A 43,039-nucleotide genomic window follows, 5' to 3' on the forward strand; every position below is an offset into this window, starting at 1 on the left:
GGCCGCGACGGCACCGCCGCCCCCGACCAGGGCCAGGGCCAGCACACTGCCCGCCACGGCGGCGGTACGACGACGGCGCACGGTGCGTCGGCCGTGTTCCAGCGCGCCGTCCACCACCGCGGTGCGGCCGGTCAGGTCGAAGGTCTCCCCGGTCCGGCGGAGCTCCTCGCTGAGTTCGTCTTCAAAGGGCATGCGGAACCACCACTTCTCGCTCTGGATGCACAACGGTTGACGGCTCCGGGAGGGCCGGCCGGGCAGGCGCCCGGAAGTCAGCGGGCGGCGAACTCCGCGATGCTGCCGCCGAGCAGTTCACGCAGCCGTCCGAGCGCCCGCACACAGCGGGTCCGTACGGCGGCGGGGCTGACCTGGAGGGCGGCGGCGGTCTCCTCGATGCTCCGGTCCTCCCAGTACCGCAGGACCACGACCGCACGGTCCTTGGGAGCCAGTTGGGACAGCGCCTGGAGCAGCGTCATCCGCAGCGCCGGGTCGTCGGGGTCGGCCGGAGCGTCCTCGGGCAGTTCGGCCAGCGGGCGTTCGCTCGCGGAGCGCCGTCGCCGGTGGGTCAGGAAGGTCCGCACGAGCACGGTCTGCGCGTACGCCGCCGGGTTGTCGATCCGGCGGGCCCGGCCCCACAGGACGTACATCCGGCTCAGTGTCTCCTGCACCAGGTCCTCGGCGAGGTGCACATCGCCGCTGGTCAGCAGGCAGGCCGAACGGAACAGATGACCGGCCCGGCCGGCCGCGAACACCTTGAACTCCTCGGTCCGCGAAGCCCTCATACCCTCCCCCGTCCGTCCATCCGTCCCGCCCTTCCCCCTGTACGACGCGACGGGACCGGGTAAATGTTTCGGACGGACCGCGAGATCTTTTCACGACCGCGCACGGAGAAGCGCCCCGTTCACGCGCCGGACGGCGTGAACGGGGCGCGGGCGGTGGTGCGCGCTCGCTGTCTCCGCGTCTACCCGCGTTCCCACAACGCGGGGACGTTCGGCGGCTCCCAGCCCGACATGGCCAGGTGCGCCTGCAGACAGCGGTAGGCGACCCCGCCGTACGTCACGCGGTCGCCCACGCGGTAGGAGGTGCCGGCGGCCCAGCTGGTCCCCGGTTCGGTCGGTGGGTCGGTGGGCGGATCGGTCGGGCCGGGCGTCTGGGCGACGTCCAGGACGAAGTCGAAGGTGCCCTGGCGCCCGTTCCCGATGCTGCGGACGTTCATCAGCAGCTCCGGGGCGAACAGGGCGTCGGTGTTGTTGCGCGGCTCGTTCGGGAAGTACAGCTGGGTGGTGAGGACGCGGCCGCCGGGCGCCTGCGCCTTCACGTGGATGTGCCGCGTACGGCCCGGGTAGAGGCCCGGCACGATGGTGGTGAGGCTGAACGACCCGTGCGTACCGGTGAACTGGTGCCCCCGGAAGGCGAACCGGGCCATGTCGTACGCCCCGTTGGTGTCCGCCTGCCAGAAGTCGAGCAGCGCCCCGGAGACGGGACGGCAGGCCCGACCGAAGACGTAGCCGCTCACGGTGAGCGGTACGCCGGGGGTGCCCGGGGTCACCAGGCTGGTGCGGCGCGGCGAGTTGGGCTTGAAGTACGGCCCCTCCATCTGCGGGGGCGTCGTGTCGTCGCCGTCGTCGCACTCCGGGGTGGGGGCCAGGGGCCCGTTCCCGGTGGAGGCGGCGTCCCGGGCGAGTGCGACTCCCCCTCCGGCGAGCAGGGGCGCCGCACTCGCGACGAACGCGGCCTTCAGGAGGCCTTTGCGGCTGATCCGCCGCCGGTCCCCCGACGCGTTCGGATCATGGGGGGTTGCGTTGTCCATCTGTGGGGTCATGACAGTTCCCTCGGAGTCCTCGGTGCGGGGAGGCAGAGAGGTTCAGGAGGTTCGGTGACACCGGACGGGCGGTGACCCACGTACGGGTGTCAGTGACACCCGTACGGGCCGGGAGGCGCGGTCAGACCCGCTGCCAGAGCGCCGGGACGGCCGCGGGGGTCCAGCCGGGCTGGGCCGTGTGTCCCTGGAGGCAGCGGTAGGTCGCTCCGCCGTACGTCACCGTGGCGCCGACGGCGTACGTGGTGCCGGCCGCCCAGGTGCCGCCCGGCGGGTCGGTCGGCGGGTCGGTGGGCGGGTCGGTGGGCCCACCGCTGGTGACCAGGGTCAGCCCGTACGCCTGGAGCAGCGGGTTGATCGGCTGGAAGTACGTCGTACCGCCGGAGGAGCAGTTGCCCGAGCCGCCGGAGGTGACGCCCTGCGCCTGGCTGCCGGAGATGTACGAGCCGCCGGAGTCGCCCGGTTCGGCGCAGACGCTCGTGCGGGTCACGCCGGAGATGGTGCCCTCCGGGTAGGTGACGCTGGTGTTCAGCTGCTGGATGGTGCCGCAGTGCCAGCCGGTGGTGGAGCCGGAGCGGCAGACCGAGGCGCCGACGACGGACGAGGTGGAGCCGGCGACGGTGATGTCGCCCCGCCCGTAGCCGTTCACCAGCGGACGCGGCGTCCAGTTGGCGTTGGTGGCGACCCAGGCGTAGTCGCGGCCGGGGAAGGTCGAGCCCTGGAAGGTGCCCTGGGCCTGCTGGTTGAAGCCGTTGGTGGTCGTGCCGACCCGTCCGCAGTGGCCCGCCGTGGCGAAGCCGTTCTGGGTGCCGCGCCTCACCGAGAAGCCGACGGAACAGCGGCCGGAGCCGTTCATGTAGTACGCGTCGCCGCCACGGATGTCGGCGAGGGCGCGGGGCTGCTCGGCGGACCGGGCGACGGTGACGAGGCCGCTGTCGACCCCGGCCGACTTGAGGAACGTCTGTCCGGCCGAGGGGCTCGCGGCGTTCACGACGACCCGGTTGGCCTCGACGTCGACGTACCAGACGGGCACGTCCTTGGGCGCCTTGCGCAGCGCGGCCCGGTCGAGGGCCTCCTTGACGCCTTCGAGCCGGTCCAGGCTGTTGCCGACGACCTCGGCCTTCGCCCCGGCCTCGGTGATCCGGGCGGTCTCGGAGGCGTCGGTGGTGGCGACGGTCAGGGCCGCCTTCGTACCGCTGACCCGGGCTCCGGCGAAGCTGGCGCCGAGGGACTTCTCCAGCCCGGCGGCGACGGCGGCGGCGCGGTACTCGTTGGCTATCCGGCTCCGGGCGTCGTCCGCGTCCAGGCCGAGGTCGCGCTCCATGGCGGCCAGCAGTCCGGGCGACAGGCTGTCGGCGGAGACCGGCGGGGCGGTGGTGCCCGCGGGGTCGGCGGACGCCACGCCGGTGAGCCCGGCGACGGCGAGCGCACCCACGGCCACCGTGGCGGTGCCGGCGACGAGGGCGCGTCTGCGGAGCGTGGTTCTCTCCACGTAACTCTCCTTGGTTCAGGGGTGTCCGGGTCCGGCGGGGGTTGGTCCGGACCAGGGAATTGCCGAAACCGTAGCGGCGGTGACACCCGGCGCAGGAGATCCCGTTCACCCCCCTCCCTCCGCGTTATGGGGCGAAGAGAGGCGAAGAGAGAGGACGTCTCCCTTTCCGCGGGGCGCCCGGGTAGGTTCGCCCTCATGCACACAGGGCAACTTCTGGGCTCGGGACGCACCGCCGACGTGTACGCACTCGACGGCTCCTGGGTCCTTCGCCGTTACCGGGACCGCTCCGACACCACGGAGGAGCTGGCCGTGATGAGTTACGTCGGCGCCTTCGGGTTCCCGGTGCCGCGCATCGGTCCGCCCGCCGAGGGGGCCCGCCCCACGGACCTGGTGCTCCAGCGGCTGACCGGCCCGACCCTGGCCGAGGCCCTGCCGGCGGGGCGGCTGGGGGCGGCCGAGGCGGGCGCGCTCCTCGCCCGTCTGCTGCGCGAGCTCCACGCCATACCGCCCCGGGTCTCGGCGAACCCGGAGGACTGCGTGCTCCACCTGGACCTGCATCCGGAGAACGTGATCCTGACGCGGGGCGGCGCGGTGGTGATCGACTGGTCGACCGCGACGGAGGGCCCGCCCGGCCTCGACCGGGCGATGTCGGCCCTGACTCTGGCCCGGATCGCGCTGGACCCGGCGTCCCCTGCCGGGGCGGGGGTCCGGGCGCTGCTGGCGGCGCTCCTCACGGAACTCTCCGACGACGGCGGCGTGTCGGCCGCCGATCTGGCCCTGGCCCGCACCCGCCAGCGGGCGAACCCGTATCTGACCGCCCGTGAGAGGGGCTGCCTGGACCGGGCGGTGGACCTGGTGATCGGCTGCGCCCCGTAGGCCCAAGCCCGTCCGGCCGGGTCAAGCCCCTCCGGGCGATCGAGGAGCGGGGTCCCAGGGGGTGGAGCCCCGGCAGGGTGCGCTCAGCGCCGCCCCCGCTTCGCGTCGCGCACGCGCCGCAGCCGGTTCACCGTGACCGGGTCCTCGCGCAGCGCCCGCTCGTCCTCGATCAGCGCGTTCAGCAGCTGGTAGTAGCGGACCGGCGAGATCCCGAGCCCTTCGCGGATCGCCCGCTCCTTCGCCCCGGGCCCCGCCCAGGACCGCCGCTCCAGGGCCAGCAGTGCCCGGTCCCGTACGGACAGCTCGTCCGCACCCGGCGCGGGCTCGGCCGGGGAGTCACGGTACTCATGGCGGCCATGGCGGTCGTGGTCGGGGGCGGTCATATCAACCAACCTAATGCCCACCCCCGACACCGCGTCCGTGGCCCGCGGCCGCTACTCGGCGGCCTCCGCCTTGGCCGCCTCGGCGGATATCTCTCCGAGGACGCTCTCGGGGTTGCTGCCCGGCGCGACCGCGCTGCCGATGTTCTTCTTGATCGCGTCGCTGACCGTGGCCCAGGACGTCTTGCCGTAGGGGATGAGCCTGGCGTTCGGCAGGGCCGCCAGGAACTCGTGCAGCTTCTTGTGCTTCTTGTCGGTCTCCATCGCGGCGGAGGCGCTGCCGGTCACCGGGAGCAGGTCGTACTCCTCGGCGAACTCCAGCACGTTCTCGTCGGAGTAGGCGTAGTCGAGGAACTTGCCGATCTCCTTGCGGTGGCCGTTCTCCTTGAAGCCCATCATCCAGTCGGCGACGCCCATGGAGCCCTTGGTCGGGCCGTCGAAGCCGGGCAGCGGCACCATACCGACCTTGACGCCCTTGGCCTCGGCCTCGTCCATCAGGGTGGGGTGACCGTTGAGCATGCCGACCTTGCCGTCGGCGAACGCCTCGAACGCCTTCGCCCGGTCCAGCTTGCCCGGCTCCACCGGGCCGGTGAGGCCCTTGCCGACGAGGTTGTCGCGCAGCCAGCGGAAGGTGGTGATGTTCTCGGCCGAGTCGATGTCGTACGCGCCGACGTCGTCCGTGTAGCCGCCGCCGCCGCTGAGGAGCCACATCAGGGTCTCGGCCTGGGCCTCCTCCTGGCCGAGCGGCAGGGCGAAGGGGTAGTCGACGCCCTTCGCCTTGAGCGCCGTGGCGTCGTTCCGGATGTCGTCCCAGGTCCTGGGGGCGTCCAGGCCCGCCTGGTCGAAGAGCTTCTGGTTGTAGAAGAGCAGCCGGGTGCTGGCGACGAAGGGCAGCCCGTACAGGGTGCCGTCGACCTTGCCCGCATCGGTGAGCGACGGGAGGAAGTTCGCCGCGGTGCGGATCGCGAGCGTCTCGTCGGCGGAGTAGAGCTTGCCCTGCTTGGCGTAGTCCGCGTACGCGCCGATCTGGGCGACGTCCGGGGCGTTGCCGGCCTTGACCATCGCGGCGACCTCGCGGTCGACGTCCTTCCAGTGGAGGACGGTGACGTCGATCTTGATGCCGGGATGCTCGTTCTCGAAGCCCGACGCGACCCCGCTCCAGTACTTCTCGGAGCTGTTCTCCGGGCCGGTGCCGTAGTCGGCGGCCACCAGCTTGAGCGTGACGTCGCCCGAGTCGGTGTCACCTCCGCAGCCCGACAACGTCGCCGTCATTCCCAGCGCGGCCACCACCGCGGTCAGACCCAAAAAGCGCCGCTGCACAGCCTCGCCCATCCTTGTTGATCGCCTGCTCACGGACGGTGCGCACGGCGTCGGCCGGCGGCCTCTGCTCGGCCGCGGCTGTGCCGCCCTGTCCTGGACACCGTCCGGACGAACTGCGATTTTCCCCCATTGCCGACGCGAGGGTCTACACCACCGGCGTATCGCTTCGGCAACGTATACGGGCTCAGGAGGCCACAACTGGCTTGCCGGTACTGGCAGTCGGAGGCCCCGACCCGCATCTTGGTCCAGACCTTTGGGCCGGATTCCCCCGATCTGGGCTTCCCATTAGCGACTTTCCGGCAGAAAAAGACCGGCCTTCACTCGTTCATCATTTTGTATGGATGCGCAACAAACCTCGCTAGTGGACTAGACCTATTGGGGGTCGGCGGGCGAAACTGTCTCCCGTGAGACATGTCATCGCCCTCGATGTGGGCGGCACCGGAATGAAGGCCGCCCTGGTCGGGACCGACGGCACCCTCCTCCATGAGGCGCGGCGGGCCACCGGCCGGAAGCGCGGCGCCGACGCGGTCGTCGAGTCGATCCTCGCGTTCGCGGCGGATCTGCGCGCCCACGGCGAGGAGCACCTCGGCGAGAGCGCCGTCGCCGCGGGGGTCGCCGTGCCCGGCATCGTCGACGCCGAGAAGGGCATCGCGGTGTACGCCGCGAACCTGGGCTGGCGCGACGTACCGCTGCGCGCGCTTCTCGCCGAGCGGCTCGGCTCCGTCCCGGTCGCCCTCGGCCACGACGTCCGCACCGGCGGGCTCGCCGAGGGGCGGATCGGGGCCGGACGCGGGGCGGACCGCTTCCTGTTCGTCCCGCTGGGCACCGGGATCGCCGGGGCCATCGGCATCGCGGGCACCATCGAGGCGGGCGCCCACGGCTGCGCGGGCGAGATCGGCCACATCGTGGTCCGCCCGGACGGCCCCGACTGCGGCTGCGGGCAGCGCGGCTGTCTGGAGACGCTGGCCTCCGCCGGCGCGGTGACCCGGGCCTGGGCCGCCGCCTCCGGGGATCCCGGGGCGGACGCCGCGGACTGCGCGAAGGCCGTCGAGTCGGGCGATCCGGCGGCGGTCCGGGTCTGGCGGGACGCGGTCGACGCGCTCGCCGCCGGCCTCGTCACCGCGCTCACCCTCCTCGACCCCGGCACGCTCATCATCGGTGGCGGTCTCGCCGAAGCCGGGAAAACCTTGTTCACACCACTGCGTGCGGCCGTCGAGGAACGCGTCACGTTCCAGAAGCTGCCCCACATCGTCCCGGCGGCCCTCGGGGACACCGCCGGATGCCTGGGCGCGGGGCTGCTCGCCTGGGATCTACTCTCCACGGAGGTTTCCGCCTGATGGCCGGACGCGCAGCAGACAGCACCGTTCTCGCCGGCGCCCGGGTGGTGCTCCCCACCGGCACCGTCGAGGACGGCCGGGTGGCCGTCGAGGGCACCCGGATCTCCGGTTCCGCACCGGAGGGCGCCCGGACCATCGACCTCGCGGGCCACTGGGTGGTCCCCGGCTTCGTGGACATGCACAACCACGGCGGCGGCGGGGCCTCCTTCACCTCCGGCACCGTGGACGAGGTCCTCACCGGCATCCGTACGCACCGCGAGCACGGCACCACCACGATGGTCGCCTCCACGGTCACCGGCGAGATGGACTTCCTCGCCCGGCGGGCGGGCGTCCTGTCCGAGCTGGTCGAGCAGGGCGACCTGGCCGGGATCCACTTCGAGGGCCCCTTCATCTCGCCGTGCCGCAAGGGCGCCCACAGCGAGGATCTGCTGCGCGACCCGGACCCGGCCGAGGTCCGCAAGCTGCTGGACGCGGCACGCGGCACCGCCCGGATGTTCACCCTCGCCACCGAACTGCCCGGCGGCATCGACTCCGTACGGCTGCTCGCCGAGCACGGGGTCATCGCCGCGATCGGCCATACGGACGCGACGTACGGGCAGACCGTCGAGGCCGTCGACGCGGGCGCGACCGTCGCCACGCACCTGTTCAACGCGATGCCGCCGCTCGCCCACCGCGAGCCCGGCCCGATCGCCGCCCTCCTGGAGGACGACCGGATCACCGTCGAGCTGATCAACGACGGCACGCATCTGCACCCGGCCGTCCTGGAGCTGGCCTACCGCCACAAGGGCGCGGGCCGCGTCGCGCTGATCACCGACGCGATGGACGCCGCCGGCTTCGGCGACGGGGAGTACCAGCTCGGCCCGCTCGCGGTCGAGGTCACCGACGGGGTGGCCCGGCTGGTGGAGGGCGGCTCGATCGCCGGATCCACACTCACCCTGGACACCGCTTTCCGCCGGGCCGTCACCCTCGACAGGATCCCCGTCGAGGACGTCGTCCGGTCCATCTCCGCCAACCCCGCACGGCTGCTCGGCGTCGACGACCGGGTCGGCTCGCTCGACCCGGGCAAGGACGCCGACCTGGTGGTCCTCGACGAGGACTTCGTCCTCAAGGGCGTCATGCGCCGGGGCGAGTGGATCATCGAGCCGAAGATCGTCTGAGGCCGGGCACCGGTCGCGCGACGCACGTAACGAAGAGATGGCGGTCGGCCCGCGGGGCTGGGCCGACCGCCTCCGCTTTGACATGATCATCAGAATCGCGTGCCGCCACCCGGGCGCGGGCCGCCAGGAGCAGACCGAGGGAGGGGCCGGCAGGTGATCCTGACCGTCACTCTGAACACCGCGCTCGACGTGACGTACACCGTCGACGCGCTCGTCCCGCACAGCAGCCACCGGGTCGGCGAGGTCACCGAACGCCCCGGCGGCAAGGGCCTCAACGTCGCCCGGGTGCTGGGAGCGCTGGGCCACGAAAGCGTGGTCACCGGCTTCGTCGGCGGGGCCACCGGAGGCGTTCTGCGCGATCTCCTCGCCCCGCTCCCGCCGCGCGACGCCCTCGTGCCCGTGGCCGGGAACACCCGCCGCACCCTGGCGATCACCGACCGCTCGACCGGCGACACCACCCAGCTGAACGAGCCAGGACCGCAGGTCGGCCCCGCCGAATGGGCCGCCTTCCTGCGGACGTACGAGGAGCTGGTCGCCGGGGCGGAGGCGGTCGCGCTCTGCGGAAGCCTGCCGCCCGGCATCCATGTCGGGGCCTACGCCGAACTGGTCCGGATCGCCCGCGCCGCCGCCGTACCCGTCCTCCTGGACACCAGCGGCGAACCGCTGCGCCGGGGCATCGCCGCCCGCCCCGACCTGGTCAAGCCGAACGCGGAGGAGCTGGCCCGGCTGACCGGTTCCCGCGAACCGCTGCGCGCCGCGGGCGACGCCCGCCGCCGCGGGGCCCACGCCGTGATCGCGTCGCTCGGCCCGGAGGGTGTGCTCGCCGTCACCCCGGACGGCGTCTGGCGGGCCGCCCCGCCCGCGCCCGTGCGCGGCAACCCGACCGGCGCGGGCGATTCCGCGGTGGCCGGACTGCTCTCCGCCCTGGCCGAGGGCCTCGACTGGCCGGAGCGCCTCGCCCGGGCGGTGGCCCTGTCGACGGCGACCGTGCTGGCCCCGACGGCCGGCGAGTTCGACGCGGCGGCCTACGCGGAGCTGCTGCCGCGCGTCACCGTGGAGCCGCACACGCCGACGCCCTGACCACCTCGGGGCGGTCAGAGCGTCGGATGTCCGGTGTCCGGCGGGGATGGCCGGACACCCTCTAGCTCTTGATGTGGCCGGACTTCAGCTCCAGCTGGTCGAGATTGGCGTCGCACTCGTCGCCCGTCTCGCACGACAGCTTGAGGGTGTTGGAGCCCTTGTCGAGCTGGACGTACGCGTACGTGTTCGTCCAGCCCTTCTCCAGATCGCCCTCGGCGGCCTTCGCGAAGTTCTTCATGTTGATGGAGCGGGGCTCCTGCGCGTTGACCGTCAGGGTCGTCTTCGCGTCCTTGCCGGGCACGCCGTACGTCACGTACAGGGTGTACGCGCCGGCCTCGGGAACCTCGACCGTCCAGGTGGCCGACCGGCCGACCTCGTTCAGGTTGATGTAGTTGCCGTTGGCGCCCTTGGCGCCCTTGACCGTGGAGTCCAGGGCCGCCGTGCCGCCCAGCGTCAGCGTCGCCGCGTCCTGCTTCGGCAGCTCGACCGGCTTCGGCTTCTCCTCGGGCTTCTTCTCCGGCTTCTTCGACTCCTCGACCTGGCCGGCGGAGCCCTGCGCGGAGGACGCCTCGTCCTTCTTGTCGTCCTTGTCGCCGTCGTCGCCCGTGAGCAGGGCGGCGCCGATACCGATGACGACGACCGCGACCACGGCGACCGCCGCGATCAGGAGCGCCTTCGTGTTCGGGCCGCCGCGGCCCGGCCCGCCGCCGTGACCGCCCTGCGCCGGAGGCTGCCCGTGGGACGCGCCGCCGGGATAGTTCTCGGGGGCCGCGTACTGCGGGTTCGGCTGGCCGTACTGCTGCGCGGGCTGGCCGTACTGCTGCTGGGGCGGGTAGCCGTAGCCACCCTGCTGCGGCGGCACCTGCTGCTGGCCGTACTGGCGCTCACCGACGGCACGCACCTGGTTGTAGGACGTTCTGGGCACACCCGGCTGCGCGGCCGGACCCGGGTAGCCGTAGCCGCCCTGGCCGGGCGTCTGGGCGCCTGCCGCCTGTCCGTCCGCGTACAGGTAGCCGAACGGATCGTCGTCCTCGGGCTTGCTCGCGCCGTTGTTTCCGGCCGTCATCCCTGGGTCACTCCTCACCATGTCGCCAGCCGTCGCCGACCGGCCGAGCCTACCTCGAACGGAGCAGGCCCCGAATGGCGATCACCGACCGGGGCCGCCTCGCGGAACGGGTACGGGGTAGGGGAAGAAACGGGTCGTGAACGTCATCCGGCCCTGCGGTGAACCTTCGACCGGGACCGCTTCTCCACGTACATCCGCTGGTCGGCGGAGCGCAGGACCTCTTCGACGGTCATTCCGCACTCGGCCCAGCCGATGCCGAAACTCGCCCCGACCCGGACCGCGCGACCATCCACCCGGATGGGCGGAATGATGGCATTCCTCAGACGAACGGCCAGGTCAGCGGCGTCCGCCGCCCCGAGGCCGTCGGCGAGGACGACGAATTCGTCACCCCCGAGCCGGGCGACGGTGTCACCGTCCCGCACACAGGTGCTCAGCCGCCGGGCGACCTCGATGAGCACGGCGTCGCCGGTGTGGTGCCCGAAGCGGTCGTTGATGGACTTGAAGCCGTCGAGGTCGCAGAAGAGGACCGCGAGCCCCTTCGTCCCGTCGTCGTGCCCCGGATCCGGGGCCACCGTGTGCACATGGTGGTCGAAGGGCCCGCCGCCGGGGATCGCCTCGCCCTCGTAACCGTCGGCCTGGTAGCCGTGGGTCAGGGACGACTCGACGTCCCCGTACGCCGCGTCCAGCGCCTCGATCGCGGTCGCGGCCGGGGAATGCGGCCGCTCGCAGATCCGGGCACTGAGCCGCGACTTCAGCTCGGCGCTGTTGGGCAGCCCGGTCAGCGCGTCGTGCGAGGCGCGGTGGGCGAGGTTCAGCTCGTGCCGCTTGCGCTCCTCGATGTCCTCGACATGGGTGAGCAGGAAACGCGGGCCGTCGGCGGCGTCGGCGACGACCGAGTTGCGCAGCGAGACCCAGAGGTAGGTGCCGTCCCGGCGGCTCAGCCGCAGCTCGGCCCGGCCACCCTCGGCCGAGGTGCGCAGCAGGGTGCCGATGTCCTCGGGGTGGACCAGGTCGGCGAAGGAGTAGCGGCGGAGCACGGAGACGGGACGGCCGAGCAGCCGGCACAGGGCGTCGTTGGTGCGCAGCAGCCTGCCCTGCTGGTCGCCGCCCATCTCGGCGATGGCCATGCCGCTCGGCGCGTACTCGAAGGCCTGCCGGAAGGACTCTTCGCTGGCCCGCAGCGCCTGCTGCTCCCGCTCCAGGCGGACCAGGGCGCGCTGCATGTTGGCCCGCAGGCGGGCGTTGCTGATCGCGATGGCGGCCTGGGAGGCGTACATCCGGAGCGCCTCACGCCCCCATGCTCCGGGGCGGCGCCCGTTGCGCGGCCGGTCGACGGATATGACCCCGAGGAGGTCCCCGCCGCCCCCGGAGGCGTACATCGGGGCGTAGAGCCGGTCCAGCGGGTGCCACTCGTCCTCGAACCGGGGTTCGGGCCCCTCGGTGTGCCACTGGGGTACGTCGTCGTCGAGGAGGACCCAGCCCTCGGTGTGCGGGATGAACCGGAGGTCGTCCCAGGCCTCCCCCATGGAGAGCCGGCGGTTCCAGGAGTCACGGGAGCCGACGCGGCCGGTGATCAGCGCCTCGGCGGCGGCGTTGCCCGCGAAGGCGGCGATGACGAGGTCACCGTCCGGCCGGACCAGGTTGACGCAGCCCAGCTCGTAACCGAGGCCCTCGACGATCCCGTCGGCCACGGTCTGCAGCGTGTCCGCCAGACTCCGCGCCGTATTGAGATCAGCGACAGCCTGGTGCAGCTGCCGCATGGTCGCAAGGCGGACGTACGGTTCCGACTCGGCCTCCATCGCTCGCACTCCCCGAGACCTCGACAGCAACTCCAGGTTTCATATCGACGTACTTATCGCAGTGTCCCGGCCACTGAATCACAGTGAGCTGTGCACCCGGTACACAGGGTCAGCAGAAAGTGGACTCTGTGACTCAAGTCACAACAGATGACCAGGTTGTGCCGGTGACTCACGGCGACGACGGTCGTTCGGCGGTCACCGGGAGGGACCGCTTCCCCTTGTACGCGCCCGCGCACGCCGTCCTTCCGAAGCCCGAAGCCCGGGGTCCGGGGTCCTAGGACCGGCCTGGTCCCCTGGCCCGATGCGACCGCCCGGCCCCTGCGGTTAGCGTCCGGGTGTGCTCCAGACGAAGCCCCTCACCCCGCGCCCCGAGCCCATCCCCCATGCTGAGGGGGTGAGCAACGACGAGTTCCGCGCCGCACTCGCGCGGCTGGCCGCCGGGGTGGTGCTGGTCACCGCCCAGGAGCCGCCCCTCGACGAGGACGGCCGGGGCGAGGACGTGGGCATGACGGCGACCGCCTTCATGTCCGTGTCCCTGGACCCGCCCCTGGTGACGGTGAGCCTGCGCAACGGCTCCCGGATGGACGACCTGCTGGACGAGCAGCCGCTGTGGGCGGTCTCCGTCCTGGCCGCGAGCCAGCGGCACGTCGCGGGCCGGTTCGCCATGAAGGGCCGGATCAGCGACCGGCTGCTGTTCGAGGATGTCGCGTATGTGCGGGGCGAGATGACGCACGCGCCGCTGATCGGCGGGGCGCTGGCCACGCTGGAGTGCCGCACCGAGCAGCGCGTGGTGGCCGGGGACCACACCCTGGTGATCGGGCGGGTGCTCACGGCGGACCTGCCGAGCCCGGAGGGCGACCCGCTGACGTACTTCAAGGGGCGCTACCGCCAGTTGGGCTGACGGCCGTTCCGGCTGTGACTCCGGCGCGCAGGACTGACGGCCGTTCTGGTTCCGGCTGAGGGTCCACGGCAGGACTGACGGCCGTTCCGGTTCCGGCAGGGAGTCCAGGGGGGCTGCGCCTACCAGTCGCGTCCCGAGCGCCCGCGCTTGGTGTCGCCGCGCTGCTTCTTCTCGCGCAGCCTGCGCTCGTTGATCCCGCGTGGGATCTTCCGCTTGATCCGTGGCCTGGGCGGCGGCGCCGTGGCCTCGGCCAGGAGGGCGGCGAGCCGCACGGCTGCCGTCTCGCGGTTGCGCCATTGGGAACGGTGCTCGGAGGCCCGTACGGAGACCACCCCGCCCACCAGCCTGCCCGCGAGCCGCTCCAGCGCCCGCGTCTTCCACACCTCGGGGAGCGCGTCGGTCGCCGCCAGGTCGAAGCGCAGCTCCACCTGGGAGTCGCTGGTGTTGACGTGCTGCCCGCCGGGCCCGGAGGACCGCGAGAAACGCCACATGAGCTCGGCCTCCGGGAGGGAGACCGAGCCGCGGATGACATAGGGCCCGGACATGACACCCATGGTCCCTTCCCCGCGCCCCGTTAGTCACCTTCTTTTGCGCCCGGAGTCCGCCGCCGGGTGTCTCATCAGGGCGAAGTTCGGCAAAGAAAGTAAAGCGACCAGGAACCTCGTGGTCTGCTGCTTGCGTTATGACGGGTGACGGTAGCTTCGTGATGGCACGAAGCCCGCACACGACGAGGAAAGGGACTTCCCATGGCAGTAAGCCTGTCCAAGGGCGGCAACGTCTCGCTCACCAAGGAGGCACCGGGCCTTACCGCCGTCACGGTCGGCCTCGGCTGGGACGTCCGCACCACCACCGGCACCGACTTCGACCTCGACGCCTCGGCGATCGCGGTCAACCCGGGCGGGAAGGTCGTCTCGGACGGCCACTTCGTCTTCTTCAACAACAAGGCGACGCCGGACCAGACCATCGTGCACACCGGTGACAACGTCACGGGTGAGGGCGAGGGCGACGACGAGCAGATCAACGTCAACCTGGCGGGTCTGCCGGCCGACGTGGACAAGATCGTCTTCCCGGTCTCCATCTACGACGCCGAGAACCGCAGCCAGAACTTCGGCCAGGTCCGCAACGCGTTCATCCGCATCCTCAACCAGGCCGGCGGCGCGGAGATCGCCCGCTACGACCTGAGCGAGGACGCCGCCACCGAGACCGCCATGGTCTTCGGCGAGCTCTACCGCAACGGCGCCGAGTGGAAGTTCCGCGCGGTCGGCCAGGGGTACGCCTCCGGACTGACCGGCATCGCCCGCGACTTCGGCGTCAACCTCTGACCCGAGCGCACACCTGCTTCACCTGCTCCACCTGCTTCACCTGCTTCACCTGCTTCACCTGCTTCACCTGCTTCACGGGAGCCGGTCAGCCCTTCACGGGCGGCCGGCTCCTGCCGTGGAGCCAGGCGTCCCACAGCCCGGTGAGGTCCTGTTCCGTCTCCTCCTCCACGTACGCGGTGAAGTCGTCGGTGGAGGCGTTGGCGTGCCGGTACTTCTTCGTCCAGCCTCCGACCAGTGCGAAGAACGCCTCGTCGTCGTCCACGGCGAGCCGGACGCGGTGCACGACCATCGCCCCGCGCCCGTAGACCGGCGGATCGGAGAGGTCGCGGGCGGCGGGCGGACCGGCGGGCGGGAACGCCCAGTTGGCGTCGTCCTCGAACGCCTCCCGGAAGCTCTCCTCGACCGGTACGCCGTCGTGGTCGGCGGCCCAGAGCCACTCCGCGTACGTGGCGAATCCCTCGTTCAGCCACATGTCCCGCCAGGTCCTGGGGGTGACGGAGTCGCCGAACCACTGGTGGGCCAGTTCATGGACGAGCAGGGCGGTGTCGGGCGGGCCGGGGAAGACGGGCCGGTTCTGGGTCTCCAGGGCATAGGCCGAGTCGCCCACCCGCTCGACGATCGCCCCGGCCGAGGCGAAGGGATACGGGCCGAACTTCCCGGCCGACCACTTCAGTACGGCCGGAATCCGCGCCAGCACGTCCTCGCTCGCGGCGGCCGACTCCGGGTCCACGGCGGTGAACAGCCGAATGCCGTCGGGTGTGACGGACTCCCGGGTGGCGAACCGCCCGACGGCGACGGTCGCCAGATAGCTCGCCATCGGTTCGGCGGTCCGCCAGCGGTAGGCGGTGCGCCCGTTCTCCGTACGCCGGGACACCAGCTCCCCGTTGGAGACGGCCGTCAGCGGTTCGGGGACGGTGATCCCGATGTCGTACGCGGCCTTGTCGCTCGGGTGGTGGTTGCCGGGGAACCAGGCCATGGACCCGGTCGGCTCGCCGAGAGCCACCGCGCCGTCCGCCGTCCGCAGCCAGCCCTCCTTCGACCCGTCCGCGTCGGTGATGGCCTGCGGGGAGCCGGAGTAGCGCACGACGGTGGTGAACGTGCGCCCCTTGCGCAGCCGGTCCTCCACCGCCGCGTCCGGACGGATCGTCAGCTCCTTGCCCGCCCGGTTCACGGCGGCCGGGCGGCCCTCGACGGTGGCGCCGGCCACGTCGAGTCCGGCGAGGTCGAGGTGGAAGGCGCTCAGGTCCTGGGTGGCGCGGGCGGTGATCGTGGCCGTGCCGCGCAGGTGGCCGGCGGCGGGGTCGACGTCGAGCTCCAGGCCGTAGTGGTTGACGTCGTAGCCGCCGTTGCCGAGCCCCGGGAAGTACGGGTCGCGCAGCCCGACCGCGCCGGGGGTCCCCTCGACCCCGCCCGAGCAGCCCCCGCCGAGGAGGGCGAGGGCGAGCAGCAGAGGGGCGTGGGCGGCGCGGCGGCGGACCGGGTGGGGGCGATTCACCCGGTCGATCCTAGATCTCGGGGCGGCGTCTCCCGGCGCGGAAGGAGCCGCCCGCCTCGGGGGAAGAACGGGCGGCTCCAGCTCAGAGGACGGTGATACCGAGAGGTCGGTTGCCCGCCTTCAGCCGGACCGGCTCGCTCTTCCCGTCGTCCAGGTCGACGACCGTGATGCCGTTCCAGTACCCGTCGCGGGTGAAGCCGCCGGTGACGTACGCCGTGCGGCCGTCCTTCGACACCGCCACGTCCTCGTGCGGCCCGTCCAGCGGAACGACCCGTTCCGCGCCGTCGGGGGTGCGGACGGTGAGCGAGGGGTCCTCGTCGTCGGATCCGATCGGGCCGGTGCCGACCACGAGGAGGGTGCCGTCGGGGGCAAGGGCCGCGCCGTGCTGGTGGGTGTCGGCGGTCATCCGCTCGATGGTCACCTCGCCGGTGCGCGGGTCGAGGACCGCGAGCCGCTCCCCCTCGAAGGGCAGCAGCAGCCTGCCGTCTGCGGGGCGTACGACGGCGTAGTGCGGCTTCAGCCAGGAGCCGAGACCGCCCTCCGTACCGTACGGGGCGACCTCCATGCGCCGGGTCTCCAGCGATGCGGCGTCCACCGCCGTCACGTCGAAGGAGTCGTGATCGGTGGCGTACACCTCGCGGCCGTCCGGCGACACGTCCACGTCGAAGGGGCGCATGCCGACCGGCGCGGTGCCGGTGACCTCGCGGGTCGCGGTGTCGATGACCTCGACCGTGCCGTCGCCGCCGGGCACGTTGACCCCGACGTAGACGTGGTCCCCGTCCGGGGCCAGGGCGATGCCCATGCCGCCGCCCCGGTACTCGCCGGTGGTGACCGGGCCGGACTCCGTCGCATACGGGACGAGCGCGAGCCGGGTCCGCTTCCGCGTGTCGACGACCGCGACGCCCTCGGCGGTGGCGACCCAGGCCAGCCCGTCCTCGCCGACGACGAGACCGTAGGGCGCGGTGCCGACCTTCACCGAGGCGATGGGGGCCCCGCCCTCCCCGGAACCGTCCCGGCCGGGGTCGACGAAGGTCACGGTGTCGCTGCCGAAGTCGGCGACGAGGAGCGTGCCTCCGGGGGTGCGGCCGGTGGGGGCGCGGGAAGGGTCGGGGGTCGCGACGGGGTCGGTCGCGGCGGACGCTTCCGGGGTGCCCGGGGTGCCCGGGGCCGCTTCCGTCGTGCCCGTCGCGCACCCGGCGAGCAGGGCGGCGGCGACGAGACCGAGGGTGAGGCGGAGGGCACGGAAACCGCAGGCCCGGAAGGCGGCACGGGGGCCGGGGACTCGGAAGGCGGCACGAAAGCCGCGCTCCCCGGTCACGCGGCGTCCCGCAGCAGGGCGGCCAGCTCGGCGAAGCCGCGTCGCTCGGCGTGGGCGAGGGGCGTCACCCCGTCGCCGTCGGGCAGGTCCCTGGTCGCCCCGGCCGCGAGCAGCAGTTCCACGACCCGCTGGTGCGCGCGCCCGCCCTCGCCGAGGATCACCGCTTCCAGCAGGGCGGTCCAGCCGAGCCGGTTGACGTGGTCGACGTCGATGTCGGTGACCCGCAGCACCTCCCGTACGTACGCGACATGGCCGCGTTCGCTCGCCGGGATGAGGGAGACGCCGCCGAACCGGTTGCGCAGGGTCAGGTCCGGGCCGGCCGGCAGCAGCACGTGCAGCATCGCGACGCTGCCGGTGACCCCGGTGGCCAGCCACGGGCTTTCCTCGCGCCGGTCCTGGGCGTCCGGGTCGGCCCCGGCGGCCACGAGCAGCCGGGCCGCCTCGACGTGGTCGCCGTGGACCGCCAGGAGCAGCGGCGTACGCAACTCCTCGTCACGGACGCCGACCCGGGCGCCGCCCTCGATCGCGGTGCGCACACCTTCGGTGTCGCCGGTGCGTGCGGCGGTGAGCAGATCGTGATCGAGGGCGCTCATGGGGTACTCCGTTCTCGGCCGTGCCTGTGACTATGCCTGTGCCTGTGACCGTGACTGTGCGGACGTGGCTACCGGGCGAGGGCGGCGACGCCCGCCCGGGCGAACTTCTCGTCGAGGGCGCCGCTGGGCGCGCCGGCCACGCCGATGCCCGCCACCGGGGCGTCCTTGACCTGCACCGGGGCGCCGCCCCCGAGGAACAGGGTGCCGGGGATGTCCTTCAGGTTGGGAGCCTGCTCCAGGCGCTTGACCAGCTCGGAGGTGGGGGCGTTCCAGGAGACGGCGGTGTACGCCTTCTTCGCCGCGGACTCGGGGGACTGCGGGCCCGCGCCGTCGCCGCGCAGGGTGACGATGGTGTTGCCGTTGCGGTCGACGACCGCGACGGAGACCCGCTGGTTCTCCTTCTTCGCCGCGTCCAGAGTGGCCTGCGCGGCCTTGGTGGCGGCGGCCACCGTCAGGTGGGTGGACTGCTGGAGGTTGCGGTTTTTCGTGTCGGCCTTGACCGCGGCGGCTGGGGCGGCCGCCGGGGACGAGGCACTCGCGGACATCGCGCCGAAGGTGCCGGCCCCGAGGGCGGCGACGACGACGGCACCGGTGACGACACGGGTGCGCAGCGACAGCTTCTTCATGGTGGCTCCTTGGTGATCCGGGGCGGCCCGGTGCGTTGGGGGGAGCGACCCGGAGTGGTCCGGGCGTTTCGCTCTGGTACCGATCCTCCCGGTGGATCCGGCCCCGTACGGTCGACGTACCGGCTGGAAGCGGCGCGCGGGTCGGCCGACGCCCCCATCAGCCGATCGGCTGATGCGGGGGTGGCCGGTTCGGGTCACGATGGAGGGATCCACGCAGGTCAGCAGGGTCGGGCGAGACGGAACACGAGGTACGAGGTGGACCACCGGAGCGATCCGCGGGCACCGGAGAGGGTTGAGCCCGCCGGCGCCGCCCCCGGACCGGGCCTCGTCCGGGGCCCCGGCGCCGAACCCGGTCCGAACCCTGTCGCCGTCCCCGACGTCCCCGGACCGGCCCACGGCACCGACGCCGGCTGGGGCCCCGACCCCGACGCCCGCTGGCTCGCGCTCCTCATGCACGCCGCGTTCTTCCTGCTGCTCGGCGCCTCGCTGACCCGGTTCCTGATGCGGCACCCAGGCGAGGCCCGCACCCCGTGGATCATCGCCCTGTCGATCACCCTGGCAGTGCTGTACCTCCTGGGGCCCGTCCTCGGCTCGCGCCCCACCCCGCGCCGGCTCGCCTGGCTCGGGGCACTCGTCCTCGTCTGGATGGTGCTGGTCGTCCTCGCGCCGAGCTTCGCGTGGTGCGCGGTGCCGCTGTTCTACACCGGGCTGCGCATCCTGCCGCCGCGCGCGGCCCTCGCCCTGGTCGCCCTGCTCACCGCGTTCGTCGTGGCCGCCCAACTGCGCCTGGCCACCGAGTTCGACCCGAACCTGGTCCTCGCCCCGCCCGCCGTGGCGGCCGTGGCGACCGCCGTCTTCGTCCATATGCGACGCCAGGCGGTACGCCAACGGGAACTGGCCGGGCGCCAGCGCGAGCTGATCGACGACCTGCTGCGGACCCGGCGCGAACTGGCCGCCACCGAGCGGCGCGAGGGGACCCTCGCCGAGCGCCAGCGGCTCTCCATGGAGATCCACGACAGCCTGGCGCAGGGCCTGTCCAGCCAGCAGATGCTGCTCCAGGCGGCCGACCGCACCTGGAGTACCGACCCGGACGCCGCCCGCCGCCATGTCCGTACGGCCACGGGCATCGCGGAACGCAACCTCGCCGAGGCCCGCCGCTTCGTCCACGACCTGGCCCCGGCCGACCTGGCGGAGGGCGGCGGCCTGGAGGCGGCCCTGCACGCACTGGCGGCCCGCGAGAGCGCCCAGGCGGAGGGCGCGCTCACCGTCCACTGCCATGTGGAGGGCACCCCGCACGCCCCGCTGCCGGACCTGGTGCAGTCCGCCCTGCTGCGCATCGCCCAGGGCGCCCTGGCCAATGTGCGGGAGCACGCCGGGGCCACCGCCGCCGGACTGACCCTGACCCACCTGGACGACCGGGTGGTCCTCGACATCGGCGACAACGGCCGCGGCTTCACGGTCGAGCCCGCAGGCGTACGCGGCCCCCACACCGTCCGCGGCCACGGGCTCCCCGCGATCCGGGCCCGCGTGCACCAGCTCGGCGGAACGCTCACGATCGAGTCGGCGCCGGGCGAGGGCACGGTGCTCTCGGCCGAGGTCCCCCTCGCACCCACCGCCTTCACCGCCCCGGAGGACACCGCATGACCGGCCAGGCAACCCCCGTACGGATCCTCCTCTGCGACGACCATGCGGTGGTCCGGGCCGGGCTGCTCGCCCTCATCGGCAGCGAACCGGACATCGAGGTCGTCGGCGAGGCCGGCAGCGGCGAGGAGGCGGTGGTGCTGGCCGCCCGCCTCGCCCCGGACGTCGTCCTCATGGACCTCCAGCTCGGCGAGGGCATCGACGGCGTCGAGGCGACCTGCCGCATCGCGGCCGCCGGCACGGTCCACGTCCTGGTGCTGACCACGTACGACACCGACGCCGACATCACCCGGGCCATCGAGGCGGGGGCCACCGGGTACCTGCTGAAGGCGGAGCGCCCCGAGGAACTCTTCGCCGCGATCCGGTCCGCCGCCCAGGGCCGCACCACGCTCTCGGCCCCCGTCGCCAGCAGGGTCATGGCTCGGATGCGCAGCCCCCGCCCCACCCTCACCGACCGCGAACGCGACATCCTGGCCCAGCTCTCCCAGGGCCTCGGCAACCGGGACATCGCCCGCGCCCTGTTCATCAGCGAGGCCACGGTCAAGACCCACCTCGGCCGGATCTACGACAAGCTCGGCGTCGACACCCGCTCGGGCGCGGTGTCGGTCGCGAAGGAACAGCGCCTGCTGCCGTAGGGCACGGGCACGTCGCGGAACTTTCGTCCAAGACAGGCGCGCCGAAGTCGGCGACTGTAGAGGCATGCGCAGACAGCGACGGGGCGCCGCCCCGCTGGACCGGGATGCCGAGAACGGCTGGGAGGTCGCCCAGCTCCTCGGCGGCCCGACGCTCGACGGTGTCCGGCTGGCCGGCTTCCGTGACCGCGCGGCCGTCGGGCTGGACATGCAGGTGCTCCCCCGGCCCGCCGTGGTCGTGGTGATCGGCCTCGGGGACGACCACCCCCTCACGGTGGAGAGCGCCGCTGGGCACCGGCCCATGAGGAGCTTCGTCGGCTCGTTGTCGCCCGGCCCGGCCCACATCCGGGGCGAGGGTGTCACGTGCGTCGAAGTGTGCTTGGCACCCCCGGCCGCTCATGCGCTGCTGGGCGTCTCCCCGCGGGAACTGGACGGTTCCGTCACCGCGCTCGACGACCTGTGGGGGCGGCAGGCGCGGCTTCTCCACGAGCGGCTGACCGACGCCACGACGTGGCAGGAACGCCTCGCACTGACGGACGCGTTCCTCACGAGGCGGGCCGCGGGAGCACCGTCGGTGTCGCCCGAGGTCGCCGCCGCCTGGGACACCATCGTGGCCCGACGGGGCCGGATACGGGTCGCCGACCTCGCCGCGTCCTTCGGCTGGAGCCGCAAGCGGCTGTGGTCCAGGTTCACCGACCAGATCGGCCTCACCCCCAAGCGTGCCGCCATGCTCGTCCGCTTCGATCACGCCGTCCGGGCGCTCCACGCGGGCGAGAGCGCTGGCGATGTCGCCCTGGCCTGTGGATACGCCGACCAGCCGCACCTCCATCGCGACGTGCTGGCGCTGGCCGGGTGCACACCGGGCGCCCTGGCCGGCCGGGCGACGTCCGCCACCTGACCCGTACATCCATCGGAACGGCCGGCCCCGCGCGTAGCTGCCCGCAGGGGCTCACCCACCTGCCCGCACGAAGAAGGGAAGCATCCGTGACGAACACCGAGGTTGCGACGACGGACACGGCCGACCGCGACCTGATCGGCCGGCTCGCGTTCGGGAGCATGGCCGCACAGACCCTGCGCGCGGCGGTCCGGCTGGGGGTGATGGAGTTGGTGGGCGACACACCGCGCCGGGCAGCCGATGTGGCCGCCGACGCCGGAGCCGAACCTCAGCCCATGATGCGCCTGCTGCGTGCCCTGACCGGGCTCGGCCTGCTGCGGGAGCACACCCCCGGCTCCTTCTCGGTGACCCCCGAGGGCGCACTTCTCCACCCCGGCCGCCCCGACTCGCTCGCCTCCTTCGTCAGGATGTTCACCGAGCCCGCGATCGTGCGCGCCTGGGAGCACCTGGACGACAGCGTCCGCACCGGTGAGATCGCCTTCGACACCGTCTTCGGCACCGACTTCTTCAGCCACCTCGCGCAGCACCCCGAGTTGTCCGCGGAGTTCAACGGGGCGATGAGCCAGGCCACCGCGGAGACCGCCGCCGCACTGCCGTACGCCTTCGACTTCCGCCGGTACACGAAGGTCACGGACGTGGGCGGCGGCGACGGGACCCTCCTCGCCGGTGTGCTCGCCGCGCATCCGGGCCTCACCGGTGTGGTTCTCGATACGGCGGAGGGGCTGGCCGACACGCCGGACACGATGGCGCGCCGGGGGCTGGCGGGGCGGTGCTCCCTGATCGCCGGCGACTTCTTCCGTTCGGTCCCCGCGGGTTCGGATCTCTATCTGCTGAAGAGCGTCCTGCACGACTGGACGGACGACCAGGCGGTCACGATCCTGCGCCACTGCCGCGAGGTGCTGCCGCCCGGCGGCCTCGTGCTGATCGTGGAGCCGGTGCTTCCCGAGGTCGTCGACACCACGGCGGACGTCACCGACGGCGGAGTCACCTACCTGAGCGACCTCAACATGCTGGTGAACGTGGGCGGCAGAGAGCGCACCCGGGAGGAATTCGCGCAGGTGTGCCGCCGCGCGGGACTGACCCTCACCTCGGTCACCCCGCTCACCGAGGCCGCGCCGTTCGCCCTCATCGAGGCCGTGGCCGGCTGACCGCGGACAAGGACTCCGGGGCGGAACCGTAGGCCGGCTGTCGTCGAACACCGCGCCGGCGCGGCCGGTGCGGTGCTCGACGACAGCCGGCTCACCCGATCGTGTCAGCCCCGCCCCCGGGCATGACACCATCGATCCGTGCTCGACATCGGCTACTCCCTTTCCCGCCGCTTCCCCGATCCCCCGCAGACCGACTACCGCCGCGCGGACGTCCGCGCGCTGCGGCACGATCTGTTCTCCGGCGACGTCTACCTCGCGGACACCAAGGCGGACCGCGAGGTGTCCACAGCCTGGGGATGGGTGCCGGTGCTCGACTTCGCGTGGGCGCTGTGCGACATCGTCGAGCAGATCGACCAGGACCCGCGCGGCAACCGCTCGCACCGGCAGCAGTACGCGGAGCTGGACTTCACCGAGTCCTCGGACCGGATGATGTTCGAGCGGCGCTTCGGCTGGGTCGACGTCGAGGCGGACTGGATGCCCGGCGACGAGCCCCCGCTCACCTTCAGCCACTCCCTCCTGCGCCGCGAGGCCCGCGACTTCCTGCACGACCTGATCGCCGACCTGGCCGACCTGCACGAGGGCCTCGCCGACAACCCCGTGATCTGGGACCTCCAGGCCCGCTTCCCCCGTATGTGAAGCCCACGCGTATGTGAAGCCCACGCGTACGTGAAGCCCTCAGGGCCGCTCACCCCTCCACCCGCACCCCGATCTGCGCCGCGAACGCCGGGGCCAGCTCCATCAGCTGCGACGGGCTGATCACCGCGCCCGCCAGCCGGTCCACACCCCGGGCGATGTCCAGCTCGGCCACCGCGCGCAGGTCCACCGACTCCATCCGGACCCCGCTGAAGTCCGCCCGCTTCAGCACGCAGTCCCGAAACTCGACCCGGACCAGACGCGCGTCCCCGAAGTCCGGCTCGGACAGCACGCAGCCCTCGAAGACGACGTCCTTCAGCCGAGCCCTGCGCAGATTCAGGTAGTCGATCTTGCCGCCCCGCACCACCACCCGCTCCAGCACCGCCCCGTGCAGCTGCACCCCGCCCAGCCGCGCGTCCACCACCTCCACGTCCCGCAGCGACGCCTCCGCGAGGTCCGTGCCCACGCCCCGTACGCCCGTCAGCACCGCGTCGATGAAGCGGGCCCGCGCCAGCTCCGTACGGTCGAGGCCGCAGTTGTCCAGGGCACAGTCCATGAACCGGGCGCCCCGGCCCGACGCGTCCGCCAGGTCCACCCCGTCGAACCACACCCCGTCGTAGTCCCCGTCCGGCTCCAGGCCCTCGCCGTCGTACGGAACGAGCGGCGGCAGCCGCACCTCCGGACGCCGCGCGGCCGCGACGGTGTCCTTCCTGCCCCTGGCCGTCCCCGTCGTCCTGGTCGTCCTGCCCGCGCTCGCTGCCATGCCCCCATCGTGACGCACCACGCTGACAACGCCCCGGCGACCGTGTCACGAGCGGCCGCCCACGATCCGTCGCATCATCGAAGACGCGAAGGAGATCCAGCCATGGAGCAGATCCATGTCATCAGCGGCGGCCTCGGCAGGCGCGTCGTCGCCCACATCGGCACGGCTCCGGGCGGTCCCGCGGGAGTCACCGGCACCGAGGCCGACCGCTCCACGAGACCCCCGAGGCGCTCGACGCCGCCGGGGCCGTCGCCATGACCGGCGCCGGCCGCACCGCCCTCGGCGTCCTCGGGTTCACCCCGCTCGGCCCGGGCTCCGCCGTGGTCACCGCGTCGGCGGGCGGGAGCGGCACGCTCGTCGTCCAGCACGCGAAGAACGCGCACATCGCCGTCCGGCACACCCGTCCCGGCCGGCGGGAGGCGGGGCCCTCACCGCCCCAGCAACCGCCGCGCGATCTCCGCATGATCCGGGGAGACCCGCCGCTCCCCGCCGCCGGCCGCCCACAGCCCGTTCTGGAGCACCCGCCCCAGCGTCCAGGCCCGCGCCCGCTCCCGGTCGCGCTCCAGGCCCAGTGCCTCCGTCAACGCGTCGAACCGCCACCGCACCTCATCCGCGTCGAAGAGGTTGTCCAGCGCCGGGAACAGCTCGAAGCCCGGGTCCCCCGCGAGCGGCTTCGGGTCGAGCGCCACCCACTCCCCCGCCCGCCCCGCGTCCGCACGCCCCGCCAGGACGTTGTCGTAGTGCAGGTCCCAGTGCAGCAGCCGGTCCCCCGGCTCCCCCGCGACCTCCCGCACCGCCGCCGCGCAGTCCGCGAGCAGCCGCCGGTCCGCGTCATCGGCCAGCAGGCCCACCCGCTCCGGCAGCGCTGCGAGCATCCGCTCCACCACCCCGCCCAGCGTGCGCAGCCCCTCCGGAGCGGGCACCGCCACCAGCCGGGCCAGCACCGCGCCGAGCACCGTCACCGCGCCCCGCACATCGGCCTCGCCCGACAACGGCCGCCGCTCGTCCAGCCGTTCCAGCAGCAGCGCGCCGGTCTCCGGGTCGTGGTCGAGCAGCTCCACCGCCCCGGCTCCCGCGACGCTCCACGCCCGCAGCGCGACCGGCTCGTCCACCGTCTCCTCGTCCACCGCCTGGAGCTTCAGCGCGGCGGGCCGCCCGTCCGCCTCCCGCACCACCGGCAGGACCAGCGCGCACATCCCGTACATGGACGGGCCGTCCGGCCGCAGCCCCCACCGCGCCAGGCACCGCTCGGCGAGGTCAGGCAGGGCGGCGACGAAGGCCCGCCCCGCGTCTCCGTTGAAGGCGGACTGCGTAGCGATCAGTTCGTCCGGGATGTCGATCACGCCACCGATCCTAGGGACAGGGACGGGAGGGACGGGCCGGGCGGCAGGAGACGGAACAGCCCCGCGCGCAGTAACGTCCCGCCGCACGTACGCCCGGCATCCCACCGGGCAGGGACACCAGGGACACCAGGGGCATCATGAGCACCGTCAGTACCGTCGTCGGCGGCATAGCGTTCTGGTACGCGCAGGAGGGCACCCCCGCCCCGCGCGAATCCCTCCCCGGCGACACGAGCGTCGACGTCTGCGTCGTCGGCGGCGGCCACACCGGCTCTGGTCGGCGTACTACCTGAAGAAGGCCGTTCCCTTTCTCAACATCACCGTCCTCGAAGCCAAGTTCTGCGGCTACGGGGCCTCCGGCCGTAACGGCGGCTGGTTGCACAACGGCATCGCGGGCCGCGACCGGCACGCCGAGCCGCACGGCCACGCCGCCGCCGAGGAGGAGATCGACGCCGACATCCACCAGGGCCGTGTCCTGGCCCCGGCCGCGCTTCAGTCGCGGGGCCAGGGCCGCCCGTCGAGGCGTTCGATGGAGAGGTTCAGGCGGCTGAGGGAGGCTGCGAGCTGCTCGGCCTCCTCCGGCGTCCAGTCCGCGAGGACCTTCGCCAGGCCCGCCAGATTCCTGCCCCGGTCGTTGTCGAGGCGGCGTTCGCCCTCGTCCGTGATGGCGAACTTGCGGGCGATGCCGCCGTCGGGGTCCGGGATGCGCTCGACGACCCCGGCCCGCAGCATCGCGGCGGTCTGCCGGTTGAGCGTGGATGCGTCCAGACCGAAGGCGTCGCTGAGCTGGCTGATGGACATGGGGCCTTCCACCTGGATCCGGCTCAGCAGGATGTAGGCACTGCGGTCCAGCCGCCATTCCACGCGCGGGCTGAGCAGGTGCATGTACCGGCCGAGCAGCATCGTCTCGCGTTCGATCCGGTCGATGGGCTTGTCCACGCGCTCTTCCTTCGTTGACCAGGCCTCACACGATAGATGTGCAGTATGCATGACTTATGCATGATGCACATTCCATGTATCTTGCATAGTCGAGCACCGCGAACGCGTACATGAGAACGAAGGACAGGCCCGTCAGGGCAAGAGGGAGCAGCACCAGTGGAAAGTTCACCCCCCCGCAGCCCGGCCGGGAGGCGTGGTCGGCATCCTGGCCTTCGCCGGCATCGTGGCGGCGCTCACGCAGACCCTGGTGGTGCCGCTGATCGCGGAGCTGCCGAAGCTGTTCGACACCTCCGCGTCGAACGCGTCCTGGGTGATCACCGCCACCCTGCTGGCCGCCGCCGTGGCCACGCCCGTCGCCGGCCGGCTGGGCGACATGTACGGCAAGCGGCGCATGCTGCTCGTCCCGCTCGTCCCGCTGGTCCTCGGCTCGGTGGTCTGCGCCCTGTCCTCGTCGGTGGTCCCGATGATCGCCGGGCGCGGACTCCAGGGCCTGGGCATGGGCGTGGTCCCGCTCGGCATCAGCCTCCTGCGTGATGTGGTCCCGGCCGAGAAGCTCGGCCCGTCCATCGCGATCATGAGCGCCTCGATGGGCGTGGGCGGCGCGCTGGGCCTGCCGTTCGCCGCCGCCATCGCGGAGAACACCAGCTGGCGGGTGCTGTTCTGGGTGGTCGCCGTGCTGGCCCTCGCGGTCGGCGCACTGATCCTGGCCGTGGTCCCCGGGGACCGGCCGGCCACCAGGTCCGGCGGCTTCGACCTGCCCGGGGCGATCGGGCTCGGCGCCGCCCTGGTCTGCCTGCTGCTCGCCGTCTCCAAGGGCGCCGACTGGGGCTGGGGCAGCGCGACGACGCTCACTCTCTTCGCCACCGTGCTGGTGCTGCTGCCCGCCTGGGGCTGGTGGGAACTGCGCCGGCACGACCCGCTGGTCGACCTGCGTGTCACCGCCCGCCCCCAGGTCCTGATGACGAACACGGCCTCGGTCCTGGTCGGCTTCGTGATGTACGCCCAGTCCCTCGTCGTGCCCCAGCTGCTCCAGCTGCCCGAGGCCACCGGGTACGGCCTGGGGCAGTCGATGCTCGCGATGGGCCTGTGGATGGCCCCGGCGGGCCTGATGATGATGGCGATGTCCCCGGTCGGCGCGAAGCTGTCCGCCGCCAAGGGCCCGAAGGTCACCCTCGCCGTCGGCAGCCTGCTCATCGCGGCCGGCTACGGCCTGTCCGTACCGCTGATCGGCGCGGACTCCCCGTGGAGCCTGCTGATCGTCACCCTCGTCTGCAACTCCGGCGTCGGCTTCGCCTACGGACCGGGGCACCGCGCTCATCATGAGCGCGGTGCCCCGGTCCGAGACCGCGTCGGCCAACAGCTTCAACGCCCTGATGCGCTCGATCGGCACGTCCTTCGCGGCGGCGGTGATCGGCCTGGTCCTGGCCCGGATGACCACCGACTTCGACGACTTCCCGCTGGCCTCCCGGGACGGCTTCCGTGTCGCGATGCTGATCGGCTGCGGGGTGGGCCTGGCGGCGGCGGTCGTCGCCGTCCTCGTCCCCGTACGCCCGGCGACCGCACTCGTCCAGCCGGCTGCCACCTCCGGTCCGGCGGATGCGCCCGAGGTGTCGGAGGCCAAGGCCTGATCGTCGTCCGAACGGATCGCGGCCCGGGGCCCGGCGGCTCGACCGCCGGGCCCCGGGCCGGACTTCGTACGGTGACGAGCACCGTCGTCACGACGGCGCGTCAGCGGGTCAGCGGGTCAGCGGGTCAGCGGGTCAGCCGCAGCAGCCGCCCCGACCTCGCCGTCGCGACGAGCTCCTCGACGGTGGCGAGCTTCACCCGGGGCCGGCGCTCGCGCCGCCCCCGGTCCCGTTCGGCACGCTCGATCGCGGCCAGGCCCCGGGCGTCCACGACCCGGCGGTTGCGCTGCCGGGCCAGGCGCCGGAACGCCTTGGCGTCGCCCGTCGGAGCGGGCAGCGTCCCGGCGACCGCGTCGGCCAGGAGCGTGCCGACCGTCTCGGCCGCGCAGGTGCGGTTGGCGCCGATCCCGCCGGAGGGCCCCCGCTTGATCCAGCCGACCACATAGCTGCCGGGCAGCCCGGCGACCCGGCCGCCCTCGTGCGGGACGGTGCCCGCCGCCTCGTCGAACGGCAGCCCGGGGACCGGCAGCCCCCGGTAGCCGATGGCCCGCAGCAGCAGCCCGGCGCCGAGGTCGGCCGTACCCCCGCCGCCGATGCCCCCGCCGCCGGTGCCCCCGCCGGCCGTGACACGTACGGCGCGCGCGTCCCCGTCGCCCAGGATCTCCACCGGCTCGGAGTGGAACCGGAGCACGATGCGCCGGTCCGTCCCTCGGCCGGGCGCGGGGGACGCGGCGTCCGTCCGTACCCGGGCGAGCCCCCGGAGCAACCCGGCCCGGTCGCCCGCCCCGGCCCCGTCGATCGCCGCCCCCGTGCGCGGATCGTGGTCGTCCACGACGAGCTCCACGCCCGGCAGATGCTTCAGCGCGAGGAGTTCGGAGCGGGTGTACGCAGCGTCGCCGGGGCCCCGCCGCCCCAGCACCACCACTTCCCGGACCCGGCTCGCCCGCAGGGCCTCCAGCGCGTGGGCGGCGATGTCGGTGCCCGCGAGCGCCTCCGGGTCGGCGACCAGGATCCGGGCGACGTCGAGGGCGACGTTGCCGTTGCCCACCACGACGACCCGCTCGGCGGACAGGTCGACGCGCTGCGCGACGGCCTCCGGGTGGGCGTTGTACCAGGCGACGAACGCGGTCGCCGAAAGGCACCCGGGGCTGTCCTCGCCCGGGATGCCGAGCCGCCGGTCCGCCGAGGCACCGACCGCGTAGATCACCGCGTCGTGGTGGGCGGCCAGTTCCTCCGCGGTGACGTCCCGGCCCACCTCGATGCCCAGGTGCATCCGGGCCCGGGGGTGGGAGTGGAAGCGGGAGAAGACGTCGCCGACCTTCTTCGTCGCGGGGTGGTCGGGGGCCACCCCGTACCGGACGAGCCCGCCGGCCACCGGCAGCCGGTCGATCAGGGTCACCTCGGCCGCGGTGTGCAGCAACAGGTCCTGCGCCGCGTACATCCCGGCGGGACCGGTACCGACGACGGCCACCCGCAGCGGCCCGAAGTCGGACGGCAGACTGCGCCCGAAGACCGGCTCGCCCCAGACGTGGAAGTTGGGCCCGTCGACCTCGCCCCCGGCGGAAGGGGACGCCTCCCCCTCGTAATAGGCGGCGTTGATGTCCGCGTACTCCCGCTGCCCGGCGGCCAGCGCGTCCACCGGGAAGATCGCGTCCACCGGGCAGGCGTCGGCGCAGGCACCGCAGTCGATGCACGCCCGGGGGTCGATGTGGAGCATCTCCGTGCTGCCGAAGGCACGTTCCTCCGGCGTCGGGTGGATGCAGTTGACCGGGCACACGGCCACACAGGTGGCGTCGTTGCAGCAGGTCTGGGTGATGGCGTAGGTCATGGCCCCGGCTCAGATCAGGTTCGCGCGCTTGTAGAACGCGAGTGCGGGCTTGGTGAGGAGGCGGGCGGAGGCCAGGAAGTCCATCAGCCCCGAACAGCTGGACCGCATCATCGACTTGTGGTGCTCGTTTCGCCGGGCGGCGGCCAGCGCCCGCTTCCGGTCGAGCCCGGCCTTCCGGTAGACCTCCGGGTTCACCATGCTGGTCACGATGAAGTACGAGGCGACGGCGACGACGAACGCGTTGAGCTGCCGCCGCGCCCACCCGGCGCCCTCCAGGCGCTTGAGGGTCTCGTCCCGGGCGAACTTCATGTGCCGGGACTCCTCCACCACATGGATGTTGTTGATGGTGCGGACGAACGGCACGACCCGCTCGTCGCGCATCCAGTCCCGCTGCATCACGTCGAGGACTTCCTCGGCGACCAGGATCGCCGCGTACGCCGCCTCGCCGAACGCCAGCGTCTTGAAGGCCCTGCCCAGCTCCATCACCGCGCGGCGCGGGCGGTAGTGGGGCGCGCCGAGCTTCTGCGCGCCGCGCGCGAACATGATCGAGTGACGGCACTCCTCGGCTATCTCGGTGAGCGCCCACTGGAACTCCGCGCCCGCCGGGTTCTTCATGTAGATGTCGCGCAGCACCATCTGCTGGAGGATCATCTCGAACCAGATGCCGGTGCTGGCGACCGAGGCCGCCTCCTGCCGGGTCAGCTCCTTGCGCTGCCCCTCGGTCAACTCGCTCCAGTAGGCGGTCCCGTAGAGACTGCACCACTCCGGGCTCGCGCCGTGGAACTCCTTGTCCAGCGGCGTCTCCCAGTCCACCTCGGTGGCCGGGTCGTACGCCAGCTGAGCGGCCGAGCCGAGCAGCCGCCGCGCGACGTCGTCACCCTCGGGACTCTCCTGGACCTTCGACGGAACGGTGCTGCCGGCCATGCTGCGGCTCCTGGGGTCGAGTGCGGTGATCCTTGATCGTGGTGATGTGCGCACAACAGTGGTGACGCGCGTACGTCGACAGCCCTGTCGCCCGGGCGCCGGCCGGGTGCCCCACCCTCTTGTTAGACGCAAGGTATAACAAGGAGCCCGGGCCGCCTACCCCTCGGTAGAAATCAACCTGGGCCCCTCACACCGACCCCATACCTCCTCGTCGGCTACCGGGGGTCCTGGCCGAACTCCGCGGTGGACCAGAGGTAGCCGAGCACCACGAGCCCGAGGCTCCAGCCGACGGCCAGCCAGCCGTTGTGGCCGATCTCGCTGCCGAGCAGCAGCCCACGCAGGGTCTCGATGGCGGGGGTGAACGGCTGGTACTCGGCGATCGGCCGGAACCAGCCCGGCATCGTCTCCACCGGGATGAAGGCGCTGGACAGGAGCGGCAGCAGGATCATCGGCAGGGCGTTGTTGCTTGCGGCATCGGCGTTCGGGCTGATCAGCCCCATGCCGACGGCGGTCCAGGTGAGGGCCGAGGCGAAGAGCACGAGCAGCCCGAACGCCGCCAGCCACTCCAGGAGCGTGACGTCCGTGGACCGGAAGCCGATGGCCACGGCGACGGCGCCGACCAGGACCACGCTCAGCACGCTCTGCAGCACGCTCCCGACGACATGCCCGACGAGCACGGAGCCACGGTGAATCGCCATGGTGCGGAAGCGGGCGATGATGCCCTCGGTCATGTCGTTGGAGACGGAGACAGCGGTCCCGACCACGGTGGAGCCGATGGTCATCAACAGCAGGCCCGGGACGATGTAGGCGATGTAGGCGGCACGGTCGGCCCCTGCGCCGCCGATGCCCGCGCTCATCACATCGCCGAAGATGTAGACGAAAAGCAGCAGGAGCATGACAGGCGTGAGGAGCAGGTTGAGGGTGAGGGAGGGATAGCGCCGGGCGTGCAGGAGGTTGCGGCGCAGCATGGTGTTCGAGTCGCGTACGGCGAGGGCGAGGGTGCTCATCGGAGGGCCTCCGTCGGCTGGTCGTTCCGGCCGGGCACGCCGGATCCGGTAAGGGCGAAGAACACGTCGTCGAGGTCGGGGGTGTGCACGGTCAGCTCGTCGGCCTCGATCCCGGCCGCGTCCAACCAGTCGAGGACGGAACGCAGTTCGCGCTGACTGCCGTCGCTGGGGATCTGGAGCGACAGCGCCTCGTCGTCGCCGGTGGCCTCGCGCAGGGCGCGGGCGGCGGACCGGTAGGCGTCCGGGTCGGTGAAGCGGAGCCTGACGTGCCCGCCGGGGACGATCCGCTTCAGCTCCTCGGCACTGCCCTCGGCGGCGATCCTCCCGTCGTTGAGCACGGCGATACGGTCGGCCAGTTCGTCGGCCTCCTCCAGGTACTGGGTGGTGAGGAAGACGGTGACGCCGCCGGCGACCAGTTCGCGGATGATCCCCCACATGGTGTGGCGGGAACGCGGGTCGAGACCCGTGGTCGGCTCGTCGAGGAAGATGATCCGCGGGGAGCCGACCAGCGTCATGGCGATGTCGAGGCGGCGCTTCATGCCCCCGGAATAGCCCGCGGCGGGCTTCCTCGCCGCGTCCACGAGGTCGAAACGCTCCAGCAGTTCGGCGGCGACCCGCCGGCCCTCCCGGCGCGGCAGATGGTGCAGGTCCGCCATGAGCAGCATGTTCTCCTCACCGGTGATCAGCCCGTCCACGGCGGAGAACTGCCCGGTGACACCGATCGCGGCACGCACGGCCTGCGGATCGGCGGCCACGTCGTGGCCTCCGACGCGGAGTTCACCGGCGTCGGCGGTGACGAGCGTGGAGAGGATCTTGACGGCGGTGGTCTTGCCCGCGCCGTTGGGGCCGAGCAGGGAGAAGACGGTGCCCTCGGGCACCGACAGGTCGATGCCGTCGAGCACGAGCTTGTCGCCGTAGGACTTGCGCAGTCCGGTGGCGGTGATCGCCTGCGTCGCGGCCCGGTCGGCGAGCGGCGCGGAGGCCCGGGTGACAGTCATGCTGATGCCCTTTCGCGAGCGGTGGGTCGGGCGTGGACGGTACGGGGCGCGGCGGAGGTCAGGCACGGCGGACGATGATGTCGCCGACCCCGCTCCCGGCGTGCACCTCGACGGTCTCGTCGGAGTCCTCGGGACCGGCGGCGGTACCGAGCGAGTTGCGTACGGTGCCGAACTTGGGGTTCAGGTCGAGCCAGGCGGCGGTGCCCTCGTGGATGCCCACTTCGAGGTCGCCGACGGAGGTGCGCAGAGCGATGCGGCCCCGGATCACGTCGCCGACGCGGATGTGCCCGTTGGAGGAGGTCGCGTCGACCCCGGCGTGGGCGACGCCGATCTCGATCCGACCGTTGGCGGACTTGGCGACGACACCGCCGTGCGCGACGCCCACCGAGATGTCGCCGTTGGCCGCGTTGACCTTCAGCTCACCACCGACCTCGTCGATCCCGGTCGCACCGTTGCCGTTCTTGACGACCGCCGCCCCGGCGACCGCACCGACCTCGACCCGGCCGGATCCGACGACTTCGGCGTCCCCGGTGGAGCGGACCAGCCGGATGTCGCCGTGGTCGGTCCTGAGCTCGGCGCGGGCCGCCTCGTCCACCTGGAGATCGCCGAGCGAGGTCGTGAGCTTCACGTCCCCGAGGGGACCTTCGCAGAAGAAGCCGCCCAGGGCGGAGGTGCCCCGCACGCCGGACCCCGCGGGCAGTTCGATGCTCACGACGACGGTGCCCGGCTTACCGAACAGGGACCGCTTCCTGGGGGTCCTGACGGTGAGGCGGCCGCCCGAGCAGGAGACCTGGGTCTGCCGCACGGCACGCACGTCGTCCTCGTCGGATCCGTTGCCCGGCAGTACCTCGACGACCGTGTCGGTGCGCTTGCCGGCGGTGATGCGGGCGGTGCCGGCGTCCAGCTCGACGACGGCGGAGATCGGCTCGGGGGTCTCGAAAGAAGGCATGGCTGTCCCGTCCTCTTGGCTCGGTGAGTGATGAGCGATCAGTGATCAGTGACGTCGGCCGGATCGGCGATCCGCCGGTGAAAGCGTTGCCGGCTACGGCTCTAGCGGACCCAGCCGGTGAAGCCGCGACCGCCCGAGTCCTTGCCCCGGCCCGGCGCGCTCGCACGCCCCCCGCCGTCGACGGAGACGGAGACGGCCCGCACGAGCCAGGCGTTGACCGACAGCCCCTCGGCCGCCGCGGCGCTCTCGGCCCGGCCCTTGAGGTGAGCGGGGAGACGGAGGTTGATCCGCACCATGGTGCCGTCGTCGGCCTCCGCGGCCGGCGGCGCGGCCGCGACGGGAGCCATGACCGGCTCCCGCGCCTCCCGCACCGGCTCGGGCACCGGCGGCGGTGTCACCACGAACTCGGGATCGAGCCCGCGCAGCCGTACGTCGACCGAACCGGGCGCAAGCTCCCGGGTGACCTCACCCATGGCCGCGGAGAGCACGTTGAGCAGGGTCAGCCGGGCGGCGGACTCCAGGGGGGCACTGAGCCGCTCGGCCAGGGCGCGGGCTTCGTCGCCGCCGGCATCCGCGGCGACGGCGAGTTCCCGCCGGAGATTGTCGACGTACGGGGTGAGGTCCATGACGCCATCATGGCACACGCATGGCGCCATGGCGAGCCACTTTGGCGCACAGCACATCAATAGGCCACTGACCTGCGAAGCCGCCACCACGAACACCGAAATGGCACCGCGTGGGCACCTCGAACGACCAAGGGTGGCACCACATCAACGCCATGTGGCACCACCCAGCACACCCATGACTCCTCGCGGCACACCCGGACCCGCCGCCAGAGCCGGGGCACCGACGGCAAGCGCCACGCGCACGACGCGAGGCCCGGCACCCGGAACCTCCGGGCACACCGCCGCCGCCCCCAAGGCCCTGGCGGCGGCTCTCCGTACGGCGTGGGTCCACCGACCGTCCGAGACGGCGGACAGGAAGGGTTCACGGCACGCGCGAGCGAGCCGCGGCGCACACCACGCCAGCGTCTTCGGGACGGGCCGGAGGTCAGTCCGTGCCCGACTCGATCGCCGCCTGGTCGAGCGCATCGGAGTCCACCGGCGCGGCCTCCCCCTCGTGGCCCGTCGCCGCGATGACCTCCGCCCCACCCGGGGGCAGCTCTCCGATGAGCCCGCTCCAGGCCGTGAGCTGGCCCTGAGCCGCGTACTGCTCCAGCTTGCTGCGCGAGTCGGCGATGTCGAGGTTGCGCATGGTCAGCTGGCCGATGCGGTCATCCGGGAAGAACGCCTGGTCGTGACTGCGCTCCATCGACAGCTTCTCGGGGTGATAGCTCAGGTGCGGGCCCTGGGTGTCGAGGACGGTGTAGTCCTGACCACGGCGCAGCCGCACCGTGACACTGCCGGTGACGGGGTTGCCGACCCAGCGCTGCAGGCTCTCGCGGAGCATGAGTGCCTGCGGGTCGAACCAGCGGCCCTCGTAGAGCAGCCGCCCGAGCCGACGCCCCTCGGCGTGGTACATGGCGACGGTGTCCTCGTTGTGGATGGCGTTGAGAAGCCGCTCGTAGGCCACGTGCAGCAGCGCCATGCCGGGGGCCTCGTAGACGCCGCGGCTCTTGGCTTCGATGATGCGGTTCTCGATCTGGTCCGACATGCCGAGGCCGTGCCGGCCGCCGATGAGGTTGGCCTCCCGCACCAGCTCTACGGCGGTGGGGATTTCACGTCCGTCGATCCGCACGGGTCGGCCGTGCTCGAACTCGACGGTGACGTCCTCGGCCGGGATGTCGACCTCGGGGTCCCAGAAGGGGACACCCATGATCGGGGAGACGCTTTCGAGCGAGGCGTCGAGGTACTCGAGGCGCTTGGCCTCGTGGGTGGCGCCCCAGATGTTCGCGTCGGTGGAGTACGCCTTCTCGGCGGAGTCGCGGTAGGGCAGGTCGCGCTTCGACAGCCATTCGGACATCTCGTGCCGACCGCCGAGCTCGGCCACGAAGGCCCCGTCGAGCCAGGGCTTGTAGATCCGCAGGCTGGGGTTGGCGAGCAGACCGTAGCGGTAGAAGCGCTCGATGTCGTTGCCCTTGTAGGTGGACCCGTCGCCCCAGATGGAGACATCGTCCTGGCGCATCGCGCGCACCAGCAGGGTGCCCACGACCGCACGCCCGAGAGGGGTGGTGTTGAAGTAGGTCTGCGCGGCCGACCGGATATGGAAGGCGCCGCACGCGAGAGCGGCCATCCCCTCCTCGACCAGGGCCTCACGGCAGTCGACGAGCCTGGCCCGTTCGGCGCCGTACGTACGCCCCCGCTCGGGCACGTCGGACAGGTCCGGCTCGTCGTACTGCCCGATGTCGGCTGTATAGGAATACGGGATGGCGCCACGCTCACGCATCCACGCCACCGCGACGGAGGTGTCCAAGCCGCCGGAGAAGGCGATTCCGATGCGCTCACCGACTGGAAGTTTATTCAGTACCTTCGACATGTATGCATCCTAGACCCGCACCCCGAGGTCCTTCCATCCACAGCGCGCGAGCGGCTCGGGCGCAACCGTGGCCGACCGGCTATCCGCCGGCCGCGAGGACGGCGTGCTGTGTGCGGCGCTTCCCGTGTACCGGCGCACCCAGCCCTTCCGGGCCGCCAACGGGCGCCTCATCACCGCAAAAGGCCAGGTCACGTACTACGTGACCTGGCCTTTTCCTGAGCCTCCTGTCGGATTCGAACCGACGACATCCGACTTACAAGGTCGGAGCTCTGGCCAGCTGAGCTAAGGAGGCAAGGGCGCACGCCAGAAGCGCGCACCAAGACGCCACAACTCTACACAGCCCCACTCCCCCACGGACAGGCATATCGGGCGGCCGTAACCTCCCACTCACCTGTTCGTTGAACGCACTGAAGTGCCATCCGACTATCGGACAGAGGGAGGGACCGCGGTCGAGGCCGCAGGGGAGGACGGACGGCTCCGCGTCAGCGGCGCAGAGGCCAAGCGCGTCAAACGCGAGGCGTTGGGCGTTCCTGACCGGGTCAAGCATCAGCAGCGGGTGGCCGTGCCGATGCAGCGGCGGACACCGGAGGCCGACACCCGCCAGCGTGTCTACCGGTACCGCTGTTATCCCTCCCCCGCCCAGGCCGAGCAGCTGATCAAGACCTTCGGTGCCTGCCGCTGGACCTACAACGAGGGCCTCGCCCTGCGGGACAAGGCCTGGCGCGAGCACCGGGTGGCGCTCGGGTTCGCCGACTCCTGCCGGGCTCTCACAGGCTGGCGGAACGCCGAGGGGACGCGATGGCTGCAGGAGGTCTCCTCGACCGTGCTCCAGCAGGCGCTCCGCCATCTCGACGCCGCGTTCGGGCGGTTCTTCAAGGGCTCGGGGAGACAGCCGAAGCGTAAGAAGAAGGGCCGCTCCCGTGACTCCGCGACCTATGTCCGTACGGGCTTCCGCTGGGGGGAGGACACGGAGCGGCCGGGCACGGGGCTGATCGCGTTGGCCAAGCAGCCCGGGCCTCTGCGTGTCCGGTGGTCCCGGCCGCTTCCGGCAGGAGTGCGGCCGGTGAAGCTAACCGTGAGCCGTGACCGGGCAGGCCGCTTCTTCGTCTCCGTGCTGGTGGAGGAGCGGATCAAGCCGCTGCCGCCGGTGTTTCTGCGGGACGGCGGTGGGCCGAAGGCGGTCGGTCTGGACCTCGGGCTGGCGGCGCTGGTCACGCTGGATGACGGGGAGAAGGTGGACCACCCCCGGCTGCTCAAGAAATACGGGGCGAAGCTCGCGGATCTCCAGCGGAGTCTGCACCGTAAGGAGAGGGGATCCAGAAACCGGGACAAGGCGCGGCAGGAGATCGCACGGCTGTATGCCCTCATCGCTGACGTCCGTCGAGACGCGTTGGACCAGCTCACCACCCGCCTCGTGCGCGAGAACCAAGTGCTCGTGGTGGAGGACCTGGCCGTCGCCTCTCTCGTACGGTCGCCAAGGGGTAAGGGCCGTCGGCGGAAGGCGGGGCTGAACCGGGCGATCCTGGATGCCGCGTGGGGTGAGTTGCTGCGCCAGTTGCGGTACAAGTGCGCGTGGTACGGCCGGACGCTGGTCATCGTCGACCGCTTCTTCCCCTCGACACGGCGCTGCTCCGCATGCGGGGCGACGGGGCCGAAGCTGGATCTGTCCGTGCGCAGTTGGTCCTGCGACGGATGCGGTGCAGTGCACGACCGGGATGTGAACGCCGCGCGGAATCTACGCGAGGAAGGGCTGCGGTTGTACGGGCTGGTGGCGGCGCTTCCACCGGGGCGGGTGATGCCGTCGGTGATCAAGGCATCCGAGATGCCGGACGTGGTGCTGACGGCATAGTCGGCGTGAGGCGCCCAGAGACCTGCTTCGGGCGCGGCAGGTGGATACGTAGGAAAGTGTGCAGCCGGACCGACGGGCCGTCGGCCGTGATGCCTGTGGAGTCCGTGTGAGACCGGCGGGGTGTCGCCTTCAGGGCGGCATCCGGTCGGCGGTGGGTGCCGAAGCAGGAAGATCCCTCTCCAGTCAGGGACCGGGCCAAAAGACAGTTGCTCTGGCATCGCCCGCCGGGTCACAGGGCCATTTTCGTGACCCAAGAGGTACTGACAGAACACATGAGCGCCAGGTAGCGTCACGGCAGGTTCGCCTCTGTGGACCAGACCACTCCCTACTCGGATCGTCCGGCACGTTCCTGCCGGTTGAGGAGAAGATTCAGCATGGCCAGTGTCACGTTCGACAAGGCGTCCCGCGTCTACCCCGGCTCCACGAAGCCGGCTGTGGACCAGCTCGAAATCGACATCGCGGACGGTGAGTTCCTCGTCCTCGTCGGTCCCTCCGGTTGTGGCAAGTCGACCTCCCTGCGCATGCTCGCGGGTCTTGAGGACGTCAACGGCGGTGCGATCCGCATCGGCGACCGCGACGTCACGCACCTGCCGCCGAAGGACCGGGACATCGCCATGGTGTTCCAGAACTACGCGCTCTACCCGCACATGTCCGTCGCGGACAACATGGGCTTCGCGCTGAAGATCGCCGGTATCAACAAGACCGAGATCCGGGCGAAGGTCGAAGAGGCCGCCAAGATGCTGGACCTCACCGACTACCTGGACCGCAAGCCGAAGGCGCTCTCCGGTGGTCAGCGTCAGCGTGTGGCGATGGGCCGGGCCATCGTGCGTGAGCCGCAGGTCTTCCTCATGGACGAGCCGCTGTCGAACCTCGACGCCAAGCTCCGTGTCTCCACGCGTACGCAGATCGCCTCGCTGCAGCGCCGCCTCGGCATCACCACCGTGTACGTCACCCACGACCAGGTCGAGGCCCTCACCATGGGCGACCGGGTCGCGGTGCTGAAGGACGGGCTGCTCCAGCAGGTCGACTCGCCGCGCAACATGTACGACCGCCCCGCGAACCTCTTCGTCGCCGGCTTCATCGGCTCCCCCGCGATGAACCTCGTCGAGGTCCCGATCACCGACGGCGGCGTGAAGTTCGGCAACAGCGTCGTCCCGGTCTCCCGCGAGGCGCTCTCCGCGGCCGCGGACCGCGGTGACACCACCGTCACGGTCGGCATCCGCCCCGAGCACTTCGACATCGTCGAGCACGGTGGCGCTGCCGCGAAGTCGCTGACCAGTGACACCTCGGACAAGCCGGCCGGTCTCGCCGTCTCCGTCAACGTCGTCGAGGAGCTCGGCGCCGACGGCTTCGTCTACGGCGGCGCCCAGTTCGCCGGCGAGCACAAGGACCTGGTCGTCCGGGTCGGCGGCCGTGACGTCCCGGAGAAGGGCACGGAGCTGCACGTCGTCCCGCGCCCGGACGAGCTGCACGTCTTCGCGACCTCCACCGGCGAGCGTCTCACCAACTGACGTCCCGCACCCCGTGCCGTACGCACGGCCCCGCACCCCTGGCGACGTCCAGGGGTGCGGGGCCGTTTGCGTGGTCGCGGCTGGTTTGGGTTTCGGTGCCGGGCTGGGTCAAATACCCCGGCACACAGGGCATTTCGCTCCGGTTCGTCAACCTCGTATTCGAAAGGACGCGTCGAACCATCCCCCGCAAGGGTGACGAATTGTCGCCAGGCCGTCACTGGCCGCTACGCTCGCTGCGTGACCCACACCGCGCGCCGCATCGGCCGATCCCTCGCTCTCGTCCTGCCCGTCGTCATGGTTCTGTCCGGGACCCTCGCGGTCACCAGCGTTCCGTGGGCGGCGTCGGACAACGACTCCCAGCTGCTGGCCGCCTCCTCGGAGACCGTGTCCAAGCCCGCGAAGCCGCACGCCCCGCAGGACGTCCTGCGCGAGAAGCTGCTCGTGGAGCTCCAGGAGAAGGACCCGGGCGCCGCGCTCACGGGCCTCCAGCGCGCCGTCGAGCGGCGCCCGTCGCTCGCCCGCCACTGCATGTCGATCGCGAAGGCCCTCGGCAAGGCGGCCGTCGAGCAGTACGGCCCGACCCGTGCGCACCGCTTCTCCCGGCCCGTCTGCGACACCTCGTTCGCCTCGGGCGTCGCCCAGTTCAGCTAGTCCCTCTCGTTTGGATCACGCCGGGCTCGCGGAGCGCCGCCGTCCGTCGGCGGGCACCGCATATCGTGCCTGCCATGCATACGTATCCGACTCAGGCCGTGATCCTTGCCGGGGGCCAGGGGTCGCGGCTGCGGCCGTACACCGACGACCGCCCCAAGCCGATGGTCGAGATCCCCGGGACCGGGACTCCGATCATCGGCCATCAGCTGTCCTGGCTGGCCGCCGAGGGAGTCACTGACGCCGTGGTCTCCTGCGGGCATCTCGCCGAGGTGCTCCAGGAGTGGCTGGAGGCGGCCGTTCTGCCGCTCCGGGTCACCACCGTCGTGGAGACCGAGCCGTTGGGGCGCGGCGGCGGGCTGAAGTACGCGGCCGGGCGGCTGCCCGATCCGGAGCAGCCCTGGTACGCCACGAACGGCGACATCTGGACGCGCTTCTCCCTGCGTGAGATGGCCGCGTTCCACGCGGAGCGCGACGCGACTGCCACCCTCGCCCTCGCCCGGCCCCGGATCCCGTGGGGTGCCGTGGAGACGGACGCGTTCGGGCACATCACCGACTTCATCGAGTCGCCGCCGTCCCCGTATCTGATCAACGCCGGGGTGTACGTGTTCTCGCCCGCGTTCACGAAGCTGCTGCCGGACCGGGGCGACCATGAGCGGACCACGTTCCCGCGGCTGGCCCGCGAACGCCGGCTGGCCGGGTATCCGCTGCCGAACGGGGCGTACTGGCGGGCCATCGACACGGCGAAGGACCTGACCGAGGCGGCCCGCGAGCTCGGCTCCCACACCACCTGACAGTTGCCTGTGCGCGCCGAGGGCGGCCCCCACCCGGTTGTTCCGTCCGGGTGGGGGCCGCCCTCGGTGCTGTATGCGGTGCGGGTCAGCCGAGGAGGCCGCCGATGGGGTTCCGGCCGCCGCCGCCCGAGGTCGATCCCTCGCCGCCGGAGGAGGTGGAGCCGCCGGTGGGTGCCGGTTCGCCGCCGCCGGAGGAGGCGTCGCCGCCGGTGGATCCGGACGAGGTGGGTCCGGCGCTGGTGGTGGCCGGGGGCTGCTGCGGGGTGGACTGCTGCGGGGGTGCCTGGCCGGTGCCCTGGGTCTGGCTGGGCTGGGTGTCCGAGCCGGTGCTCTGGCCGCCGGAGTCGCGGGTCGCACCGCTGCTGGCCTGGCCGGTGGCGGGTGTGGTGGCCGCACCGGAGCGGGTGGGTTCCGGCTGTCGCTGCTGGTCCGGTGTGCGGGAGGCCTGGCGCTCGCCGGTGGACTCCTGGGGGAGCGGCATGCCGGGGAGGCGGTTGGTGGGGTTGTCGTTGCGGCCGGGGACGGTGACGACCTCGGTGGAGCGGACGGCACCGCCGAGGATGGAGCCGATGAGCAGGGTGAGGCCGACGACGACCGTCGCGACGACGGTGCCCCGGCGCAGGACCCGGCGGCGCAGGTCCCAGATCTCGGAGCGCGGGCCGAGCTTGCGCCAGGCTTCGCCGGCCAGTCGGCCGTCCACGGAGTAGACCGGGGCGCCCGCGATGATCAGGGGGCTCCAGGCGGCCAGCAGGATGATGTCGGGGGCGTCGTACACGGCGACCGTGCGCCAGCTGACCGTCACCAGCAGCGCGGCGGAGAGCAGCGCGCCGAACGCGGCGGCGACCCGCTGCCAGAGGCCGAGGACGGTGAGCACGCCGACCACGACCTGGAGGAAGGCGACGGTCAGTCCGGCGCCGACCGGGTGGGAGAGCGCGAAGTCGCGCAGCGGTTCGGCCAGCGCCCACGGGTTCAGGGAGGTCAGCCACGTGACCATCGAGCCGCGCTCGCCACCGTCGAAGTAGACGGGGTCGCACAGTTTGCCCATACCGGCGTAGATGGAGATGAAGCCGAGGAGGACCCGCATGGGGAGCAGGACGACGCCCAGGTTCATCCGGTGGCCGGGGTAATAGGCGTGCCGGACGGAGTCGCCCACGCCGCGTCGGGTGCGGGACTCGGCGGATTCCTCGGCCGCGTCGCGGTCGTCGCCGATGACACCGTCGGGCCCGGCGACCGGGTCGTCGTACGCGCCGACGGCCTGCCGCATGGGCGGCAGCAGCGGTCCGGTGCGTCCGGGCTGGTGGGGGGCGGTCAGTACGGGGTTGGGCTGCGTCTCCTCCAGGAGCGGGATGACCTGTGTCGCGCCCGCTTCGTGCCCGTCCCCGGACACCCCGCCGAGTCCGGCGTCGAGGTGTCCCGAGGTGGAGTTGCGCACGGCCTGGAGGAGGCCCGTCGCACCGGGGTCGCCGGGAGCGGACTTCCCACTCCAGACGACCGGTGCCCGCCTGCGGGCTCCGGCGGCGCCGCTCATGGCGGGGATGCGGGCCGTTTCCGCGGGGGCACCGCGCAGCCGTGCGCGCTGGCCCGGGGCGAGCTGCACCCGGAAGCTGGCGTGGTTGACGATGACCTGCGCGGGGTCGCTGTCCACCTTGGTCATGCTCAGGGCGGGTTGCTCGTCGAACCGAGGCGTTCTGGTGTCCACACTCATCTAACCGAGTGATGTGTGTTTAGGACACTGCCTTGACCACCCGGATGTGTCCGAGACCCGTCAAGATCAGGCCAAACTCGGGCATCCTGGAACTGTGTTCGGCGTTCGCGCGTCAACTCGCCGATCAGACGAGCCGGTTGCCGGGCGCGGGGCCGCG

38 protein-coding genes, 1 tRNA gene and 4 pseudogenes are annotated in these 43,039 nt (G+C 72.1%); 18 read left to right on the top strand and 25 right to left on the bottom strand.

Annotated elements, in window-relative coordinates; translation table 11 throughout:
* The 4 genes and pseudogenes from B9S58_RS11545 to B9S58_RS11560 form a co-directional block, all read right to left on the bottom strand.
* Positions 1 to 192, bottom strand: a pseudogene (locus B9S58_RS11545) (hypothetical protein); the annotation flags it as partial.
* Between the two features lie 77 nt (positions 193 to 269).
* The gene (locus B9S58_RS11550) at positions 270 to 779 is read right to left on the bottom strand and encodes a SigE family RNA polymerase sigma factor (RefSeq protein WP_103532027.1); all 510 of its coding nucleotides are present in this window, start codon (positions 777 to 779) and stop codon (positions 270 to 272) included.
* A 179-nt stretch (positions 780 to 958) separates the two neighbouring features.
* Positions 959 to 1,807, bottom strand: coding sequence for a carbohydrate-binding protein (locus tag B9S58_RS11555; protein WP_103532063.1), 849 nt, complete (start codon positions 1,805 to 1,807; stop codon positions 959 to 961).
* 133 nt (positions 1,808 to 1,940) lie between these two features.
* Complete coding sequence (locus B9S58_RS11560) at positions 1,941 to 3,308, bottom strand: carbohydrate-binding protein (RefSeq protein ID WP_103532028.1); 1,368 nt, start codon at positions 3,306 to 3,308, stop codon at positions 1,941 to 1,943.
* A gap of 195 nt (positions 3,309 to 3,503) precedes the next feature.
* Here B9S58_RS11560 and B9S58_RS11565 point away from each other — a divergent pair, with 195 nt between their 5' ends.
* Entirely contained in the window at positions 3,504 to 4,184 is a 681-nt protein-coding gene (locus B9S58_RS11565) for a phosphotransferase (RefSeq protein WP_103532029.1), read from the top strand.
* An 83-nt stretch (positions 4,185 to 4,267) separates the two neighbouring features.
* Here the strand turns inward: B9S58_RS11565 and B9S58_RS11570 are convergent, their stop codons facing one another.
* Both B9S58_RS11570 and B9S58_RS11575 read right to left on the bottom strand, forming a co-directional pair.
* Entirely contained in the window at positions 4,268 to 4,567 is a 300-nt protein-coding gene (locus tag B9S58_RS11570) for a DUF3263 domain-containing protein (protein ID WP_103532030.1), read from the bottom strand.
* 51 nt (positions 4,568 to 4,618) lie between these two features.
* Complete coding sequence (locus B9S58_RS11575; RefSeq protein WP_103532031.1) at positions 4,619 to 5,896, bottom strand: ABC transporter substrate-binding protein; 1,278 nt, start codon at positions 5,894 to 5,896, stop codon at positions 4,619 to 4,621.
* A gap of 431 nt (positions 5,897 to 6,327) precedes the next feature.
* On the opposite strand from B9S58_RS11575, the gene B9S58_RS11580 reads away from it, so the two are divergent.
* The 3 genes from B9S58_RS11580 to B9S58_RS11590 all read left to right on the top strand — a co-directional run bounded on the left by B9S58_RS11580 (position 6,328) and on the right by B9S58_RS11590 (position 9,458).
* Positions 6,328 to 7,221: an ROK family protein gene (locus B9S58_RS11580; protein ID WP_374935664.1), complete on the top strand. Its 894-nt coding sequence runs from the start codon at positions 6,328 to 6,330 to the stop codon at positions 7,219 to 7,221.
* Positions 7,221 to 8,378 (top strand): N-acetylglucosamine-6-phosphate deacetylase, encoded by a 1,158-nt coding sequence (gene nagA, locus B9S58_RS11585; protein ID WP_103532033.1) that lies wholly within the window; start codon positions 7,221 to 7,223, stop codon positions 8,376 to 8,378. Before B9S58_RS11580 ends, nagA begins: the two co-directional genes overlap by 1 nt.
* Before the next feature lie 153 nt (positions 8,379 to 8,531).
* The gene (locus tag B9S58_RS11590) at positions 8,532 to 9,458 is read left to right on the top strand and encodes a 1-phosphofructokinase family hexose kinase (RefSeq protein WP_103532034.1); all 927 of its coding nucleotides are present in this window, start codon (positions 8,532 to 8,534) and stop codon (positions 9,456 to 9,458) included.
* A 61-nt stretch (positions 9,459 to 9,519) separates the two neighbouring features.
* On the opposite strand, the gene B9S58_RS11595 is transcribed toward B9S58_RS11590, so the two are convergent.
* Positions 9,520 to 10,524 carry a carbohydrate-binding protein gene (locus B9S58_RS11595; protein WP_103532035.1) on the bottom strand — a complete coding sequence of 335 codons (1,005 nt, stop codon included), beginning with the start codon at positions 10,522 to 10,524 and terminating at the stop codon, positions 9,520 to 9,522.
* A gap of 143 nt (positions 10,525 to 10,667) precedes the next feature.
* Complete coding sequence (cdgB, locus tag B9S58_RS11600; protein WP_103532036.1) at positions 10,668 to 12,323, bottom strand: diguanylate cyclase CdgB; 1,656 nt, start codon at positions 12,321 to 12,323, stop codon at positions 10,668 to 10,670.
* 394 nt (positions 12,324 to 12,717) lie between these two features.
* On the opposite strand from cdgB, the gene B9S58_RS11605 reads away from it, so the two are divergent.
* Positions 12,718 to 13,224: a flavin reductase family protein gene (locus B9S58_RS11605; protein ID WP_103532037.1), complete on the top strand. Its 507-nt coding sequence runs from the start codon at positions 12,718 to 12,720 to the stop codon at positions 13,222 to 13,224.
* A gap of 119 nt (positions 13,225 to 13,343) precedes the next feature.
* Here B9S58_RS11605 and arfB read toward each other — a convergent pair whose 3' ends face one another.
* Positions 13,344 to 13,778, bottom strand: a complete 435-nt coding sequence (gene arfB, locus B9S58_RS11610; RefSeq protein ID WP_103532038.1) for an alternative ribosome rescue aminoacyl-tRNA hydrolase ArfB — start codon at positions 13,776 to 13,778, stop codon at positions 13,344 to 13,346.
* A gap of 192 nt (positions 13,779 to 13,970) precedes the next feature.
* Here arfB and B9S58_RS11615 point away from each other — a divergent pair, with 192 nt between their 5' ends.
* The gene (locus B9S58_RS11615; RefSeq protein WP_103532039.1) at positions 13,971 to 14,546 is read left to right on the top strand and encodes a TerD family protein; all 576 of its coding nucleotides are present in this window, start codon (positions 13,971 to 13,973) and stop codon (positions 14,544 to 14,546) included.
* An 85-nt stretch (positions 14,547 to 14,631) separates the two neighbouring features.
* Here B9S58_RS11615 and B9S58_RS11620 read toward each other — a convergent pair whose 3' ends face one another.
* The 4 genes from B9S58_RS11620 to B9S58_RS11635 all read right to left on the bottom strand — a co-directional run bounded on the left by B9S58_RS11620 (position 14,632) and on the right by B9S58_RS11635 (position 18,578).
* Positions 14,632 to 16,041 carry a M1 family metallopeptidase gene (locus B9S58_RS11620; protein WP_103532040.1) on the bottom strand — a complete coding sequence of 470 codons (1,410 nt, stop codon included), beginning with the start codon at positions 16,039 to 16,041 and terminating at the stop codon, positions 14,632 to 14,634.
* A gap of 82 nt (positions 16,042 to 16,123) precedes the next feature.
* Positions 16,124 to 17,359: a YncE family protein gene (locus tag B9S58_RS11625; RefSeq protein WP_103532041.1), complete on the bottom strand. Its 1,236-nt coding sequence runs from the start codon at positions 17,357 to 17,359 to the stop codon at positions 16,124 to 16,126.
* Positions 17,356 to 17,952 carry an ankyrin repeat domain-containing protein gene (locus tag B9S58_RS11630; RefSeq protein WP_103532042.1) on the bottom strand — a complete coding sequence of 199 codons (597 nt, stop codon included), beginning with the start codon at positions 17,950 to 17,952 and terminating at the stop codon, positions 17,356 to 17,358. Before B9S58_RS11630 ends, B9S58_RS11625 begins: the two co-directional genes overlap by 4 nt.
* A gap of 68 nt (positions 17,953 to 18,020) precedes the next feature.
* Positions 18,021 to 18,578: a heme-binding protein gene (locus B9S58_RS11635; protein ID WP_103532043.1), complete on the bottom strand. Its 558-nt coding sequence runs from the start codon at positions 18,576 to 18,578 to the stop codon at positions 18,021 to 18,023.
* A gap of 255 nt (positions 18,579 to 18,833) precedes the next feature.
* Between B9S58_RS11635 and B9S58_RS11640 the strand changes: the two genes are divergently transcribed.
* The 5 genes from B9S58_RS11640 to B9S58_RS11660 all read left to right on the top strand — a co-directional run bounded on the left by B9S58_RS11640 (position 18,834) and on the right by B9S58_RS11660 (position 23,530).
* Positions 18,834 to 20,222 carry a sensor histidine kinase gene (locus tag B9S58_RS11640; protein WP_258044337.1) on the top strand — a complete coding sequence of 463 codons (1,389 nt, stop codon included), beginning with the start codon at positions 18,834 to 18,836 and terminating at the stop codon, positions 20,220 to 20,222.
* On the top strand, positions 20,219 to 20,854 hold the full coding sequence (locus B9S58_RS11645; protein ID WP_103532044.1) for a response regulator transcription factor: 636 nt from the start codon (positions 20,219 to 20,221) through the stop codon (positions 20,852 to 20,854). Before B9S58_RS11640 ends, B9S58_RS11645 begins: the two co-directional genes overlap by 4 nt.
* A 64-nt stretch (positions 20,855 to 20,918) precedes the next feature.
* Positions 20,919 to 21,749: an AraC family transcriptional regulator gene (locus B9S58_RS11650; RefSeq protein WP_103532045.1), complete on the top strand. Its 831-nt coding sequence runs from the start codon at positions 20,919 to 20,921 to the stop codon at positions 21,747 to 21,749.
* Positions 21,750 to 21,835: 86 nt separating this feature from the next.
* A complete protein-coding gene (locus B9S58_RS11655) occupies positions 21,836 to 22,894 on the top strand; it encodes a methyltransferase (RefSeq protein ID WP_103532046.1) in 1,059 nt (352 codons plus the stop codon).
* A gap of 138 nt (positions 22,895 to 23,032) precedes the next feature.
* Entirely contained in the window at positions 23,033 to 23,530 is a 498-nt protein-coding gene (locus B9S58_RS11660; RefSeq protein ID WP_103532047.1) for a hypothetical protein, read from the top strand.
* Between the two features lie 49 nt (positions 23,531 to 23,579).
* On the opposite strand, the gene B9S58_RS11665 is transcribed toward B9S58_RS11660, so the two are convergent.
* Positions 23,580 to 24,290 carry a pentapeptide repeat-containing protein gene (locus tag B9S58_RS11665; protein ID WP_181009274.1) on the bottom strand — a complete coding sequence of 237 codons (711 nt, stop codon included), beginning with the start codon at positions 24,288 to 24,290 and terminating at the stop codon, positions 23,580 to 23,582.
* A 132-nt stretch (positions 24,291 to 24,422) separates the two neighbouring features.
* Here B9S58_RS11665 and B9S58_RS11670 point away from each other — a divergent pair.
* Positions 24,423 to 24,682: pseudogene (locus tag B9S58_RS11670) on the top strand (oxidoreductase); the annotation flags it as partial.
* A gap of 36 nt (positions 24,683 to 24,718) precedes the next feature.
* Here B9S58_RS11670 and B9S58_RS11675 read toward each other — a convergent pair.
* Positions 24,719 to 25,633, bottom strand: a complete 915-nt coding sequence (locus B9S58_RS11675) for an aminoglycoside phosphotransferase family protein (protein ID WP_103532049.1) — start codon at positions 25,631 to 25,633, stop codon at positions 24,719 to 24,721.
* Between the two features lie 137 nt (positions 25,634 to 25,770).
* Here B9S58_RS11675 and B9S58_RS11680 point away from each other — a divergent pair.
* Positions 25,771 to 26,117, top strand: a pseudogene (locus B9S58_RS11680) (FAD-dependent oxidoreductase); the annotation flags it as partial.
* Positions 26,118 to 26,122: 5 nt separating this feature from the next.
* Here B9S58_RS11680 and B9S58_RS11685 read toward each other — a convergent pair.
* Entirely contained in the window at positions 26,123 to 26,569 is a 447-nt protein-coding gene (locus tag B9S58_RS11685) for a MarR family winged helix-turn-helix transcriptional regulator (RefSeq protein WP_103532050.1), read from the bottom strand.
* Between the two features lie 193 nt (positions 26,570 to 26,762).
* Here B9S58_RS11685 and B9S58_RS11690 point away from each other — a divergent pair.
* Positions 26,763 to 28,197: pseudogene (locus tag B9S58_RS11690) on the top strand (MFS transporter).
* 124 nt (positions 28,198 to 28,321) lie between these two features.
* Here the strand turns inward: B9S58_RS11690 and B9S58_RS11695 are convergent.
* The 8 genes from B9S58_RS11695 to B9S58_RS11730 form a co-directional block, all read right to left on the bottom strand.
* A complete protein-coding gene (locus B9S58_RS11695) occupies positions 28,322 to 30,022 on the bottom strand; it encodes an FAD-dependent oxidoreductase (protein WP_103532051.1) in 1,701 nt (566 codons plus the stop codon).
* A 9-nt stretch (positions 30,023 to 30,031) separates the two neighbouring features.
* Positions 30,032 to 30,946, bottom strand: coding sequence for a diiron oxygenase (locus B9S58_RS11700; RefSeq protein ID WP_103532052.1), 915 nt, complete (start codon positions 30,944 to 30,946; stop codon positions 30,032 to 30,034).
* A gap of 215 nt (positions 30,947 to 31,161) precedes the next feature.
* A complete protein-coding gene (locus tag B9S58_RS11705) occupies positions 31,162 to 31,953 on the bottom strand; it encodes an ABC transporter permease (protein WP_103532053.1) in 792 nt (263 codons plus the stop codon).
* Positions 31,950 to 32,951, bottom strand: coding sequence for an ATP-binding cassette domain-containing protein (locus B9S58_RS11710; RefSeq protein WP_103532054.1), 1,002 nt, complete (start codon positions 32,949 to 32,951; stop codon positions 31,950 to 31,952). The genes B9S58_RS11705 and B9S58_RS11710 overlap by 4 nt, the downstream gene beginning before the upstream one ends.
* A gap of 58 nt (positions 32,952 to 33,009) precedes the next feature.
* Positions 33,010 to 33,900, bottom strand: a complete 891-nt coding sequence (locus tag B9S58_RS11715) for a DUF4097 family beta strand repeat-containing protein (RefSeq protein ID WP_103532055.1) — start codon at positions 33,898 to 33,900, stop codon at positions 33,010 to 33,012.
* A gap of 101 nt (positions 33,901 to 34,001) precedes the next feature.
* A complete protein-coding gene (locus B9S58_RS11720) occupies positions 34,002 to 34,526 on the bottom strand; it encodes a toxin-antitoxin system HicB family antitoxin (RefSeq protein WP_103532056.1) in 525 nt (174 codons plus the stop codon).
* Positions 34,527 to 34,950: 424 nt separating this feature from the next.
* Positions 34,951 to 36,375 (bottom strand): argininosuccinate synthase, encoded by a 1,425-nt coding sequence (argG, locus tag B9S58_RS11725; RefSeq protein ID WP_103532057.1) that lies wholly within the window; start codon positions 36,373 to 36,375, stop codon positions 34,951 to 34,953.
* 218 nt (positions 36,376 to 36,593) lie between these two features.
* Positions 36,594 to 36,667, bottom strand: a tRNA-Thr gene (locus B9S58_RS11730).
* Between the two features lie 120 nt (positions 36,668 to 36,787).
* Between B9S58_RS11730 and B9S58_RS11735 the strand changes: the two genes are divergently transcribed.
* From B9S58_RS11735 to B9S58_RS11750, 4 genes are all read left to right on the top strand, one after another.
* Positions 36,788 to 38,224, top strand: coding sequence for an RNA-guided endonuclease TnpB family protein (locus B9S58_RS11735; RefSeq protein ID WP_103532058.1), 1,437 nt, complete (start codon positions 36,788 to 36,790; stop codon positions 38,222 to 38,224).
* Positions 38,225 to 38,598: 374 nt separating this feature from the next.
* Positions 38,599 to 39,735 carry an ABC transporter ATP-binding protein gene (locus tag B9S58_RS11740; RefSeq protein WP_103532059.1) on the top strand — a complete coding sequence of 379 codons (1,137 nt, stop codon included), beginning with the start codon at positions 38,599 to 38,601 and terminating at the stop codon, positions 39,733 to 39,735.
* 237 nt (positions 39,736 to 39,972) lie between these two features.
* Positions 39,973 to 40,386: a hypothetical protein gene (locus B9S58_RS11745; protein WP_103532060.1), complete on the top strand. Its 414-nt coding sequence runs from the start codon at positions 39,973 to 39,975 to the stop codon at positions 40,384 to 40,386.
* A gap of 74 nt (positions 40,387 to 40,460) precedes the next feature.
* Positions 40,461 to 41,177: a nucleotidyltransferase family protein gene (locus B9S58_RS11750; protein WP_103532061.1), complete on the top strand. Its 717-nt coding sequence runs from the start codon at positions 40,461 to 40,463 to the stop codon at positions 41,175 to 41,177.
* Positions 41,178 to 41,262: 85 nt separating this feature from the next.
* On the opposite strand, the gene B9S58_RS11755 is transcribed toward B9S58_RS11750, so the two are convergent.
* Entirely contained in the window at positions 41,263 to 42,882 is a 1,620-nt protein-coding gene (locus B9S58_RS11755; RefSeq protein WP_258044344.1) for a DoxX family membrane protein, read from the bottom strand.
* Positions 42,883 to 43,039 lie beyond the last annotated feature (157 nt).

This window comes from Streptomyces sp. SM11 (assembly GCF_002910905.1).
Lineage (GTDB): Bacteria > Actinomycetota > Actinomycetes > Streptomycetales > Streptomycetaceae > Streptomyces.

Excerpts from the sequence above, each read along its gene's own strand:
- B9S58_RS11710 (WP_103532054.1), bottom strand. The coding sequence starts at position 32,951 with ATGACTGTCACCCGGGCCTCCGCGCCGCTCGCCGACCGGGCCGCGACG.
- B9S58_RS11580 (WP_374935664.1), top strand. The coding sequence starts at position 6,328 with ATGAAGGCCGCCCTGGTCGGGACCGACGGCACCCTCCTCCATGAGGCG.
- B9S58_RS11750 (WP_103532061.1), top strand. The coding sequence starts at position 40,461 with ATGCATACGTATCCGACTCAGGCCGTGATCCTTGCCGGGGGCCAGGGG.
- B9S58_RS11700 (WP_103532052.1), bottom strand. The coding sequence starts at position 30,946 with ATGGCCGGCAGCACCGTTCCGTCGAAGGTCCAGGAGAGTCCCGAGGGT.
- cdgB (WP_103532036.1), bottom strand. The coding sequence starts at position 12,323 with ATGGAGGCCGAGTCGGAACCGTACGTCCGCCTTGCGACCATGCGGCAG.
- B9S58_RS11615 (WP_103532039.1), top strand. The coding sequence starts at position 13,971 with ATGGCAGTAAGCCTGTCCAAGGGCGGCAACGTCTCGCTCACCAAGGAG.
- B9S58_RS11645 (WP_103532044.1), top strand. The coding sequence starts at position 20,219 with ATGACCGGCCAGGCAACCCCCGTACGGATCCTCCTCTGCGACGACCAT.
- B9S58_RS11565 (WP_103532029.1), top strand. The coding sequence starts at position 3,504 with ATGCACACAGGGCAACTTCTGGGCTCGGGACGCACCGCCGACGTGTAC.
- B9S58_RS11720 (WP_103532056.1), bottom strand. The coding sequence starts at position 34,526 with ATGGACCTCACCCCGTACGTCGACAATCTCCGGCGGGAACTCGCCGTC.
- B9S58_RS11665 (WP_181009274.1), bottom strand. The coding sequence starts at position 24,290 with ATGGCAGCGAGCGCGGGCAGGACGACCAGGACGACGGGGACGGCCAGG.
- B9S58_RS11570 (WP_103532030.1), bottom strand. The coding sequence starts at position 4,567 with ATGACCGCCCCCGACCACGACCGCCATGGCCGCCATGAGTACCGTGAC.
- B9S58_RS11575 (WP_103532031.1), bottom strand. The coding sequence starts at position 5,896 with ATGGGCGAGGCTGTGCAGCGGCGCTTTTTGGGTCTGACCGCGGTGGTG.
- argG (WP_103532057.1), bottom strand. The coding sequence starts at position 36,375 with ATGTCGAAGGTACTGAATAAACTTCCAGTCGGTGAGCGCATCGGAATC.
- B9S58_RS11695 (WP_103532051.1), bottom strand. The coding sequence starts at position 30,022 with ATGACCTACGCCATCACCCAGACCTGCTGCAACGACGCCACCTGTGTG.
- nagA (WP_103532033.1), top strand. The coding sequence starts at position 7,221 with ATGGCCGGACGCGCAGCAGACAGCACCGTTCTCGCCGGCGCCCGGGTG.
- B9S58_RS11635 (WP_103532043.1), bottom strand. The coding sequence starts at position 18,578 with ATGAAGAAGCTGTCGCTGCGCACCCGTGTCGTCACCGGTGCCGTCGTC.
- B9S58_RS11715 (WP_103532055.1), bottom strand. The coding sequence starts at position 33,900 with ATGCCTTCTTTCGAGACCCCCGAGCCGATCTCCGCCGTCGTCGAGCTG.
- B9S58_RS11755 (WP_258044344.1), bottom strand. The coding sequence starts at position 42,882 with ATGAGTGTGGACACCAGAACGCCTCGGTTCGACGAGCAACCCGCCCTG.
- B9S58_RS11595 (WP_103532035.1), bottom strand. The coding sequence starts at position 10,524 with ATGACGGCCGGAAACAACGGCGCGAGCAAGCCCGAGGACGACGATCCG.
- B9S58_RS11705 (WP_103532053.1), bottom strand. The coding sequence starts at position 31,953 with ATGAGCACCCTCGCCCTCGCCGTACGCGACTCGAACACCATGCTGCGC.
- B9S58_RS11555 (WP_103532063.1), bottom strand. The coding sequence starts at position 1,807 with ATGGACAACGCAACCCCCCATGATCCGAACGCGTCGGGGGACCGGCGG.
- B9S58_RS11740 (WP_103532059.1), top strand. The coding sequence starts at position 38,599 with ATGGCCAGTGTCACGTTCGACAAGGCGTCCCGCGTCTACCCCGGCTCC.
- arfB (WP_103532038.1), bottom strand. The coding sequence starts at position 13,778 with ATGGGTGTCATGTCCGGGCCCTATGTCATCCGCGGCTCGGTCTCCCTC.
- B9S58_RS11550 (WP_103532027.1), bottom strand. The coding sequence starts at position 779 with ATGAGGGCTTCGCGGACCGAGGAGTTCAAGGTGTTCGCGGCCGGCCGG.
- B9S58_RS11650 (WP_103532045.1), top strand. The coding sequence starts at position 20,919 with ATGCGCAGACAGCGACGGGGCGCCGCCCCGCTGGACCGGGATGCCGAG.
- B9S58_RS11630 (WP_103532042.1), bottom strand. The coding sequence starts at position 17,952 with ATGAGCGCCCTCGATCACGATCTGCTCACCGCCGCACGCACCGGCGAC.